A 55,305-nucleotide genomic window follows, 5' to 3' on the forward strand; every position below is an offset into this window, starting at 1 on the left:
GTTTTACTCAGAACGCCGTATCTATAAGAAAATTAACGGTTGATTTCTACAATTCTACCCGAACATGATACATTTCTGCATCTTGTTCTCTTTTTCTTGTACTTCTCTTCTTAAAAGTTTATGTCAATTCTTTCAAAGATCACAGTTGACAACCACAAGGAGCACCCCCGTTTCTCGGTTGCGGATGCAAAAGTACTACGAGATTTTGGAATAGCAAAGAATATACTGCACTTTTTTTGAAAAAAGTTTTAGAGTGGAGGATTTAAGGGAGAAAATGGCGAGATTCCGTGAGGAATGGAGAGGGAGTTGAAGGAGGATTGGGGTGCGAATAGTGCGGATTAGGCGGAATGACCTGACAAAATAAACGCTTAAAACTAGCGTCTTTAAAACTTCAGACTAAGAGCCAAGAAAGACTTCAAACTTTCGCCAAATGAAGCTTTGGCAAAGCCTCACAAGATCTTAACATCTTGACTGTGTAGACCTTACAAAAAAACAAAGTTTTTTATTATAACTTTGCGGGGAGAGGACACACTATATAAATAATGAATGCAAACACTGTTTTCCTTATTGCGTTTGAAAATGAAATAAGGATGTCAGCCGAGAGAAGTATTGCGCCAGCTGACTAGCCTATCCTTTCTATTGAAAGCCTTTCTGTAAACAAAAGTCAAAAGTCATTAACATAAACATGTATTTTGAGCTAAAGGAGAGACAAGTCGTTAAAAAGTGTTTGCCTCTTGAGAAATTAATTTTATCTTTGCACACTAAAATAGGATAATATTACCAATATGGAAAATTTATATAAACTCAAGAAAGGTCTTGACCTAAAGCTTGAGGGGGTTGCGCTGAAGGCTTATCGTGAAGTTTCTTCTGTAACTGAGTATGCTGTCGCTCCACAAGATTTTTATGGAATAACACCACGCTTAATAACTAAAGAAGGAGATCACATATTAGCTGGAGAGCCGCTATTTACCGATAAGCAAACTGGCAAGATTCAAATCGTTTCGCCTGTAAGCGGCATTGTAAAAGAAATTGAGCGCGGTGATCGTCGAAAAATTCAATTTATTCGAATCACCCCAGATGCGCATCAAGAAATAAAAGAATGGCCTATTTTAGACATTGAAAAAACTAGCAAAGAAGAGATCTTAGAGCGACTTCTTCAATCTGGCTTATTTGCTTTTTTCAAACAACGCCCCTACGATGTAACTGCTTCTCCTACAGACTTACCTAAAGGTATTTTTGTATCAACATTTAATAAGATGCCTTTAGCAGCTGACTTTAGTTATGTTGTAAACGGACAAGAAGAAGAGTTCAAACTAGGAATTAGCGTACTTGAAAAAATAGCGAAAGTACATGTTGGCATTAGTCCAGATCAAAAAAACACAGACTTAATGTCTCTTCACAACGCGGAAGTAAATGTGTTTCAAGGCCCTAACCCTGCAGGCAATATAGGAGTTCAAATTAACCATGTTTCCCCCATTAATAAAGGAGAAATTGTGTGGACTCTTGGGGCAGAAGAGGTCATCTTTATAGGTAGATTATTTAAAACAGGTAAGATTGATTTAACTCGAAACATCGCTGTTGCAGGGAGTGAAGTATGTGAACCTACTTATATTAAGACAAAGATAGGTGCTGCTATCAAAGATATTATAGGCAACAACTTGAAAAGACAAGAACATACACGTATCATCAATGGTAATCCACTTGTTGGTACACGCACAAGTTTAGAAGGTTTCTTAGGAGCCCATGTTACAGAACTTTGTGCTATCCCTGAAGGCGACAATGTTCATGAAGTTTTTGGTTGGATTGCACCTCGCCTAAACGACTTTTCTACTAGTCGAAGCTATTTCAGTTGGTTATTCCGCAAAAAAAGTTATGCGCCAGATTGTCGCATTAAAGGAGGCCTGCGTCATATGATAATGAGTGCAGAATACGAACGCGTATTCCCAATGGATATCTACCCAAGCTATCTTATCAAAGCAATAATCACGGGTAACATAGATCGTCAGGAGGAACTTGGCATTTATGAAGTTGCACCAGAGGACTTTGCTGTAGCAGAATATATAGACTCCTCAAAACTTGAGTTACAACGCATTGTACGTGAAGGTCTTGACCTTCTCAGAAAAGAAAACGCATAGAAATAATGTTACAAGATTTTTTTAATAAGGTAAGACCCCATTTTGAAGAGAGTGGAAAACTTCACGCATTCCATTCCGTATTTGAAGGGGTTGAGACATTTGTTCTCGTACCTAATACTACTTCAAAGATCGGGGTGAGCATTCACGATGCCATTGATTCAAAAAGAATCATGTCTTTTGTTGTCATTGCACTCCTGCCTGCCTTGCTGTTTGGCATGTATAATATTGGTTACCAAAATGCTTTGATAGCCGGAAAACTTGCCGAAACCTCTATTTGGTCCATGGTCCTCTATGGTTTCGCAATAATGCTTCCCAAAATTATTGTAAGTTATGCAGTAGGTCTTGGGATTGAATTTGCTGTAGCCCAATGGAAAAAAGAAGAAATTAACGAAGGTTACTTGGTGACAGGATTACTAATCCCATTAATTCTTCCAGTTGGAACTCCGTTATGGATGATGGCTGTAGCCATTGCGTTCTCTGTTATTTTTGCAAAAGAAATTTTCGGAGGTACAGGTATGAATATCTTTAACCCCGCGCTTATCGCGCGCGCCTTTCTTTTCTTTGCTTACCCCAGTAAAATGACAGGAGATCAAGTTTGGATTTCTACTGAAACTTTTTGTAGACTAGGGTATGCCCTTCCCGATGGTTCAACTATGGCTACACCGTTAGGAGAGGCAGCAGCTAATTCCGCATCGAACACAAGTTTCTACGACATGGTAATAGGGCTGATACCAGGTTCTACTGGTGAAACTAGCGTTATTGCCATTGCTATAGGTGCCATTATTCTTCTATGGACTCAGATTGCTTCTTGGAAAACTATGCTAAGCGTATTTGCTGGCGGAGCTATTGTGGCATTTTTATTTAATGTAGCAGGAATGGAGAATAATGCTGTAGCAAATATTCCTTGGTACGAACATCTGGTTCTAGGTGGCTTCTGCTTTGGTGCTGTATTCATGGCAACAGACCCTGTAACTTCGGCACGTACTGAAACGGGTAAATACTACTATGGTTTCCTTATTGGTGCATTAGCAATCACCATCCGTGTCCTAAACCCTGGATATCCAGAGGGAATGATGCTCGCAATCCTCTTTATGAATATGTTTGCTCCGCTTATTGACCATATTGTCGTTCAGCGTAATATTACAAAGCGCGCAAATCGTTTGAAGAAATAAAAGTAGACCGCTATGAAACTAAATACTAATAGTAACGCTTATACCATCACGTATGCAGCTGTTGTTGTCGTGATAGTGGCATTCCTCCTTGCTTTTGCTTATGCAGGCTTGAAGGAGCGCTCCGATTCAAACGAACGCATCGACAAAAAACAGCAGATTTTGGCAGCCTTGAATATCCGTAATGTGGACAAAGTTCAGACCGAGGATAAATACAAAGAAGTTGTCATGACCGATGCAATTGTAAATGCCAAAGGAGATATCTTAAAGCAAGGAGCTCAGAAAGATCAAGATGGCTTTAAAGTTGATCGCAAGAGTATGTCTTCTGAGTGCCTACCTCTCTATGTCTGCAAAGTTGGAAACGAAACAAAGTACGTCATTCCCATGGTAGGTAAAGGCCTCTGGGGCTCTATTTGGGGCTTCGTAGCACTAAATGCCGATGGACAAACAATTTACGGCGCTTATTTCTCACATGAGAGTGAGACAGCAGGTCTTGGTTCACTCATCAAAGATGAGCCTTTCCAAAAAGAATTCCAAGGCAAGAAAGCCTACCTCAACGGAACACCTGCACTCAAGGTTGTGAAGTCGGGCACAGTTAAAGATGCCAACACAGAGTGTGATGGTATCACAGGTGCCACTCTCACCTCCAATGGTGTAAACGACATGATTCACGAATATCTCAAAAACTATCAGGCATACCTTGCCTCTTTAAATAAATAATTAAAGGAGTATGAGTTTCTTATCAGAAAAAAATAAGCAAGCCTTTGTAACTCCCCTAAATTTGAACAACCCTATTTTAGTTCAAGTTCTAGGTATATGCTCTGCTTTAGCTGTAACAACGCAGCTCGAACCAGCCATTGTAATGGGACTTTCCGTCACCATTATTACGGCATTTAGTAACTTTATTATTTCACTTATTCGTAAAACAATCCCAACACGTATTCGTATCATTATTCAGCTTGTTGTAGTTGCCGCACTTGTAACGATTGTCAGCATGATACTAAAAGCTTTTGCTTATGATGTAAGCGTACAGTTGAGCGTATATGTTGGTTTGATTATTACAAACTGCATCCTTATGGGCCGCCTTGAAGCGTTTGCTATGACTAACGGCCCTATTGCAAGCTTCCTTGATGGTATAGGTAGCGGATTAGGCTATGCGTGGATTCTTGTCGTAGTGGGAGGCGTACGCGAACTTTTCGGTAATGGCAGTCTTATGGGCTTTCAAATTATACCACAAAGTTTCTACGATGCAGGATATGTAAATAATGGTATGATGACAATGCCCGCCATGGCCATGATTCTTTTAGGCTGTGTAATTTGGGTTCATCGATCTATAGTAAAAGATGTCGACAATAATTAAATAGACAGTTATGGAACACGCATTAAGTTTATTCGTTCGCTCGATTTTTGTCGACAACATGATCTTTGCTTCCTTCTTGGGTATGTGTTCATACCTTGCAGTAAGCAAAAATGTAAAAACCTCCTTTGGCTTAGGAGTTGCTGTAATTTTTGTACTCTTAGTAACCGTCCCTATCGACTATTTACTCCAGACAAAAGTTCTATCTGAGAAAGGTATCTTCGGAATGGATCTCTCCTATCTCTCATTCATTCTTTTCATTGCTGTAATTGCAGGTATCACTCAGCTTGTCGAAATGATAGTTGAAAGATTCTCACCAAGCCTTTATGCTGCATTGGGAATTTTTCTCCCATTGATTGCTGTAAACTGTGCCATCATGGGAGCAAGTCTTTTCATGCAACAGCGCATTAACATGGATCCAACAAGCTCGCAATATATTGGCGATATTTGGGATTCTATAATTTATGCATTTTCCTCTGGTATTGGTTGGCTTTTAGCTATTGTTGGACTTGCAGCTATTCGCGAAAAGATGGCTTATACAAATGTACCTAAGCCCCTGCAAGGGCTCGGCATCACCTTCATCACAGTAGGTTTGATGGCCATGGCTTTTATGTGCTTCTCTGGACTAAATATCTAAATAAGTAAGAAAACAAAATAATGGATATACAATTTATAATATATAGTATTGGTGTTTTCTTGGGAATCATCATTGTATTGGTTGTCATATTGCTCGTTGCTAAGCGTTATTTGCTTCCTAGTGGCAATGTTACCATTACAGTCAACGACAAAGACACATTCTCTGTTCCTCAAGGCGCAAGTTTACTCTCCACTCTTGGTGACGCTGGTGTCCATCTTCCTTCTGCGTGCGGTGGTAAAGGAAGTTGCGGTCAGTGCAAATGCCAGGTAGTCAATGGTGGTGGCGAAATTCTTGATGTTGAAAAGGGGCACTTCTCCCGCAAGGAAATTAAAGAAAACTATCGCTTATCCTGTCAGGTAAAAGTCAAGGGTGACATGAGCGTAAAAGTTCCTGATTCTGTTCTTGGAGTTAAGGAATACGAGTGTACAGTTGTCAGCAACAAGAACGTTGCAAGTTTCATCAAGGAATTTATTGTAGCTCTCCCTGAGGGTGAACATATGGACTTCATTCCAGGTTCCTATGCTCAAATTAAGATTCCCAAGTATAAGATGGATTACAATGTCGATATTGATAAGGAAAGCATTGGTGAACAATACATCGGCACTTGGGAACGATTTGGCATTTTTGATTTGAAGTGCGAAAACACGCAAGAAACTGTTCGTGCCTACTCCATGGCCAACTATCCTGCTGAAGGCGACCGTTTCATGCTAACTGTACGCATTGCCACTCCTCCCTTTAAGCCCAAAGATCAGGGTGGTGGCATGATGGACGTTATGCCTGGTATTGCTTCGTCCTATATCTTCTCTCTTAAACCAGGAGACAAGGTAATGATGAGTGGCCCTTACGGCGACTTCCATCCACGCTTCGAAACGAAGAACGAAATGATTTGGGTTGGCGGTGGAGCAGGTATGGCTCCACTTCGCGCGCAAATTATGCATATGACTAAAACGCTCCACACAACGGATCGAAAGATGTCATACTTCTATGGTGCGCGCTCTCTTAGCGAAGTTTTCTACTTACAGGACTTCCTCAAATTGCAGAAAGAATATCCCAACTTCAAGTTCTTCCTCGCACTCGACCGTCCCGACCCTGCTGCTGATAAAGCTGGCGTAGAGTATACGGCAGGTTTTGTGCATCAAGTGATGTGGGAAAAATATCTTAAGAACCATGAAGCTCCAGAAGATATTGAATACTATATGTGCGGTCCTGGCCCGATGTCGAATGCGGTTGTAAAACTACTCGACAGTCTAGGGGTTGAACCAGAGAATATCATGTACGATAACTTTGGTGGATAAGCTGAAAATATACACAACAAGTATAGTAAATCAAGAGGCAGTAGGTGAAACAAACTTACTGCTTCTTTTTTATTTTAGAATAAATGAAAATATCATAAACAAAAAGAGAACTCATATATTGAGTTCATCGATTTATGCACTGAGTATAAAATACAAAGTCATTATACCTAATGAGTAGATTTCTTAAACTATCAAAAGACAAAGATATACGATTTATTGAAAAAACAATATAAGCAATCAGATTTAAGTGAATTCTCTAACTTTTGTAGAATATAAAATAGCTCAACTGCTAACGGAAAACTTTTGCTACTCTCGCTTCCCCAAAAGCGGATGATATCTGCAAAACAATAAAGTATATATTCCACCCTATGCGTTATGTAAATAAAATTCACAATCTACAGTCACGAGAATCGAAGGAGAATTTAAATTCTCCTTCGATAGGCAAAAATAACGCAATCTCGAAGCACTATCGAAATTGGACAAAATCCACATCTTCGGCACAAAATTGAAATTCCTCAACGAAAAAAATTATTTTCTCCTTGAAGAGTTTTATTTTCTTGGTGAGAAGTTCCAAATACAATAAAGAAATTTTCAAACACAATAAGGGAATCAGCTGACATCCTTATCGTGTCAACTGAGAGAATAAGGAAAAACACGACTCTTTGCCACCTCCCGACCACCAATTTTATGCAAATTTCCCCTCTTTCCTGTCAACTTCACCAAAAAGTTGAGTAGTGTACCGATAAGACGGCTCTTTTCCCCACCCTTTCAAATATTTTTTCTTTAACATTTTGTAAAATTCGCCTCCAGAACAAAGAAACACATTGTCAAATAAAACAAACAAAATACGCAGTCATTTACTAATGTTATTTTCTCGCATGTCTTGAATAAAAGAATCGGATACTGAAAAAGCTGTATAAATCAAAAAATAATAAGATTCTTTTCTTTTCCATTCGTTTATAATACTTTTGTACCTAAATAGTCTAACTAACTTCAATCACAATGGAATATAATCAAACTACACAGGAAGGACAGTTTCCACCAACTCCAGAAATAAATGCGACAAACACATCTGGACAAACCTCTCCTTTTCAGAATCAGCAAACCCCGCTCCCTACCCCTCCCAAAAAGAACAATACGAGCATTATCATTGCTGCAATTGTGGCCGCTGTACTCTTGATTCTTGGCAGTGGTGTCTACTATTATACCACCTCTACTGCCTCATCCGAACAAGAACAGAGAGCCTATGATGCTCTAGATAAAAGCAATAGTAGCGCAGACTTCCAAGCTTTCCTTGACCGCTACCCCAACAGTAAGTATACAAACGACGTAAGGGAGCGAATGGATGAATTTAAGCAGATGGAGAATAGCTGGTCGCAGATTCAGAACTCCAGCAATACGACCGATTTTATTTCTTTTAAAGATAAATTTTCCAATTCCTTTTATAGCAATCTATGTGACCAGAAAATTGACTCGCTCGACTGGGTGAGAGCACAATCACTGGGTACAGCAGAAGCCTACAACGCCTATATGGAACAACACCCGCAAGGGCGCTATTTCTCAGAAGCAAGTGTTGCCCAAGGCCAAAAGCAGGACCAGGAAATCACTGAGGCTGAATATGCTGGCGTCACACAAACTATTGCAACTTTCTATGATGCCTTTGGCGATAATGATGAAAACCGCATTGCAGGATGTATCACACCAGTAATGGAACAGTTTCTCTCTAAAAAGAAAGCTACGAAGGCCGATGTTATGAATATCATCTCCAATATGTTCAATGAGCATATCGAGGAATGTGATTTCAATGTCAACAACAATTATAACATTGTGAAGAATGGAAGCAACTACAATGTGACATTCTCCGTTGACCAGCATATAACTCGCGACAATGAGGGTAAAACTTTCGGCTCATATCAAGTGCAGGTAAAGATGGATCAGAACTTTATGATTCAATCCTTGATTATGAAAGAAATCTCACAACGATAGAAATAGATTATGGTAACAATTAACTCATACGAAGAATTTGCAGCCCTAAAAGGCAAAGAAATTGGAACGAGCGAATGGCTCGAGGTTAATCAAGAACGCATCAATCAATTTGCTGATGCCACACTTGATCATCAGTGGATTCATATTGATACCGAACGCGCTAAAGAAGGTCCTTTTGGCCAAACGATTGTACATGGTTATCTGACACTGAGTTTGCTTCCACATATGTGGGGAGAAATCATCACGGTCAATAATCTCAAGATGATGGTCAACTACGGAATGGACAAAATGAAGTTTGGTCAGGCTGTACTCTCTGGTTCCAGCCTTCGCCTTGTTGCATCTCTCCACGACATTCAAAACTTACGCGGAATCTGTAAAGCCGAAGTTAAATTCAAAATTGAAATCAAGGATCAGCGCAAACCTGCATTGGAGGGTATCGCTACATTCTTGTATTATTTCAACTAATAGACAAGCCTCAAACCGACGGGCCATACTGACTTCATAAATCAGATGTGCCCGTCGGTCATATCTCTATACAGCTCTACAATGACTGACCACTACCTCACTATTTCAACGCCAGGAGAAGGGCTTTATACGGAGAAGCGCAGCCGCTTCCTTGCCTTTGCCATACATGTAGAAAGCGAGGAAGAGATAAAAGAAATTGTCAAGAAGTATCAGAAGAACTATTATGATGCCCGCCACGTTTGCTACGCCTATGCCTTAGGGTATGACGGAGAACGGACGCGTGGGGTGGATGCTGGTGAACCATCAGGAACTGCTGGCCGCCCCATCTTAGGACAAATCAAATCAAAAAATTTAACGAATGTTCTTGTTATTGTAGTTCGGTATTATGGAGGCACTCCATTAGGAGCGGCCAACCTTGGGCGGGCTTATCAAGCTGCGGCATTAGAAGCACTCAGTCAAGCAGTCACCGAAGAAAAGATTGTGACCAAGAAAATAAGAGTAAGTGTTCCTTATACTGAGGTAGACGCTATTATGAAAGTTTTGCGAGAAGAAGGTGCAGAAATTTTTGCTCGAGAATATGATTCCAGAGAACAACACCTGACTGTCACAATCCCATTAAACGGAGTAGAGCACCTCTGTGAACGTTTGAAGAAATTCTACACTGTTACGATTCACATCGAAGATAATGAAGAATAAAGTGAGCCTTCGTCCGTTCGCCCCATTGGAAGATTTAGAAGCAGCCCTGCAGCTTTATCAGCAGGCGTTTCCCATTGAGGAGCGTAGACCTGCAGAACAATGGGTTACAACATTGACATCAGGTCAAACACTCCCGTGGACTATTCTATACAATAATAACTTTGCTGGCTTCATTATATTGTGGCGCATGGAGGGCTTCATCTATGGTGAGCATTTTGCCATAAATCCTAGCCTACGAGGGCAAGGAATAGGCAGTGAGGCTTTATCTCTCATACTTAAAAGAATCAAAAAACCACTTATTATCGAAGTGGAACCACCAGAGAGCGACACAATTGCTCAACGGCGTATTGCATTCTATCAACGTCATGGGCTACATTTCTGCCCCAAAGCCTATCTCCAACCGCCATATAGAGATACAGATAAGCCTTTTCCGCTTTGCTTGATGAGTTCTGACGAAAAGTTTATCAATGAACAGTTTAATAATATCAGTAAACAAATACATCGTGTTGTTTATGGGAAAACCAACACGGCTTATTGAAAGAAACACCCATTATGTATTACATCAAAAAAAGAATTGAAGTGGCTTTTGCCCACCATCTCACGCTCAACTACGCGAGCAAGTGTACAAACCTTCACGGTCACAACGCCATCATTACAATCTATTGCAAAACAAAAGAACTCAATGAGAACGGAATGGTGGTCGATTTTAAACACGTCAAAGATATCGTAAGCGGACAGCTCGATCATCGCTGTGCCAACGATGTTGTTGACTTTAACCCAACAGCTGAGAATTTAGCGCGATGGATTTGCGAACAGATTCCTCATTGCTATAAAGTATCTTTCCAAGAATCTGAAGGAAATATCGCAACTTACGAAAAGGATGACATACAAGATTAACGAAATTTTCTACTCTCTCCAAGGCGAGGGTTTTTGGACGGGGACGCCGTCCATTTTTATCCGCTTCTCGGGTTGTAATCTTCAATGTGCTTTTTGCGATACGCTCCATGAAGAAGGAAATATGATGAGCGAAGAGGAAATTCTCAGCAATACAAAGAATTTTCCTGCAAAACACGTAGTGCTTACTGGAGGAGAACCATCGCTATTCGTTAAAGAGACTCTGCTAGAAAAATTACATGCCCAAGGAAAATTCATTGCCATCGAAACAAACGGCACACATGAATTACCCAAAGGTATTGATTGGGTCACGCTCTCCCCTAAAAATAATTTTCAGCAGAAGGCAGATCTCATTTTGAAACATTGTGATGAGCTGAAAATAGTTTACACAAAAGTAGAGTTCAACCCCTATTTAGACATTGAATCCAAACATCGCTACCTCCAACCCTGTGATACTGGAAATCTTGCAGAGAACAAAAAAATTTTGCAAGCAACTATTAATTTTATCAAGGCGAATCCCATATGGCGATTGTCGTTGCAGACCCATAAAATCATAGGAGTTCAATAAAAAACAAGCAAAAGATTTTGTCGGAAAATAATAATACATTACTTTTGCAACCGCAATTCAGAAATGAAATTTGCAAAAAGGTCGCCGATATAGCTCAGTTGGTAGAGCGACTCATTCGTAATGAGTAGGTCGCCGGTTCGAGTCCGGCTCTCGGCTCACTAAAAAGGACAAGTCTAAGACTTGTCCTTTTATTTTTACATTAGTAGCGGGATAAATCGCTTTTGTTTTATCTTACTTGTATAGATGAAAAATACGCTCCATAAGCTGCCATTTCTCTGCACTTCCTGCATTTGGATCAGCCTTTTGATATTGAGCCGTTAAAGCCTCCCATTCTTTCTGTTTCGGCATTTGCCCCATCTTCTGCATAGCAGCGTCCCAATCCAAGTTGGCCGGCATTTCAACTATCATAAAAAGGCGTGTGCCAAGCAGGTATATTTCCATCTCTAAAACACCCGCGGCATGGATAGCATCAAGTGTTTCTTGCCAAATACCTTCTTTTGAATGTAACTGTTTATAGACTGCTATCAACTCAGGCTCATCACGCAAGTCCAAAGTCTGACAATATCGTTTTGTCTCTCCTGAAAAGTGGATAACAGGATATCCTTCTTGTAAATTTTCCATATTATTTATTCTTTTGTCTTGACGATTTAGAAAAACAAAAGTAACAAAAAAAGAGAAAAGGAACTATAACTTCTCCTCCCTTTTACTCCGAAAATACTGCTTCAAACGCTTTACCCCCTCAACACCTATAATAAGTCCTCCTACATATTGGAATGTTTTAGCTAGACCAAAGAAGACTACCCACAGAAAGCCTTTGGTAGCTGCGGAAAAAGGAAAAAGCATCTGAGCAAATGATGCTATATATAAAGGAATACATATTAGAAGGACTATAACTCCTGTGCGAAAAGAGAGTTGTCGTAACTTAGTTATAATGACCATAATTTATTAATAGCATTCAAAAGAGAACAAAGATAAACAATATTCTAAACGTACCCAATATAAAACATTAAAGGGGCGGAAAAATTCCGCTCCTTTAATGCTGCAATGTATTTCAAAAGTAGGTTACTCCCACTCGATTGTTGAAGGCGGCTTTGATGAGATATCATAACATACGCGATTGATACCTTTCACTTTATTGATAATATCGTTGCTCACTTGTGCCATAAATTCATAAGGAAGATGAGCCCAATCAGCTGTCATCGCATCTTGGCTTGTAACAGCGCGCAGCGCCACAGCTTTTTCGTATGTACGCTCATCGCCCATAACTCCGACACTTTTAATGGGAAGCAGAACTACGCCAGCCTGCCATGTCTGGTCGTACAAACTAACCTGTCTTCCATCCACTTCTGTAGTCCATTCTTGCAGACCGCGAATGAATATATCGTCGGCTTCTTGTAGCACCTGTACTTTTTCACGTGTAATATCGCCTAAAATGCGCACTGCTAAACCTGGACCGGGGAAAGGATGACGAGTAATGAGATGCTCTGGCATTCCAAGTTGACGTCCAACGCGACGTACTTCATCTTTGAAAAGCCACTGTAATGGCTCGCATAAGCGGAGATTCATCTTTTCAGGCAAACCGCCCACATTGTGATGACTCTTGATAACTTTACCCGTTATATTCAAACTCTCTATACGGTCAGGATAAATCGTTCCTTGTGCCAACCAGCGAGCATCAGTAATCTTATGTGCCTCTGCATCAAAGACATCTATAAAACCCTTACCTATTATCTTACGCTTCTGCTCAGGCTCCGTTACGCCTTCCAATTCCTTAAAGAATTTCTCAGAGGCATCAACCCCTATAACGTTCAGTCCCAAACATTCATAATCGTTGAGTACATCTCGGAACTCATTCTTTCGCAGCATTCCATGATCAACAAAAATACACGTCAGGTTCTTTCCAATGGCGCGATGCAGCAATACTGCACAAACACTACTGTCAACACCACCAGACAAACCTAGAATCACACGATCATTACCTAACTGAGCTTTTAGTTCTGCCACTGTAGTATCAACAAAGGAGGCGGGACTCCAATCTTGCCTACTTCCACAAATATCTACTGCGAAGTTTTTCAGCAATTGTGTACCTTGAAGCGAATGAAAAACTTCTGGATGGAATTGAACAGCATAAATTGGTTCGTTCTCCGATTGATAGGCAGCGAACTCAACTGAATCTGTCGACGCAATACAACGGAACCCATCTGGAAGAGCCGTAATCGTGTCGCCATGGCTCATCCATACTTGAGAATCTTTATCAAAGCCCTTAAACAAAGGAGAAGTCGTATCCACAGTCTTCAGATTTGCACGACCATATTCGCGACTACCAGTAGGCTCAACTTTTCCTCCATTAACATGAGCCATATACTGAGCACCATAACAAATGCCCAAAATAGGATAACGCCCTCGAATTTCACTCAAATCAAGTTTAAAAGCCTCAGGATCATAAACGCTATAAGGCGAACCACTAAGGATTACGCCAATGACGTTAGGATCGTTTTGAGGAAACTTGTTGTAAGGGAGGATTTCGCAGAAAGTGTCCAGTTCACGAAGCCGACGCCCAATAAGTTGCGTCGTTTGCGAACCGAAATCAAGAATAACGATTTTCTGTTGCATCTTAGAAAGAATTTATATTCTGCATACAAAGTTAAGCAAAACTTATAAAGTTACCTTGTTGTTATAATACAAATAAGACTTCTCAAGCAAGTTCTTTCCATATCTACTTATTGTAAAACACATCCTAAACACAAAGCCTTTAATTTTATAGAGGTTCATCCATAGGATAAGGATTTTCTGAAATACAATCAAGGATATAAGACAGTTATTTTTTATTATACCATAACTAACCGCCTAGTTCTTTTCTTTAAGTAAGTCACGAATTTCTGTCAGCAGTTTCTCTTCTGAGCTTGGTTCTACTGAGGCTTTAGGAGCAGGCGCTTCATTCTTCTTGAAATTATTGATAAGCTTCACTAATAAGAAGACACAGAAAGCGATAATAATGAAATTCAGCGTTTCTTGCACAAAGTTTCCCCAATTGATGGATACAGGTTCTGCACTTTCATTGAGAGGATTAACAGGAAGTGTTAAAGATAATTCCTTAAAGTCTACTCCACCTATCAACCAACCTATAGGAGGCATGATAATATCATCCACAATAGAAGAAACAATCTTGCCAAATGCGCCACCGATGATAACACCGACAGCCATATCAATAGCATTTCCCTTCACCGCAAAGTCCTTAAACTCCTGAATTATTTTTCCCATAATTCTGTTTTATTTAATTATCTATTCGTCAGCAAACTTTTAATTATTTTTTTGAGTAGCCGATGCAAAAATAAAAGTTTATTTGTAAATTTGCAGCGCAATCAGAAATAAAGTATCATTGATATTTGAAATCTGATTTAAAGAAGAGAACATCTCTATAATTATTTAAATATCTAACAAACGTTATGATTAAAATTGGTATTAACGGTTTCGGTCGCATCGGCCGTTTCGTTTTCCGTTCCACTCTCGAAGAGGCTAACAAGAACGATGTTGAAGTTGTAGCTATCAATGACCTTTTGGCTGTTGATTACCTCGCTTACCTTCTGAAATACGACACTATGCACGGTCGTTTCGATGGAACTGTAGAAATTAAGGACGAACACACTCTGACCGTTAACGGTAAGGATATCCGCATCTTCGCAGAGCGCGATGCTGAAGACATCAAATGGGGTGAAGTAGGTGCTGAATACGTAGTTGAATCTACTGGTTTCTATCTTACGATGGATCGCGCAGAAAAGCACCTCAAGGCTGGTGCTAAGTACGTTGTCCTTTCTGCGCCTTCTAAGGCAGGTGAAGACGGCCGTCAAGCTCCGATGTTCGTTTGCGGTGTAAATACTGACAAGTATGCTGGCGAAACTATCGTTTCTAACGCATCTTGCACTACTAACTGCTTGGCTCCTATCGCAAAGGTTCTGAACGACAAGTTTGGTATTGAAAACGGTTTGATGACTACTGTTCACTCTGCAACTGCCACTCAGCTGACAGTCGATGGTCCTTCTAAGGGCGGTAAGGACTGGCGTGGTGGCCGTGCTGCTTCTGGTAATATCATCCCTTCTTCTACGGGTGCTGCTAAGGCTGTAGGTAAGGTTATTCCCGAACTGAACGGTAAGCTGACAGGTATCTCTATGCGTGTTCCAACTTTGGATGTTTCTGTTGTCGACTTGACTGTTAACCTCAAGAACTCTGCTTCTAAGGAAGATATCTGCGCAGCAATGAAAGAAGCTTCTGAAGGCGAGCTGAAGGGTGTACTTGGTTACACTGAAGATGCAGTTGTTTCTTCTGACTTCCTTGGCGATGCTCGTACGTCTATCTTCGACGCAAATGCAGGTGTTTACCTCACTGATAAGTTCGTTAAGGTTGTTTCTTGGTATGACAACGAGATTGGTTACAGCCACAAGGTTGTTGAACTAATCAAGACTATGAACGCATACAACAACAAGTAATTTATTTAATTACGCTATATGAAGACCGTTCAGCGAAAGCTGAATGGTCTTTTTTTATTATATCCTCTCTATTCTTCTCGCTTTTTTGCATCTTTATAATAAAGTAGTTGTAGAAAAACATTAACTTCGCGGTATATGGACACATACGATATTATTACAGTATTAGGCCCAACGGCTTGCGGAAAAACAAGCTTCGCGATCAACTTAGCTGCAATGCTCGATGCAGAAATCATCAGCGCAGATAGCAGACAGGTATATCGGAGAATGGACCTTGGAACAGGGAAAGACTTAGAAGATTATACCTTTCAAGGAACAGTTGTCCCCTATCACCTTATAGATATTGTGGAGCCAGGCTATAAATACAATGTCTACGAATATCAACATGATTTTCTGCAAGCCTATAACGATATTCGTAAACGAGGAAAACGTGTAGTAGTGTGCGGTGGTACGGGCTTATATTTAGAAAGTATTCTTCGTAGCTATCGACTGAGCCCTGTTCCTCAAAATCCCACACTACGAAAAGAGCTTGGAGGAAAAAGTTTATCTGAATTAACAACAATCCTTAAAGGATATAAGACACTACATAATACTACTGATATAGATACTACCCAAAGAGCTATCCGAGCGATAGAGATTGAAGAATACTACAAGCAGTGTCCACTTGAAAATAGGCCTTTCCCAAAACTCAACAGTCTTACTTTAGGCCTCGGAGTAGACCGCGAAATTAGGCGTGAAAGAATAACCGCACGACTAAAGAGTAGACTGAAAAGAGGTATGCTTGATGAGATCCGTAATCTTCTCGATGAAGGAGTTACAGCTGAAGACCTGATGTACTATGGCCTTGAATATAAATATCTAACGCTGCATATTATTGGGCAATTATCTTATGAAGAAATGTTCAATAAATTAGAGATTGCCATTCATCAATTTGCCAAACGACAAATGACGTGGTTCAGAGGCATGGAACGAAGGGGTACACCTATCAACTGGATTACTCCACCAACGCTACCTATAAGTAAAGAAGATCTTGAAAAAATACTAGCTCCCTATATGTAAGAACATGAGCACTATTAACTCTCAAAAATGGGGCTTTATCTTCTGCCCAAAGAAAGGTTCGCATAAAAACCGTCACTTGAAGAAAAAGATCCAACAAATTCTTCAAGAAGAATTGACAAACTATGAGTTCATAGAAAGTCAGGAACAAGGCTCTATTAAACACATCACAAAGCGGATGACCCAAGAAGGGTATTCGACCGTAATAATAATTGGAGGAGATGCTGCTCTCAATGAAGCAATCAATGGTATAATGGAAGTGTCAGTTTCTCATCCTATACTTGGAGTAATTCCCAATGGATATGGTAACGACTTTGCTAAATTTTTCATGGAAAAAGAGATTTCCGACTACCGCCAAACTATCCGCACACTCAAACAGCAACGCACGCGCAAGATCGATGTTGGAACTTGCCTACTAACTGATGTTTTCGGAAAAGAAGAGCATTTATATTTTCTTGATTGTATCAATATTGGACTTGCCGCATCCATTACCAATATCAAAAGAACTACGCTAAGGTTCTTAGGAAGAAAAACTCTATCCTCACTTCTCTCTGCGATGCTTTTAATTTTCAAACGCAAGATTTTCAAAATAGCTTTTCACCTACCAGGCGAAAAGTTTGAGAAAAATGCCATGACTGTCTGTATTGGCTCAGCTACTGGCTACGGGCAAACTCCTAGTGCTGTCCCCTACAATGGGCTACTCGATATCAGCGTCATATCAGACACGCCGTCACTACAAATTGCACATGGACTTTGGTTACTCTTTACTGGACGTTTTCTCAAGCATAAAAATTTGGACGTGTGGCGAACAAAAGAAGTGGAATTTTCCGAAATCGGACGTGCCACTGTCAGTATAGATGGACACGTTATACCACATAAAGAGAAAACACTGAAGGTTGGAATTCTAAAAGAGGAAATAGAATTTATACTTCCTTAAAACTCACAAAACTTCAACCAATCTCTGAGACAAGTTTCAGTTTCTGCTCATCAAGAATTGTAATCTTCCGCCCATCTACCACGATTAGTTGCTCTACGGCAAAATCGGAAAGTGTGCGAATGGCATTAGATGTTGTCATATTAGAAAGGTTTGCCAAATCTTCACGAGGTATCTTAATTGCAATAGCCTGAGAATCCTCTGCAACACCATAAGTATCACGTAAAAAGAGTAAAGACTCTGCCAAGCGTCCACGTATGTGCTTTTGAGTAAGACTAACGGTACGAAGATCTGAACTCCCCAACGCTTGTGCTAAATTCGTCATAAAAAATCTACACAACGCATTATTTTTCTGTAGGGCAAGATTTACCACTGGCATAGGAATCAAGCAAACAACAGAATCCTCAAAGGCTGCAGCAGAAGTTACATAACATTCGTTTGCCATCCAAGCACGATAGCCAAAATACTGAACAGGTCGCATCAAACGAAGCAACTGACTTCTGCCTCCTACACCATCACGATATATTTTAATCTTTCCCGAAATCAAACATATTAGGTATTCAGGCGTATCACCAACTTCATAAATAGGTTCATGCTTTCGATAGGTCACTACCCGCAAACTTTCAGCAAAAGTTTGCTTCTCATCTTCAGAAAGAAGCTGCCACAAATCATTCATTAAAGCAGTAATCTCCGACAATCCCCATTTATAACTTGAAGCCATTCTCATAAGATTAAATGAAAAGTCAAAACAACAAAGTTAAAAGTATGTTTTATAACATTTCTTGCTACAAATATAAGAAGGCTATTTTATTTACACAAGACTTTAACATCTTTTCCTAAACTTTCATACAGCGTTGTCTGTATTTTTCTATTGTAAAAGCACAGTCTATACAATTGTGCCAATCATACTTTACAATCATCCAAGAAACAGATACAGCGATTGAAGCCTATCGGCTATATACTACCATGAAAGATTGAAAATCAAGAATTAAACAGAAAGATAAATATTCCAACTTACAAATCCACCTGCAATCAAAAGTCCGCTCTTATTGAATTTCTCTACTTGACAACTCCATATAAAGAACGCTTTTTAGGTAAAGCTACTTATCATCTTTTATGTTAAATCTCCACATAAAAGAAACATAATAAGGCGCTCTTTTGACAATCTCAATACACCAGCATACAGCCTAACTATAATGGTGAACATAAAAGCGAACAAGATTGACAACAAATAGAAAATATATTTCTCCTCAAAATCTGCAACGGCTGTATGTATCTAGTTCACAAAATTGTAGTAAAAAGCGCATTGCAAATTACTTCAATAAAAGAAAACCTCTTTCTACTCTGCTGATACAATAAGCCCGCCAGCTGATAGCCTTATTCTCTCAGCTGACATCCTTATTGTATTTTTAAACGCAATAAGGATATTTACGATTATTTGTAAAATGAAAATGAGCTTATCACTTGTAATTCGTAAAACACTCAATAAAAAGACTTTTCTAAACTCTTCTGACAAGCAAAAATCATAAACTTTCAACGATAAGATATTACCTGCATATAGTTTTATCAAGCCTCAAATAAAAAAACACATAAAAAATATCCTTATATCATTTTTTTGTATAATTTTGCTTTTAGGACAACAATAAAGCCGTCTGCATGGCATGATGGTACAAAACAAATCTGTCAAAGTAATATCAAACCTTAATCATAAATTATTTTACTATGTCCTATTTGCAATTCGATAAAACGCAGATGACAAACCTTCAGGACTCCCTCTTCAAGGAGTTTCTGATCACAAGTCGCTCTGGTGCATACTGCTCCACAACTCTAGTAGGCTGCAATATCCGCAAATATCATGGTCTGCTGGTAGTTCCCGTTCCTGAATTAGATGAAGAAAACCACGTGATTCTCTCGGCCCTAGATGAAACTATTATTCAACATGGCGCAGAATTCAACTTGGGGCTGCATAAGTACCAAGGTGAAAACTATAGTCCCAAAGGACATAAGTATATAACAAAATTTGAATGGGTCAAAGTTCCTACATGGACATATAGAATTGGTGGTGTAGTCTTGAAAAAGGAAATTAGCTATGGTGTCCACAACTCTCGTCTATACATACGCTACACACTAGTTGAGGCTCACAGCCCAACTACACTCCGACTTCGTCCTTTCTTAGCTTTCCGAAATGTTCATGAATGGACTCATGCCAATGGTACTGCTGACAAGAGCTACAAGCTCATTGAGAATGGCATAAAAATGTGCCTATATAAAGGCTATCCAGAGCTCAACATGCAGCTAACCACCGATAAGGCAGAATTTCATTACGACCCAAACTGGTACATGGGACTTGAATATCCAAAGGAACGAGAGCGTGGCTATAATTCGTTAGAAGATCTTCTTGTTCCTGGCTATTTTGAAATGCCCATAAAAACGGGAGAAAGTATTGTTTTCTCTGCATCGGTTAAAGAACCAGAAGAACCTTCTAAGCTCTCAGCCATGATGGACAAGGAAATTGCTCCACGCCTTCCTCTTGACAGTTTCTATCATTGCCTCGTTCACGCGGCCCACCAGTTCAAATTCCAAAAAGATGGCGAATCCTATCTCCTTGCTGGCTATCATTGGTTTAAGTCTCGCGCTCGTGATACGTTCATAGGACTTACAGGATTAACACTCGCAATTGGAGAGACTGAAGAGTTTGAATCATACATGACTACAGCTCAAAAAGCCATCTACGATTATATAAATAAGCGTCCCATTAGTGTGCAAATTTATGAAATGGATAAACCAGATGTCTTACTTTGGGCCATTCGTACAGTACAAAACTATGCGCTTTACACATCCAGCAAACAATGCTATGAGAAATATGGCAGCTTGCTAAAAGATATGCTAGATTTTATCTGGAGCGGTAAGCATCCAAACCTCTTCCTTCATGAAAATGGTTTGCTCTATTCAAATGGTAAAGAAGAAGCCATTACGTGGATGAACTCCGTCGCTAATGGTAAGCCAATTGTGGCACGTTCGGGATATATTGTAGAATTCAATGCTCTCTGGTATAACGCTCTGAAATTCATTGAAGAGCTCCTTTTAGAAGCCGGAACAGAAGAAGAAAAAGATTTAGCAAACCGACTTCATCGCATGGCAGAGAAAGTAGCTATTTCGTTCAAGAATACGTTCCTCAATGAATATGGCTACCTTCTCGATTATGTTGATGGCAATATGATGGATTGGAGCGTTCGTCCCAATCAATTGATTGCAATTGCGTTGGAATATTCTCCGCTTAACATAAAAGAACGAAAGACAGTTTTGGACGTTTGCACAAAGGAACTCGTAACTCCTAAAGGCATTCGCTCACTTTCTCCAAAGAGTGGAGGCTACAACCCTATGTATATAGGTAAGCAAACACAGCGTGACTATGCATATCATCAAGGAACTGCGTGGCCATGGCTGACAGGCTTCTATCTCAATGCCTACCTCAAAGTCTACAAGATGAGCGGAGTCAACTATATCGAACGACAACTCATTGGATTTGAAGAAGAGCTCTTCTATCACTGCGTTGGAACAATCCCAGAACTTTTCGACGGAAATCCTCGCTTTAGCGGCCGTGGAGCGATCTCTTTTGCCATGAACGTCAGTGGTATTCTAACAGCACTGCACCTTGTAGAAAAGTTCCGAATCATGGAAGAAGAGGATTATTAAGAAGATATAAATAAAACGTCAAGCATCATCAACTATAACACAATGAATGTATTAATGTTTGGTTGGGAATTTCCCCCACATATCCTCGGAGGCTTAGGCACAGCAAGCTACGGCATTACGAAAGGACTTTCCCTACAGCCTGACACGCATATAACTTTTTGTATTCCTCGACCTTGGGGCGATGAGGACAAAAGTTTTATGAACATCATAGGACTGAGCGAAACCCCCATTGTCTGGAAAGACGTCAACTATGACTATGTCAAACAACGCCTTGGAGACAAGATGGACCCACAGCTTTACTATGATCTTCGTGACCATATTTATGCCGATTTCAATTACCGAATGACCGATGACTTAGGTTGTATTGAATTCTCTGGAAAATATCCGAGTAATCTATACGATGAAATTAATAACTACTCTATAGTTGCAGGAGTCATTGCCCGCCAACAGCAGTACGATATTATACACGCGCATGATTGGCTCACTTACCCCGCAGGCATTCACGCCAAAAACATAAGCGGCAAACCTCTTGTCATCCATGTTCATGCAACAGATTTTGATCGTAGTCGAGGCAACGTAAATCCCACGGTTTACAACATTGAGAAAGACGGAATGGACCACGCTGATTGCATAATGTGCGTCAGCGAACTTACCCGCCAGACTGTAATAAATCACTACCATCAAGATCCTGCAAAATGCATTGCTATGCATAATGCAGTGTATCCGCTGGATCAAGAAATTCTCGATATGGTAAATCAGCGGAAGCCGTTCAAAGAAAAGAAAACAAAAGTTGTCACTTTCCTCGGACGTCTTACAATGCAAAAGGGACCAGAATACTTCGTTGAAGCGGCAGCTCTTGTACTCAACCGTACACGCAACATCCGCTTTTGTATGGCTGGTTCAGGCGATATGATGGAAGAAATGATCAACCTAGTAGCATCTCACGGCATAGCAGATCGCTTCTTCTTCCCAGGCTTCATGAAAGGCAAACAAGTGTATGAAGTCTTTAGAGATAGTGATGTCTATGTCATGCCTTCTGTTTCCGAGCCTTTTGGTATTTCGCCACTTGAAGCTATGCAATGTGATGTTCCTTCTATCATCAGTAAGCAGAGTGGCTGTGCTGAAATTCTCAAGAAATGTATCAAGACAGACTATTGGGACATTCACGCCATGGCCGATGCTATATACTCTATTTGTACCAATGATTCCCTCCATGAATATTTGGCAAAAGAGGGAAAAAGAGAGGTCGATGAAATCACCTGGGAAAAGGTGGGTCAACGCATCTATAATTGTTACCAGAATCTCCTAAATTAATAATCTCGCAGCATACAATATGAAAACCATTTGCTTATATTTCGAAATACATCAGAATATCCATCTGAAGCGCTATCGTTTCTTCGATATTGGTACAGACCATTATTACTATGACGACTACGAGAATGAGCGCTCTATAACTGAAACTGCAGAGAAGTCATATATCCCTGCGTTGCAAACGCTCATAGAGATGGCCAACAAGAATAAGGGGTTCTTCAAATGTGCAATCTCCTTGTCAGGCTGTGCCATTGAGCAGCTGGAAAACCATGCACCACAAGTGCTGGAGTTACTACAAGAACTCAACGACACTGGCTGCGTTGAATTCCTTGCGGAACCCTACTCCCACGGATTCTCTTCACTTAAAAATAAAGAGAGCTTCATAGCTGAGGTTCGCCATCTTTGCCACAAGATTAAAACGCTCTTTGGACAAGAGCCTAAAGTATTCCGCAACTCTTGTCTAGTCTACGATGACGAAATTGGTGAGATTGTTGCAAAAATGGGATTTAATGCTATGCTAGCAGAAGGAGCAAAACATGTGCTTGGCTGGAAGAGTCCACATTTTGTTTACAACTGTTGCCGCAATCCTAAATTAAAACTGCTCCTTCGCGACCATAGTTTGTCCGAAGACATTAGTTATCGTTTCAATGACTCAAGCTGGAGTCAGTATCCACTCTTTGCGGATAAGTATGCCAATTGGATTGCACAACTTCCAGAAGAAGAACAAATTATAAATATCTTCATGGAACTTTGTGCACTTGGAATCTTCCAACCGCTCAACAGTAATATTCTAGAATTCTTCAAAGCACTTCCCGAACAATTTCGCCAGCGTGGCATCACGTTCTCCACACCTTCTGAAATCGTAAGCAAAGTAAAATCATCTGGAGATCTCATTGTGGAATACCCAACCAGTTGGGTAGACGAAGAGCGCGACATGTCTCCATGGCTAGGCAACATTATGCAGCAAGAAGCTTTCGACAAACTCTATAGTATTGCCGACCGTGTCCGCATTAGCCGTAATCGTCGCCTACAACAAGACTTCGACTACCTGCAAGCATCCAACAATCTGCGCTTTATGTCTACTAAGGCTAATAGCTATGGAGGTTATCGAGGTATTTACGACTCTCCTTATGATGCTTTCACCAACTATATGAACATCCTTGGCGACTTTATTGCGCGCGTCAATAGTCTTTATCCCGATATTGAGAACGAAGAATTAGATCCGCTTCTCACGACTATCAAAAACCAAGAAGAAGAGCTTGAGCGAAAGGACCGCGAACTAGAAAAATTCCGCTTAATGTTGGCTAAATTTGAAGTTGGCGGCAACGCAGAAACTCCTATTCCCGAAACAAAAGTTGTAAAGGAAACCAAACCAAAAGCAACGACCAAAAAGACAGCAACTAAGAAAACTACACCTAAGAAGTCTACAACAAAGAGCAAGACCAGTACAAAAAAATCTCCTGCAACAAAATCTGTTGAAAAGTAATAGTGTTTCCACACATAATTAATACTCATTTAGAAGAGGACGGTCTCTTGACTGTCCTTTCTTTTTTCAAGAAAATTGTAAAAAGATAAGTTTTTATGGCAAATTAAAATTATTATCCTAACTTTGCAACAATTTCATAACTTATAGTACAAAACAAAGCTATCAATTTATAATGAATCGTTTTTTGCTGCTTATTATAATGGTGCTGGCATTGTTCTCTTCATGCCACACACAGGAAAAGGTTATCTATTTCCAAGACATGCATAACCGTGAAAGCTTCTCTACTCAAACCATTGAAGCAATGAAACTACAGCCGGGCGATAAGGTTAGTATAATCGTAAGCAGTGCAGCTACTCCCGATCAAGCGGTACGTTATAACCTTGTTGTTGCGCAGCAACAAGTAGGCTCTGCAACAGCTCGTCAAAATAACCAAGTAGCCCTCTACACTATTGATGAACACGGAGAAGTTGATGTTCCTTGCATGGGGCGTATCAAAATTAGTGGACTCACACGTTCTGATGCCGCGGCAAAAATACAAAACCTCTTCCGCAACGGAATCCTCAACGACGCCGTTGTAACTATCAATGCCTACGACCAGTTCATCACCGTTCTTGGCGATGTCAAGAATCCTGGTCGAGTTCAGATTGGTCGCGACAACATTACGTTGCTCGAAGCTATCGGACAAGCTGGAGACCTTAATATTACAGCCCGACGTGATCGCATTCTCGTCATGCGCCAAGAAGGCAACGAAACAAAATCCTACTATGTAGACATTCGTTCCAAGAATCTAATGAACTCTCCCGTCTACAATCTCCGCCAGAACGATGTTATAATCGTACAGCCCAATAAATTTAAAGCAAACCAATCTACGAACAACGCAAATAGTCTGACACAAATTGGAACATGGATATCAATTGCTTCTTTTGCAACGACACTCATAACCCTATTCCTGATTAAGAAATAAGGTCATATATCAAAACACCCACAAAACGCCTCGCATTTTTATCTGCTGAGGCGTTTTATGTTTCCACTACAAATCTAGATTCTTAGAAAGAAACTTACCACAAAACTTTCAAAGAACATTTTGGCATTTGCTAAAAACCTTATGAACAGCAATAAAGAAACTTACTTTTTATTAAGTGTATTATAAAATCGTAAATATCCTTATTGCGTTTGAAAATACAATAAGGATATCAGCTGACAGAATAAGGCTATCAGCTGACGCGCTTATTGTATCTGCAAGCCCAATAATAACTATGGTGCTATACTTCTCCTTTAGCGTAGCATAAGAAAATAAAGATCAAACTTATTTGGTAAAATACAAAGAAAATTTTAGATTTGCAGCCATCATTGTAAAATCCAAATAATGATTAAAGATTCTTAGTATTCACCAAACAAAAAACCTATGAAAACGAATCTAATGAAATGGATGTTGCTCATGAGCGTAATTCTCATGGGAATTGTATCGTGCAGCGATGAAACAGAGAAACCTTCGTTGGCAGCTCCTGAGATTGTGCAACATGAACAAACAGATGACAACCCCATCAAATTGAGCTTCTCATGGACAGAAGTAAAAAATGCAACGGCTTATGTCTATGAACTTTCAACAGAAGTTGATGGAGTAAAAACTACAGTCGTTAAGGGAGAGACCCAAAAAACAAGTGCCGAAATTATTGGAAGTAAGGATATTCTCCTCTCTTTTGATACAAAATACACATTCAGTCTTTCTGCGAAGTCTCCACAGTTGGAATCAAAAACAGTTAGTGCAGTAGTCACAACATCAACTTCTCCTTTCAAGATGGAAGTAACAGAACTCAACTATCGTGGAGCTACATTCAATGTTACTCCTTCAGATCCTAATATACCCTATCAAACAGCTCAGACAGATTGGGATAAATACGCAAAACACGAATCTGACTCTGCCTTTATAGCCAATTATGACTTTGCATTCTATAAGGCTGTCCCACCTCCTTTCGTACCCTGGTATGCTAAAATGGAGAGTGCATGCCAAAAGGGTAATCACTCTTGGAAGACTCGAATTCTGAGTCCAGGAAAAACATATATATTCTACTCTTACGGATGTAAATTCCAATCTAAGGAAAATCCCAAGAATCCTGTTGTACTTATTACTCCATTTGTAAAAGTAAAATTTACTACCCCAGAGTGGAAGGCTACTAGCCAAATGACTTTCAATGTAACTTCTGTCAGCCAAACTCTCAAAGATGGTAAGGTTGTCTCTGTAATCAAAGTTATTCCCTCCTCCAATACCGAAAAGTATTTCGTAACTTTCGTAGAGGATGAGTACGTTGAAAAGAATTATGGTGGCAGCGACTTCAACCTCTTGATGGGACGCATGGGCGATGCTGAAAAAATGGGTATAGTAAGAAACTACAATTGGGGAGCCTCCAAACTGCTTCACTCAGGAGAACAAACTATTTCCAATACAGAAACAGGAATCAGTGGTGACCAAAATATTACTGCTGGTAAAAAGTACCATGCAATAGTCATCGGAATGAGTGATGATGGACTTCAAACAACAGAAATCAAGCGTTTGGACTTAACCGCGCCTTCTAAATAAACAATATAACAATAGCCGTTCCAGCTCTGAAAATAATACCAATTATAACCTTCAATATACTGGAACGGCTTTAATTTTTGACATAATATGAAAGCCAAGATTAGTCGGATGCTGGCAATGCTCAGTATTTTCTTGCTGGTTGCTTGCTCATCGGAAAATAATGGTAATGAAGTATCTCCTTTTACGATAAAGACACCAGAAGCTTCCTTAAGACTGGCCGTCGAGAAAAACAGTAAAAAAGAAGTAAGTTTCTCTTGTCCAGAATCTTGGAAAGCAAGCGTAAACGTAGATTGGGCAACCATATCGCCCATGACGGGCTCTGCAGGCAATCAGCAATTAAAAATCATTGCAAAGTCATATAATAATACAGGGAAAGTTCGTGAAGGCATCTTACTCCTAACCTCCACAAGTGGAAGCTCTCAGATTAAATTTTCTCAAGAAAAGGCCGATGTTATCAACTTAGAACAGCAGGTTTATAATGTTGGTATTAAAGGTGGAGATTTGAGTGTAAAATTTTCTTCAAATATACGCGGATATAAACTTTTATTTGTTTCGCAATCTGCCAAACCGACGTGGATTAAAGCAAAAAAAGATGCCAACGTAGGGAGTAAGACAAGCGAGGTAAATGAAAGCTTAGAAGAGAGTGAATACCAATTCTCCATTGAACCCAACGAAACGCATGAGAAAAGAACTGCAACTTTCTATATTCGCATCGTAAATCCCAATAACCACGACGAAGTATATATTACTTCAGGATTTTTCAACATTGTACAAGAAGGTTTACCAGTTGAAACTTCCACGGACTTTTCTCGTAATAATTCCATAAAACAATTACAGAGACATACCAAAGGAGCAGGCATTCCTATTGTTCTCATGGGAGATGGCTTCGTGGATCGTGAAATAAACTCTGGCCGTTACGATGAGATTATGAATCAATCAATGGAGAACCTCTTTACTGAAGAACCTGTAAAATCGCTTCGCGAATACTTCGATGTATGGCAAGTTACCCTTGTTTCTCAAAACAACGCATTCGGTGCAAATTATAAAACAGCTCTCGATTGTGAGATTCAAGGAAATGGAAGTTCGCTTATAACTGGTAATTTTGACAAGGTAGTGGCAGCTTTGAGGAATATTGAAGAATTCCAAACAGCAAGTAGACTACATGAAGTAGTTACTGCTGTTATCCTTAATACGCCACAACATGCAGGAACAACCCACTTTGGCATTTCTTTCGAAGGAGAAATGAGCAATTTTGCCATTGCCTATGTACCGCTCATCAATAATGATGCTAAATGTGAAACCTACCGCGCAGTTCTATGCCACGAAACTTTAGGACATGGCTTAGCCAAATTACTTGATGAATATGCCTATGAATCAAATAATTCGAGTATTCCTCTTTCTCAAGTTAACAAATACAGTGAATTGCAGAAAAAGTATGGATGGGCAAACAACATCTCTTTCTCTGCTACTAAAACACCCTGGAATCATATCCTAGCCAACAAAAACTACCAATCAAGAGATTTCTTCGGTGAGAAACTAGGCATCTACGAAGGAGCCTTAGGATATCTTCATGGAGGATGGCGTCCGACAGATGATAGCATGATGTTTCACAATCGTCATGGCTTCAATGCTCCATCACGAGAAGCAATATATAAGCGTGTAATGTCCACAGCTTTGGGCGAATCATGGACTTACAACTTTGAGGACTTTGTAAAATTTGATCAAGCACACCTGCCGCGACCTACTGCTGCACAAGCACAAACAAGAGAATACTTCGGAAAAGAAGCGTTCTCTATTATTGGTGGTCAGCCTCAACTACTATCACCTCCCGTTATTGGACGCTAAGAAAGAATAAAGAGTTCCCCTCATAAAACATTACTGTCTGGTAGACAACGAAATAAAAGTTTATCGTTCTACCAGACAGTTTATTTATAAGAGGTGTATAGTTTTTTACATCAAAGCGTAAGAAGAAAATCTTCTGCTTCCTTCAGTGTATCCTGTTTACCAACATCAAGCAGACGGAGGGGGGGAGTAAAAACTCCTCGAAACGACAGTTGGTCGCAAGTCTGCAAATAGAAATTCATAATAGGAAAAATCTTTGGAAACTCTTCCAAAAAAGAAAGCAATCTAGGAGACACTAAATGAATACCACTAAAAGCATAGCGATGTAAAGAGGCAATATCCAAATTTTGGAAAGGCGTTCGCACTTCTCCTGTCTGAAGATTGGTCCAAGCACACAAATAATTATTGTCATCAAAAAGTAAATAACGATTCGTTACTCGCTCACTAACCATCAGTGCTGCATCTGCATCTTTATTTGCCTCATAAAACTCACGCAAAGGAGCATTGCTAAGAATATCCACATTATGAATCAATATGGGATTATCATTGGGCGTAAAAAGTTTCATTGCTTGACGCAATCCTCCTCCTGTATCAAGAAGTTCTTCACGTTCATCACTCACATGAACAGGAATTCCAAAATCGTGCTTATCCAAATAACTAATGATTTGTTCACCAAAGTGATGTACATTTACAACAACTTCTGTAGCACCCGCCTCGCGTAGACGAGTCAATGTATGCCATAAAAGAGGTTTACCAGCAACAGGAACTAAGGCTTTTGGCATAGAATCTGTCAGAGGCTTTAAGCGAGTTCCACGCCCCGCAGCAAAGAGTAGTGCTTTCATTTATTGCAATAAAAAAGCCTCCTCAAAAAGAGGAGGCTGTAGTCTTATTTTTCGAATTTTGTATAAACAACAGAAATTGACAGATTATTACCTGTTGGGCCTCCTTGCAATTTAACGCTCGACAGACCTAATTCATTTCTCACTCGGAGAAGCTGACGGGTATTTTTTCCCGTCAAATTATTCTTCACAGAGGTATATTCTGAACTCACAGGCAGAAGTGCTACTTTATTCCATCTAGGGTTAGCTGATTCCCAAGCAGCATATTTAGCTTTACGACTTGCCTCAGATTCACCAATAATAACACCTGCACCTTTATCTCTGGCACGCTTCATTGACGAAATTAACTGTCCAATATTATTAAAGACATATGAGTTGTAGTCTGAATTATAATCTGCCGTATAACTTGTTAGGTTATCTGGCAGCGTCTTTGTTTCAAAGAATGAATACATCTCAGAAATCGGCAACAAAATAAGTGTTGACGATTTCGTCAGCGCATAATTTCCAGAAGTGGGATTATCTAAACAACGGAAAGTGATTTTTGCTTGATTGATAGAATCGGTATAGTGATTTCCTGCTACAATATCATCAACCGGCAATTCCACCTCTGTATAGATGCCAACTGGAGATTTCACATAAGAATACTCATTGGCAGCATTAAGCATTGAGGGGGGCAACTGATTATCGACATACGTATTTTGGATTACTTCTTCCGTAGCAGCCATTGATTCCTGTCCACTACAAATACTATCTTTTCCTGCAGCAGTCTTCTGAAGATAGCGGAAATACAGATTCAAATAGCTCGTTTCTACTTTCAGCATAGAGCCCACCCCATCACTCGTCTTAAAATAAAAGCCTGGACAAACATGATGAATAAAGCTATAAGAGTTTTTGAAGTATGCCGGATTTTCGTAATACTTATCGACAATGTATTGCGCATACTCCTTCGGTAGTCTCACGACAACACTACCCTTAAAAGAGTCTGCACTTGTACGCAAGTCACGCCCCGTCAAATCACGGATACTATAGGTGATCGTCTTTTGATAAGGACTTGTAGTACTCACATACTGCCCGGGATCTATCGTCGTATAATAGTGCGTTCCCTCTCTCATTATCTTGTTCGTATCCAATTCTTGGACATAGAGCTTCATTGTTGTCAGAGAGTCGCCATAATAGGTTCTAAAGTAGAGACGAATATTACAAGAATCTACACTCACCATACGATTCTTGGCAGGAAACGAGTAATTTTCTCGCATATGATATTGAGCCAAGAAATTGCAAGAAGTTGTAGCATGGCTTTCTGGATCTACTATTGAACCCAAATAACAAGTACTCGTATTGGCCAATACGGAATCCATCTTAACCGAACGCGATGTTACACTATAGGTAGCCTGCGATGTGGCAATCTTGTCAAAGCCTGGCAAAACACCTGTACCCAACGTTGCCGTATCGTCGCTGCAAGATGCAAGTGCTCCGGCAAGAGCAAAAGCCAATAGGGGGGCTGTATACTTCATTGATATGTATTTAGCTATTTTAGACTACAGATTCTGCGCTCAGCACAATAAAAAAATCTGCTTCATTATTATCTGCGAAGATAAAGAATTCAAATAAATCAACAAGATTTGTTTAACGAAATATCACGAATTTAGCGAATTTTGTCTGAGAAATAAAAGAACTTCTTGACACAAATTCGCTAAACTCGTACTATATAATTGTCTATCCAATTAAAGCGTTTCGTAGAAAGCAGTATAGGCTTCACTTGTAGGTTCGCCAGGATATTCAAGAATAGGCTTTCCAATTTTACGGGCAAAGTCTAGTGTTTCCACTGCTACTCCTTCTTCCGTCTGAATAAGGCCATCACTGAAAGTCACAGCTAATTGTGCTAAAGCATCTGGGCTAGAGAAATCAATGTTTGTATTGTCCAATAATTGATCATCAATATTACGGAACTTCAAACATTCACGGAAATTAGCAGCAGGATTATTCTTCGGCGTTTCACCATACACAGAGAACACCACTTTTGTGTCTTGAAAAGCAGGTTCATCGTGATAAGCTGTTTTTATCAACAATGGTGCAACGGCAGAAATCCAACCATGGCAATGAATAACATCGGGAATCCAACGCAATTTCTTAACAGTCTCAAGCACGCCTCGAGCATAGAAAATTGCGCGTTCGATGTTGTCAGGATATTCTGTACCATCCTCATCAGTTAACATACCACGATTTTGGAAATAATCATCGTTGTCGATAAAGTAGACCTGCATACGTGCCTGCTGAATAGAGGCAACTTTTATTACAAGCGTATGATCTGTATCGTCGATTATAATATTCATCCCCGAAAGGCGGATCACCTCGTGCAACATATTGCGACGCTCGTTGATGTTCCCCCATCTAGGCATAAATGTCCGAATCTGACGACCTGATTCTTGTACTAATTGAGGGAGCTTTCTCCCCATGCGTGCCATCTGAGTCTCTGGAACATACGGGGTAATCTCTTGGGTGATAAATAAAACTTTATCTGCTTTCATTTAGTTTTGTAATATGAAAGAACATATCTCTGAAATAAAGGAATATGTCCTAGCCTTCAACTTAATTTAGGTGCAAAGGTACAAAAAAACCGAAAAATGAGTACTCTAAATCGCAATTTCCTTATTTCTCACCACTTTGAGTACGTTTAGAATGGGTGAATTTGTTTTTTCTATCAGTTTACCTTAATTTTACGCCTCGAAATTTCAGGGCATTTCTCAAAGAATGCCACAACTCCAAACACAAATTAAAGATGTATATTGCAGAAACCGTAAAAGAACTTACGGACTTCCTTGAACAAGAGCGCACCGCAGACAAGACCATTGGTTTTGTCCCCACGATGGGAGCTTTACACGCTGGCCATGCCTCGTTAGTCAGCCGATCTGTTAAGGAAAATGACATTACCGTTGTTAGTATTTTTGTTAATCCCACACAATTCAACGATAAAAACGATTTAGCTAACTACCCGCGCACACTGGAAGCCGATGCACAACTATTGGAAAGAATCGGCGCAGATTATGTCTTCGCCCCAAATGCCGAAGAAATTTATCCTGAGCCCGACACTCGCTATTTCGACTATCCGCCTATTACAAGCGTAATGGAAGGTCCGCGCCGCCCTGGCCATTTCAATGGAGTGTGCCAGATAGTAAGTAAGCTATTTGATATGGTGAAACCTCATCGCGCTTATTTTGGAGAGAAAGACTTCCAGCAAATAGCTGTTGTTCGTGCAATGATTGAAGAACTCCATATCCCTGTAGAACTTTGCCCCTGCCCTATTGTTCGCGAAGAAAATGGATTAGCTTTGAGCAGTCGTAATACCTTGTTAACAGACGAGGAACGAAAGTTGGCGGTAAACATATCTAGAATTCTCTTTATCAGTGTCGACTATGCACAAAACCATAGTGTAAAAGAAACGCACGATTTTGTTGTTAACACACTCAATGCGCTAAACGGGCTGGATGTAGAGTACTTTGAAATTGTCAATGCCTGTACGCTGCAAAACGTAACAGCATGGACTGATGCCACTGAAATTCAAGGTTGCATCACAGTGTATTGTGGCAAAAAACCAATCCGTCTGATTGATAATATTAAATATAAAGGATAATTCTTATGGTTCTAAATCTGCTGAAAGCAAAGATACATTGTGCCACAGTTACAGAGGCCAACCTCCACTATATGGGCAGTATCACCATCGATGAAGATTTGATGGATGCTGCAGGTATTCTGCCAAATGAACACGTACACGTAGTTAACAACAATAATGGGGAACGTATCGAAACATACGTCATCCCAGGCCCGCGTAAAAGCGGCTGTATCTGTCTGAATGGAGCTGCCGCCCGCAAGTTTCAAGTTGGCGATATTGTTATTATTATGTGCTATGCCGGCTTCACATCTGAAGAAGCTAAAGCTCACAAACCTTCCGTTGTTTTCCCTGATGAAAACAATCAACTAATGAAGTAGATTGATGCACTATTATAAGACAGAAGCACTATCCACAATGAGTGAATAGTGCTTCTATTTCGTCTATATGTAAAAAGGAAAGATGCTAAAACTACTCCTCATCTTGCTCCAGTAACTCTATATCCTGACGCTCTGAAGGTATGGGACGATTCGGATTCTCCTTCGCACCGAGAGCCTTCAGTTCGTTACCTTTTCGAACAACACTCTGTCGACCTGAAAAAACTTTTTTCTCAGCTTCTTCGTATACTTTTAGCGAATTGCGCAAAGTATCTCCTAGTTTCTGATAACGCTTCAAGAAATCACCCAATCTGTCCAACAATTCTTCAGCTATATGGAAAACTCGCTGCTGATTCTCTGCTTGCTGATATTGCCGCCAAACAATCTGAATAATACGCAATATCGCCATTAGATTCAACTCTCCGGCAATCAACACTTTATGGTCGAAAGCATCATACCATAATTGGGGATCAGCAGTCAACGCTAGCTGCAACGCACTCTCATTAGGAACGAACATCACCACAAAGTCTATAGACTTGCGAGGAGCCTGAACATAGCTACTATAATCTTTCTTAGATAAACGTTGATACTGATCACGTATGCTCCTTACATGGGCCGTCAATGCAACAGTTCGTCTTTCTTCGCTCTGTGCATTCACATAGTCGTCATAAGCTTTGAGCGAAACTTTTGCATCTATAATAACATCTTGTTCGTGAGGATAATGTAAAATTGCATCGGGTTGCATTGATGCACCGGTATCGATATTTTTTAGATCTTGGCCCAAATCATCACGTAAGCGAGTTTGTAAATCATAATCAATCCCTTCGCGCAGTCCCTGACATGAGAGTAAATTACCGAGAATCACCTCTCCCCAATTTCCCTGTGCCTTATTGTCTCCACGCAAAGCTTGAGTCAAATTCGCAGCTTTCTCCCCCACTCGCTCGTTACTCTCAAGCATCTGTCGGAGTTGTTCTTGAAATGTAGCCGAATTAGCGGCTGATATTTCACGGTTTTGAGTAAGTTCTCGCCGCATCTCTCCAATGGCTTCTTTCAAAGGTTGAGTGATCTGTCCAATTGATTCTGTATTTTCCGACTTCAGTTTTTCCGCATTTCGCTCTAACAGTTGTTGCGCCAAATTAGTCATTTGCTCTTTTGTGGCATTCATCTGTTCTGTTAGCTTCTCTGCTCGCAACTTAGCCTCCTTATCTGTTTGTTCACGAAGCAGATGGAGCTCTGTCGCTTTCTGCCTCAGTTCTAAATTTAGCTGCATCAGTCTTTTCTGAAGTAGCACATAGGCAATGGCCATTCCAAGTGCCACACCTATTATTATATACAATATTACTTCCATATTGCGAAGTTAGATAAAAAACAGTACATATCACCTTTCGTTTCTCTCCAGTTTTCAGATATAACAAAGCCAAAATTTCACACCCTACAAAAGCGTATAAAAATACCCTTATAGCATTTCAAAATGCAATAAGGATATCAGCTGACATCCTTATTGTATTCGCAGATACAATAAGGAAAATCTCAATTCTGAACTATCTGCGAAGACACTGAAAACAGCCACGACTAAAAATAAAAATCCCCGACTCTGAAAGCCGGGGATAAACTATAAATATATTCAAACTATTTAGTTAGGAAATGTAGGGCGCGCAAAGCGCTTACCTCTATAAGTAGAAATTGTCCGAATCATTTCTGCATTGCATTCCTGCAAACCGAGAGCATCCATATCCTGAACAAATTCATCATACATAGACGGTATGAGGATATACCATTTATCACCATAGTCGCCCACACGCATACTTACCTGACGTAGGAAGCCCCACTTTTCAAAGAACGGCGTAAGATTATAGCCTGTCAAACGGCTCACCTTGCGGATGTAGTTGAAAATAAATGGCACACTGTTACTATACCAACCGCGAGATGGAACTACAAAATTATGGGTTGTCCAAACCGATGTGGGATAAGCTGTCTTATACGCATTCCATTTCACATTACTTCCATTTTGAGCAGACGCCAACAATTCATATTTGTCAAGACCATTCTGCTTCTCTATCTTAGAACCTTCTGCATTGTCAGACTGGCGCAGACTTTCATACCAATCCGGAGCAATATCAGGGAAACCATTCTCAGAGAAATAATTGTAGAGGTCAACAAGCGGAGCAAGCGCATGGTTTACGCCCAAATCCTGCAATGCCCAACCGCGCGTAGCGTCTACGCTGCAAGCCGTAATAACAGAGTCGGCCCCCGTTGTTCTTGTGAAATCCTGCAATTCTGCATTCCAGTTTACTTCGTCTTGATGTAAGAACGCCTGACGACGATGCTCACTGACTTTTCTCTCGCTAGCATAAGCATTATCGTTCAGAACAACATTATTGGCAAAGTTGATCCAATTACGGAACTGACCTTCACGATCATAGGGATAGCCCATGTGCATCACATTGTAATAGGAGTTCATATTGTTGCTGACCTCCGACATACCAGCCCAGTTGAAGTAGGGCAACATCTGGTGCTGATGTCCCCACTCATGAGAGAGTCCCCAAATTGCATCTTCATCATTGTAGACAAGCGTTCTACAATTAAGCACGCGGCGCTCTTGAGTGTGGTGGAAACTTACACCGAAACCGCCTTGGAACATATAATAGGTATAGTTCGAATAAGCCATAGTGCGGAGATTAGGCAGAGAATTGTATTTCTCAAAGCCCAACAAACGTTGCTCCCAAGTAATGAGTGTATCAAGTACATTCATATACTGACGATAGCCTATACTAGTACCATCTGTTGACTTACAATAATTGTGCAACCCCTTAGAGGTCCAGACAGAGTGAACATGTTTGCCAACAACATCCATACAAATATTCTTTGCATTTCCTGTCAGTGCGTGCATTTCTTCGTTCGTCTTCTCCGGACTCAAATAGCCATTAACTTGACCATTGATAAAGTGAGCCTTTATTGGGGCATAATCAGAAGAGTTGCCCTCTGCCGTGTAGCAGATATAAGCCAAACCATCATAGCCAAAAGTGTAGTTAATGACATTGATACCATTGTTGAGAGCAAAAGTAGAAGTAATAGGGTTACCACCATCAAAATTACCGCCATCTTTTCCTTCGTACCATGCAACAACCTTCAACGTAACATTCATACCACTTGGTATACCGCGCACAACTACTGCTGTAGTTGAGCCAGAAGGGATATTGATACCTGTTACGCCAGAAAGTTGGTCATAATACTTACCTGGAGCATTCCAAAGCTTGCTATAATAGCGTGGAGAATTATAACAAGGATATTCTGCTACGCGATATTTTGTTGAATAAGTACCATTGTAAAGCTGATGAGCCAGAGCACGAATCAGAGGTACACTAATCGTATCAATTTGAGCTTCTGTTACACCTGGTTTCAAAGACGCATAGAGATCATCGGTAAAGATATCAAAAGCTGACATTGAAGTACGCTGACGGAACTCCATTTCAGCACAACTTGCAAAATCGCCTGCGCCAGACAATACGCGAAACTGAATCTGCACAACGTTCTTGAGTGGAGTTTCAAAGGAGATTTGCTTAACTGAGTTATCACCAGACCAGTTAAACGTCTTGTATAGAGTGAAAGCACTTTCACCTTGAAGACGAATCAACACTTGCACCTTCTCAAAAGAACCGTTCGTTTGGCTATCCTGACGAGGAACATAATTGATATAATCAATCTGATTGTTGCCCGAGAAGGAATAAGTCAAAACAGCTGGATTTGATTCGGTAACATTAAAGCCACCTGCTCCCCAGGCAGTATGCCAAATAGAAGCATAATCCTTATCGAGAGTCAGATTTGCGGAATGACCCGACATAGAATTATTGGCCGTAACATTTGTTGGGCGAATAACAGGATCTTGCGGAAGTTCGTTTGCACTAGCATCTGCCTGCTGTGTCAGCTTCAGCACTTGGCTAAGATCTGTAGTCGCGCTTTTGAAAGTTATATTAGCTGTACGACTCTCACCATAATAGTTCTGATCCACATGTACATAGATACCATTCTGGCTCTTTGTTACAGTGGCCCAAGCTGCATCACTTGTCGCGGTATAGTCAACATTGGCTGTGATATCGAAGCACAAAGTGCGCTCCTTATAATTGAGTGTCTGATTGTGAGGAGTCACAATCATTGGAAGAGCCCCCGTAGGCAGAGTACTCTGAGCGACGGAAGGAATTGCTGCTAAAAGACTTAGTGCAGCAAAACCTGTCAACATTATCTTTCGTATATTCTTCATTACTGCTCTCCTTTATTTATTGTATAACACTTTCTTTCCATTGATAATATACAAGGTACCATTTTCTGGTGTAGCTACACGGCGGCCCTGCAAGTCGTAGATAACAGTTGAAGCATCCGTTGAGGTCTGAATTGTAGCAATACCTGTAGCTTGATCCTTACCCACCGCAAAAACAGTAGTTTTGATGTTCAACCCTGGATAGTCGCGCTGCGTAAGAATAGCATAGACTTTTTTCTTGGGCGTCATAAAGGTAAACTTACCGCTACTAGCTGTATAATCCAAATCGCGCTTAGCTGCTGATGCTTTCTCTAGCTCCGTTACATTGCCGGACTCATCCTCAGAGTAGAAAGTAAAATTTACGGTATTGGCACCACCACTATCCTTACGGTAGTCAGTAAGATTCAAAATATATTTAGTATTATTCTGCGCGCTATAGCCTTCTACATTTTGCTCAACATAATATGCGCCATTATCTGCTTTCTTCAATTTGCTTGTGATATCCAAATCGGCCTGCGGGGTATAGGCAAAGTAGCCTGTAGCTGGCTGGAAACGTGCAACCGGTAGAGAGCGGAATGACAGTGCATTTCCTCCGCAGTTCATCGAACCTAATTTAATAGAAGGAATAACCAGATTTGACATATTGTTATTGGACACCGACAAATCATAAAGATGGCTACTCTGACGAACATCCAATGTTGCCAACTCGTTATTATCAAGAATGAGTTGGCGAAGTTCTGGAAGTCCAGTAGAAGAGGTCATGGTGATGTTAGAAAGATTATTGTCGTTAGCAACAAGAGTAGTCAATGCGCCAACACGACTAAGGTCAAGACGAGTAAACTTATTACCAGTACACTGCAAAGCATCTAAGTTCACATTAGAAGTTACATAGATACCCGTAAACTTATTGCCACTCACATTGATATGCTGCAAAGAGGCTGCACGAATAATAAAATTACCGCCATTGTTCAAACGTTGCATTCCATTATTAGCAAGATTCACATTTTCCAAAAGCGGATTCTTACCCTCACTCAATGTCAGAGCTGAAATCTGATTTCCGCTAACATCGATGTCTGTCAGTTTACTCAAGCGAGTAACGTCAAGAGTTGCCAAGCGGTTGTTCTGACAATAAAGTGACTGAAGAGATTTTGCTCCAGTTACATCAAGCGCCGTCAGCTCTTGTTCCTCACAAATAAGTGTGGTCAACTGACCGCCACTTGTCAGCGTAATTGTTTGGCCTTTCACTGTTCCCGTCAGAGTTTGTAACGGAGTGTTCGCTACTTCATAGGCAACGGGGGTTCCATCGCCCCAGTCCACCTTCACATTACGGGCGGAACGATTGACAACCAAAGTTAGTGTTGTTCCAGAGCCTTTACTCGTGGTCAACTTCACTACTTGGTCTTGAGCGTGCGCACAAAGAAAGCTACCCATAGAGAGCACAGCACACACAAGAAGTTTCTTTTGGTTCATAATTGAGTTATAATTATTGTCTGATATATAGTTTTTTTGTAGAATCTGGTGACAAAGGTAAGCAAATATCTCTTTAAAGTTTTTTTTAGCTTCATATTTTTCTTTGACAACTGCAGTTTTCAATAAAGCAATATATCAAAACTCGATGACAATACATTTTATTTGCACATTTAGCAGCAATGTGTGCCGACATTTTCGGCTTTCTAAAAAAACATTTACATATCTCTATTTTCAGTTATTCTCATAAAGAAAGTTGACTGTTCTCCCATTAGCTTCACTCACTTTTTATAGCGTGAGAGAGAATGAAGCTGTTTTACTCTATCATTCTTATAATTATCGTAAACATTTTAGGCTTATTCTGCCATCTACACATCAAAAAAAAACTTTTTTCCTACTTTTTCCAAAAAACAATCTTTAATTTTGCACTAATCCTATAATCAAGGGCTGTTTTCCTAAACTATAAAGCCTAACATTCAAACAAAAATATCATGCGAGTAATTATCGAACCAGACTACGAGAAACTGTCCCTTTGGGCTGCTGAATACGTAGTCAACAAAATCAATGCTTTCAATCCAACTGACGACCGTAAATTTGTTTTAGGTCTTCCTACTGGCTCTTCCCCTATTGGTATGTACCAGGCACTCATTAAAGCCCACAAAGAAGGTCGTATCAGTTTCAAGAATGTCCTGACTTTCAACATGGACGAATATGTAAATCTTCCAGAAGATCATCCTGAGAGCTACCACACCTTTATGAAGAAGAATCTCTTCGATCATATTGACTGCCCGAAGGAAAATATTCACATTTTGAATGGCAATGCTGATGATTTGCAAGCTGAGTGCGCTCACTATGAGCAGATGATTAAGGATGCTGGCGGTATTGATTTGTTTATTGGAGGTATCGGTCCTGACGGACATATTGCTTTCAACGAACCTGGTTCTAGCCTGTCAAGCCGTACGCGTATCAAAACACTCACAACAGACACCAGAATTGCTAATGCCCGCTTCTTTGGTGGCAAACCAGAAAATGTACCTTCATTAGCTCTTACTGTTGGTGTTGGCACAGTCATGAGTGCGAAAGAAGTTCTGATTCTTTGCAACGGACACAATAAGTCTCGCGCACTGCAAGCAGCAGTGGAAGGTGCTGTCACTCAGATGTGGACTATTTCTTCTCTTCAACTCCACCCCCACGGAATCGTGGTGTGTGACGAAGCTGCCTGTGAAGAAATTAAACATGGTACTTACCGCTTCTTCAAAGACGTTGAAAAGGATTACCTCATCTAATTCTCTCGTAAAATATTCAACCCTAGCAAACGGATTACAAGACTATGGTCTTGTAGTCCGCTTTTATTCCACAACCTTTCCTCAAGCTACTCTGCTCAATGAAGCACACGGCCGATCCCTTTAACATATCAGGCAACGAACTACAAGCCATCAGCATTCAACCGCAATATGTGATGTTGAAACCTGTAGGCTCTATCTGTAATCTTGCTTGTAAATACTGCTACTACACTGAGAAAAAAAGACTCTACCCCAAAGTAGCAAACCAAATTATGGACGAAGATCTGCTCGAAAGCTTCACTAAGCAGTACATAGAGATGCAGCCTACTCCCAATGTTCTATTCACTTGGCACGGTGGGGAAACACTCATGCGCCCAATCAAGTTCTATGAGTATGCGCTAGAGTTGCAACGAAAATACGGGCTAGGGAGAAATATTAATAATTGCATTCAAACCAACGCCACTCTCATAACAGACGAATGGGCACGCTTCTTTCACGAAAACAATTTCCTTGTCGGCGTAAGCATTGATGGACCACAAGAATTTCACGATGAGTATCGGCGTTCACGCTCAGGCAAGCCAACGTGGCAGCAGGTGATGCGTGGGATACAACTACTCAACAAATATAATGTAGAGTGGAATGCGCTGGCTGTAGTAAATGATTTCAATGGTGATTACCCATTAGATTTCTACCATTTCTTCAAAGAAATTCATTGCCATTACATTCAATTCACACCAATTGTAGAGCGAAAACTTCAGCACTCAGATGGGCGCGAACTATCCTCTCCCACAGAAGAAAGTTCTGACATATGGGATTTTAGCGTCACACCCGAACAGTGGGGTGACTTTCTTTGCAAAATCTTCGATGAGTGGGTACGGCATGATGTTGGAGAGTACTACATACAGCTCTTCGATGCCACCTTGGCCAACTGGATGGGAGTACCTCCCGGAATATGTACACTGGCAGAAACGTGTGGTCATGCAACTGCAATGGAATTTAATGGCGATGTATACGCGTGTGACCATTTTGTTTTCCCCGAATACAAAATAGGCAACATAAACGAACAACCTCTTGTCGAAATAACGAATTCTCCAGAGCAAAAAGCTTTTGGAGCAGATAAAAAGGACTCTCTACCACAGGAATGTAAAGAATGTGAATGGCTATTTGCCTGTCATGGGGAGTGTCCGCGCCTTCGTTTTACGAAAGACAAATATGGAAACGCTGGACTCAATTACCTCTGTCGTGGTTATCGCAAATTCTTTGAGCATGTTGCCCCTTATATGGATTATATGAAATACCAACTTCAGCAAGAAGAAGCCCCCGCAAAGGTAATGAAGTGGGTAGCCGAAGGAATGCCGCAGTATAGATAAAAACAACCAACTTCGACTATTTACTTCGCCTAAAATACAAAATTAACACCTCTACACACTCCCACACCAAGAGTGTTTGTCAAAAACACTCGCGAAGGAGAAGAAATGAATATTATTGTATAATCTCAAATATCCTTATTGCGTTTGAGAATACAATAAGCCCATCAATTGACATCCTTATTGCAGCAGCCAACGCCCTTATTGTAATGACGACTGAAATACTAAAAACAATATACACAAGCAATACCCCTATCCCTAAGAATCTTTTTTTGTTGTCACGTCGTCACGTTGTCACACTCTATCCATAACTTCTTGAAAACATAGACATTAGACGCGTGACAACGGTGTGACAATAAAATCAAGAACAAAAGTTATCGTCACCTCCATAAATCACTATTTATCAACATGTTTAGCTCCACTGTGACAACGTGACAACAAAATACAAGTTTTCATTAGTAGAAGAATAGCGCATATTAAGGGGTAATATCTGCACGAGAGAGATGATATGCAGCCATATAAATATATCAAGCATAAGTAATAAAACTAAATAAAGAAGCCAAAGCCTTTGCCGTATTATAAGAAATTTGTACTTTTGCGGGCCGATTATTATCAAGCAGTGTCTTAGCACTGTATGTCAGAGGGTTACGCTTGTGCAGCTTTGGCCAGCCAGCCAAGCTAAAGAACCATCGGGCGCTGATTTTAATTATTAGTAGTTACAAACAAACAAAAAATGGACACTTTAAGTTACAAGACCATTTCTGCCAACAAAGAGACCGCACAGAAAGAATGGGTAGTTGTTGATGCAACGGACCAAATTTTAGGCCGTCTCGGCTCAAAAGTTGCCAAACTGCTTCGCGGTAAGTACAAACCAAACTTCACTCCGAACGTAGATTGTGGTGACAATGTTATTATCATCAATGCTGACAAAGTTCGCTTGACGGGTAAGAAAATGACGGAACGTATTTACTACAGCTACACAGGTTATCCTGGTGGTCAGCGTGAAAACACACCCGCTTCTATCCTTGCAAAGCCAAACGGTGCAGACAAACTCCTCCGTCGCGTTGTTAAGGGTATGCTCCCTAAGAACCGCTTAGGCGCTAAGATGCTTGACAATCTGTATGTATATGCAGGTGGTGAACACAAGCACGAAGCTCAAAGCCCCAAGCAGATTGATATTAACCAGTATAAATAAAGCAGTAAATGGAAACAATTAACGCATTAGGTCGCCGTAAGAGCGCTGTAGCCCGTGTCTTCCTGACTGAAGGTACTGGCAAAATCACAATTAACAAACGCGATTTGACGGAATACTTCCCTAGCTCTATCCTGCAGTTCGTTGTTAAGCAGCCCCTGCAGCTGTTAGAAGTTCTCGAGAAGTATGATATTAAGGCAAATATCGATGGTGGCGGTTTCACTGGTCAGAGCCAGGCTCTCCGTCTTGCTATTGCTCGCGCACTTTACAAACTCAACCCCGAAGACAAATCAGCTCTTCGCAAAGCAGGGTTCGTTACTCGCGATCCTCGTCAGGTTGAACGTAAGAAGCCGGGTCAGCCCAAAGCACGTCGTCGCTTCCAGTTCAGCAAACGTTAATCGGCATTGTCTGCTGAATTGGCGTTTAGTATCTAAACCTTCGGGACACTCATTTAGAAAAGTCTACCCGATGGCTGGTTGAACAAATCCATGGGTTGTAGTCCTTCAACTACCACTCTCAACTAACAAAGAAAGTAAACAACACATCATGTCAAGAACAAATTTTGAAACACTTCTTGAGGCAGGCTGTCACTTTGGTCACCTCAAGCGCAAATGGAATCCCGCAATGGCTCCTTATATCTTCATGGAGCGCAACGGTATTCACATCATCGATCTTCACAAAACTGTAGCAAAAATTGACGAAGCTGCAGAAGCTCTTAAGAATATCGCTAAGAGTGGTAAAAAGATCTTGTTTGTAGCTACTAAGAAGCAAGCTAAGGACGTTATCGCCGAGAAGGCAGCTAGCGTTAATATGCCTTACGTTGCTGAACGTTGGCCGGGCGGTATGCTCACCAACTTCCCAACTATCCGCAAGGCAGTGAAGAAAATGGCCAACATCGACAAACTTACTGCCGATGGTACTTTCTCTAACCTCTCAAAGCGCGAAATCCTTCAGATTAGCCGTCAGCGTGCAAAGCTCGAGAAGAACCTCGGTTCTATCTCTGACCTCACTCGTTTGCCGGCAGCTCTCTTTGTTATTGATGTGATGAAAGAACACATCGCTGTCAAAGAAGCTCTGCGCCTTGGCATCCCTGTTTTCGGTATCGTGGATACAAACTCTGACCCCAACTCTGTTGACTATGTAATTCCTGCTAATGACGACGCAAAGGACAGCATTTCTGTTATCCTCGACGCTGTTTGCGGTGCTGTTGCTGAAGGTCTCGAAGAGCGCAAGGCAGAAAAGGCAGATCAGGATGCTGCAGAAAAGCAGGAAGGCGAAAAGGCTCCCTGCAAGCGCGCAGCTCGTGCTCGTAAGGAAGAAGAAGCTCCCGCAGCAGCTGAAACTGAAGCTTCTGCAGAGTAAACTCTTGCTATAAATATAGAGTTTAGGGTGAGCGCTTTTATGTCCTTACCCTAAACTCTCTTTTATTCATAACCCCCTTAAACAAACCTAAACAATTATGGCAGTTAATATTGAACTGATCAAGAAACTCCGCAAGTTGACGAACGCTGGTTTGAGCGATTGCAAGAAAGCCCTCGAAGAAACTAACGGAGATATCAACGCTTCTATAGAAATCATCCGCGCAAAAGGTAAGGCTGTTGCAGCTAAGCGTTCTGACCGCGAAACTGCAAATGGTTGCGTACTCGTTAAAGTTGCTGACGGCTTTGCAGCTATGATTGCTGTTAAATGCGAAACAGACTTCGTTGCTAACAACCAGGACACTATTGACCTGACTCAGGGCATCCTTGATGCAGCTGTAGCAGCTAAGGCTAAAAACATTGATGAAGTTAATGCACTTACTTTAGCGGACGGTCAGACTGTTGCTGATACTATCACTTCCCGTGCTGGTGTAACAGGTGAAAAGACTGAGCTCGATGGCTACCTCTTCCTCGAAGGTGAGAATATCTATTCTTACAATCATCAGAAGAAGAATGGCCTCTGCACACTCGTTCAACTCAACCAAAATAACGAAGAACTGGGCCATGGTTTGGCACTGCACATTGCTGCTGCTAATCCTCTCTCTTTAAGCGAGCAAGATATCCCCGCTGACGTTCGCGATGAAGAACTCAAGGTTGCTCTTGAGAAGACTCGCGACGAGCAAGTTGAAAAGGCTGTTCAAGCAGCTTTGAAGAAAGCTGGTTACAACCTCTACATTGCTGAAAACGAGGAACACATCGCAGAAGGCATTGCTAAGAAGGAAATCACTGAAGAACAAGCTGAAGACATCCGTCGCATCAAGAAGGAAACAGCTGAAGAAAAAGCTGCAAACCTTCCTGAAGCAATGATTCAGAACATCGCAAACGGTCGTATGAACAAGTTCTACAAGCAGAGCTGTCTCCTCAATCAGGACTACTGCTTGCCCGTTGATGATAAGACTATTACTGTTCAGGAATATCTGCAGCGCGGTGGTAAAGAGCTCACCGTTATAGCTTTCCGTCGCTTTACACTGAGTGCAGAATAATTTATCACTACATATTTTAAGCGCAGACAACTCTAGAGTTGTCTGCGCTTTTTATTTAAAGGAATTTCAGGTGCAAAGAAATATTCTATTGCTGGCGAGATACGGCATAGCAACTTGCAGCCAGAAATTCTGTAGTTGTAGCTACAACTCCTATGAGACTTATCAGCCCATCAACTAGCCTTCATCTTCCCTGCTTTTCCTTTCTGCCAGAGCTCAATACTATTGATAATATTTTGCCACAGGATGTAGCAACCTGGGCCTACACTGCTGAGAGGATTGAGATAGACAGAAGCAATCCAAATGGCAAAGGCTGTATTTTTTTGTCCTAATGCTTGACCACTCTCTACAATACTTCCGCAGCGAGAACCAATTCTCCAACCAATAGCAAATTGAAAGAAACAGAGGAAGAGGCTCATTGCTGCGATCAGCAAAAGAAAAGAAATTGAAGTTTCAGCATGACAAATATTTTTTACTGTTGTTCCTGTCACTATCGTCAGTGAAGCTCCCCAAAGGTAATAACTCAAATCCTTCACATTGATCACCCAATAATGGAATCGAGAAAAGAAGTGCTTCACAATGAAAGCTAACCCCATAGGAACAATTAGAACGAGTGTCACTTTATAAAGAATGAGAAAGAAAGCTTCCGCAAAGTCAATAGCAGTTCTCGGTTCTATTAATGGGAAAAACACAGGAATTAGTACCGCCGTTATGAAATTGGAAATAAAAGTGTACGTAGTCATACTTTCTAAATTACCACCTAGTTTTGCCGTAACAACAGGAGCTGCCGCAGCGCAAGGACCTATGATACAAGCCAAAATTCCTTCAGCCAGAATAAGGTTATCTCCTTTCAAAGAAAAGCACAAAATGAGAGCAACCATCAATAAAACAAATAGCACCTGCTGTCCACCTATCCACAAATGCCAACGGACAGGTATCATCTTTCTGAAATCAACTTTACAGAAGGTCACAAAGAGAATAAAGAACATGAACATCGGTAAAATCGTCTCCATGATAGGAGCAAAAAAAGCACTTGCCTGTTCCAATCCCGGCGTATAAGCAAAAATCAGGTAGACACCAGCTCCCAAAGCTATAGATACCGGTAGCGTCCAATCCTTCAACAAGCGTATAAATCTATTCATTCCGTAGCAAATCTTCGCACTACAAAAGTACGACATTTTTATCGGCTTCCCACAGGTATAGTAGTGAAAGCATCAGAAACGTTCGGTTTATCACAAAACTTTGACTATTTTTGCGAACACAAAATCAGCAGACATTTTCCATGGCGTTTTATACAAGGCGCGAAGAACAGATCAACTCCTGGTCACACGCAGCTGGTATCCTGATTGGTATTATCTTTGGATGCCTATTTCTATATTATTGTCTGACACGAACAGATGGCTGGGCTACAGTAGGAATCATCCTATATATCTTCGGTATGCTGACATCCTATATTGCATCTACCGTTTACCACGCTGCTCGTGAAGACTCGCAAATGAAACATATCCTGCGAAAATGGGATCATGCAGCCATCTATTGGCACATTGCTGGAAGCTACTCTCCCTTTACACTCATTGCCCTACGACAGATAGGATTCTGGGGATGGGGACTTTTCATTTTTGTATGGTTCTGTGCTCTAATCGGTACGATCATGAGTTTCCATAAACTCAAAGCCCACAGTAATCTGGAAACCATTTGCTTCATTGGCATGGGGCTGAGTATTTTAGTGGCATTCAATCCTCTAATCCACAGCCTTCCAGCCTCTTCCTTCGGTTGGTTGATAGCAGAAGGAATAAGCGACATCACTGGAGCCCTATTCTATACGCTACACAAGCGCCGCTATATGCACAGTATTTTTCATTTCTTTATTCTCGGCGGAAGCATTTGCCACATCATAGCCGTCTGGAATATGCTTAACTATCTATTTTAATTCATTCATGACACTCAGCATCGCTTACATTCTCATTGGTATCATCGCAGTACTTTGGGGCGCAGACAAGTTTACGGACGGAGCTGCTGCCATTGCACGAAAGATGAACATTCCTGAAATTGTCATTGGTCTAACCATTGTAGCCATGGGCACAAGTGCTCCTGAACTATTCACCTCTGTTGTCTCAGCCCTTAAAGGTAGCACGGGATTAGCATTGGGAAATATCGTAGGATCAAACATCTTCAACAGCCTGCTCATTGTGGGGGCTGCCGCAGCAGTAGTTCCAATCTCCATTTCGCAAGCAACTATTATTAAAGATATTCCTTTTGCGCTCGTTGCCTCCCTCCTACTGACAGCCGTTTGCCTCGACGGAAATCTCACACGAATCGACTCGCTGTTGTTGCTCATCGGCTTTGCACTCTTCCTTGCCTATACGTTGCAAATAGCTCGCAATGGGAAAACAGAGGATTCTAAAACCGAAAAATCACAAGCCCTTTGGAAAAGTATCCTTTTTATTATCATCGGACTTGGATGCTTGATTGTCGGCAGTAATTTATTTGTGAGTGGTGCAAGTACAGTCGCCGAACAATTGGGCGTATCAGATGCCATCATAGGTCTGACAATAGTTGCGGGCGGAACATCACTGCCAGAACTCGCCACGTCTATCATATCTGCTCGCAAGGGTCAGAGCGGCATTGCTATCGGTAATGTTGTAGGTTCTAATGTCTTCAACATTCTCGCCATCCTTGGTATCACCGGTTTTATCTCCCCAATGAAAAACTTGGGAGGTATCACAACCATCGACTTAACAATGCTAATCCTGTCGATTATACTTGTATGGGCAATGTCCTTCACAAAATACAAAATTGAACGCTGGGAAGGCTTCACACTCCTTGGTGTTTTCTCCATCTATCTAGGTTGGCTTATTTATTCTGCTTTTTGAAAAAGCTGCTCTATCAACTTCTTTTGAAAATATTTCTGGTGAATTAAAACTTGAAGATGGCGTCAAATGGAGTAGATATTCTAAAAGCAAAATATCAAAAGGAACAAGGTCTCAAGAATCTGTTTTAGATTGTTGAGACCTTGTCTTAAAATATTAGCCAGAGTAGTTCTACACAACCGTCCCCCCCGCAATATATCTATATCAGCGATCAATGCTTCTTGTCAAAGGCTCTTTGAGAAGTATCATTAAGGAGATTTTCCAATCGGTTCACATAAAAGCTCGACGGCCTTTCAGCGTCCACCTTACCTGATGCAAATTCTGAAATAAGCCCATTGAGTTGCTGAAGTGCAATCGTATTGTTTGTTTTAGTATATTCTTCGCGCAATAGGCGAACTTTTTCAGCCTGCTGAACTCCTTCTATAACTCGTTCAAAACGAATACTACTCCGACCGCCAGGATAAACCATATATGTATCACCAGGCGTAAACATTCGGAAGCGTGTATCTTGCAGTGGAGCATCTGTCCAGTTCATCCAAGCCCAACGCAAGAAACCGTTAAAACCATTAGCCAAGCAATAGATAGGCAGGTAGGCAGCATCTGCAGGACTATTGTTGGAGCAAACGTTCGGCTCTGCATCGGGACAGGCAGTATAAGTTGTCGTCACCCATCCTTTTGCATTTCTCATAGCGATTTCTTTGTCTGTAAAATGCTGCCCATAGGCCACACAATAGTCATACAATTTATCTGCCAATTCCTTATGGTAGTTGCCAGCTAGTGCCATCTTGATACCTGGAACAGCCTGCTGCGCCACACGATAAGCGTCTGTCATCGCATCAAGTCCGCGCTCATCCATGGCTATCACTATTCTTTCAAACCATCCCTTTGCTTTCAAATGTTCGGCAAAACTCCGGAGAAAGTCAGTCCAAAATTTCTCATATTCTGCTGAAGAAGTAGAAGTTTTGAGATAAGCATACTTTTGGGATGCTTCATCCATATAGCGGAAGCTCATATCCCAGGGAATCATCGAAAAACAATTGATTTGTCCATTTATGCCGCAACTATCCAAGAATGTAATCCAACGATCAAAGATAGTATAGTCGTAAGCCCAACTTCCGTCAACTTTTTTTGTTGTCAACACCATAGGTTCAAATTTATCATTACTCTGCGCTCCCCATGGCTCATATAATAGAATGGCCGTACCCACTTTCTGACCTGCACGAGCCAGCATCTGCATGTAAGGGCGCAAGGCATCGAAGTGAGCCTGACTCCATGGACGGACACGATAGTAGCGACTAACTGCGTAGGGCTGCATCCAAAAGTTCAAATTAAACTTCCAATCGGAGGGTTTCGGTAACACTCTTTCCTGCACCATGACTTTTAAATTCAAGCGTCCCACTACTTTCTTGCGCGCATTAAGTACCTTCAGGCGGATACTATATGGGCCAGGTTTTGCCGCTTGAGGTATTTCAAACGTACACCATACGGGGCGTGTCGTTTCTTTCTCAAGCATCTTCGTTGTTTCTAAATCTATCACATCCGGGACTAAGTAGGGCTCCCAACCCGTGGGGTGATTACCACAACCACGAAAGTTGTCCGTCCAAACATAATTGACAAAGCGCGCAGCTCCTCCCAAACTTTTGTTACCAGAGATACGCAAAGAAAGAGGCCCTACTTCTTCTCGAGAAAAAAGAACAGCCTGCACACCAACGCGCTCTCCTCTCCAGGCATAAACAACTGTATCTGTTGTCACACTAAACAGAGGAGGTTGATATTTCTCATAATGAATATCGCGCGATCCCCAACTCATTTGCAACTTATTGGGCAAATTCTCCCAGGCTGTCCTTTCAACTGTAGCAGAATCTTCGGGCTCTGCATAATCGCCATAAATGCCTTCTTGCGCACTTATAGATGTGGCCCACAAAAACAAAGAGGAAAGTCTTAATATCTTTAAGAATTTCATGAATAAATAAGGTTTTGAGATTTATACTTTAGTATTTCACGTCAATGGCAAAGGGATATATGCGCTCAGCATCGTAGAAACAAGCCAAGCTATTGATCATCGCGCTCATTGTTGGCTCACAAAGCCCCGTCCACACAGTTTTTCCATTCACTCTCACCACAACAGGGCGCGTAACATCCACTTGTTCAGCAGTGAAATAGACTATCAAACGTCCTCCCGAAGCAGGCGTATAGGTGCGCGCCGACTTCAGTTCAATACTCCAACGAGGATCTTTTTCTAATGTCTGATAGTGAACATTTTGTATGGTCAAATCCACCACATTTCCTTCTATTCTTTCCTCATAACGGGTGCGCTCCGTAGCATTGGGGCGCTGAACGATTTGCAGATTGGCAAAGCCGCGACGATGCCTACCATCCATTTCAAAATCCTCCCAACTAACGCGCGAGGGAGCCGGCACGCGCTTCCACTGCTTCAGCCATACAGGTGTGCGCCTATAGTCGATGGCATGCCCAGCATTAGGAATCAGTTCCACCCAATGGTGGTATTCACCACCATTCAGTCGGCCCAGACTATCCAAAGCCTCGCGGGTATAACGTGTCAGCAAGTTTCGATAGAAGCCCAAATCTTGTGCACCTGTTCGCAGGCTGAAAGGCGTGTTACGCAAGTTCTCAACAGGGGCATTCTTTAGCGGTTCTCCTCCTGCCATAGGGCCTACGGCAGCCCAATAGTCGGCGTAGAACGAAGCCAAGCGCTGACTACCATACCCCCCCTCAGAGATGCCCATTAGATAAAGGCGATTGGCATCCACCTGTGGATTGATAAAAAGCTGACGGAGCAAACGCTCCATAAACCATTGTTTAGAACGCTGATACCAACGATACCACTCTCCCTCTTGAGGAATTTGAGGAATAAAATAAATGCTGGGAGCATCATCAAAGATTTGTGCCAACTTCAGTCCCGTAGACCATTCGGCATCCCGTGGACCACTACCGTGAAGATATATGAAAGCGGGAATCTGAGCGTCCGAGGATGCGCCTTTTCGGCCATAGTAATAATTTAGTTGAGCATTGGGTTCAAGCGTCTCAGGAATGGCCCATTGTCCGCGTGTCTCGTCAGAGAGCGCAGTAAGCGGAATGAGCAGTGGAGAATCTTGAGCATTAGCCTTGAGCCAACAATTCCAAACTTCTTGCCTCGCTTGTTCGAGTTGACCTGCTTTGAGCGGCTTCGACATCGGGAAGAGCGTTTCCTTTCCTTGAAAAGATTGAAAAAAGTATTTTGTAATGGCCCGACGCTGGCCAGAAAGCGGAACAAAAAGCAAGAACGAACCTATAGCAACGCCAAGGCGTAGAACTTTTTGAAGCGATTGCATCTGAATGGAACACATAAACATTTTCATTTTATACTCAATTTTACAAGAACAAGAAACTGACAGTAGAAGATAACAGACTACGCCAAAGATTCTTTAGTTTAATTTATTATTTATCGCATCACGCATCAGTAAAAGCTCATTGCGTGTCACACCATACTCTTTTAACAGCCAAGCATCATTATCAAAGAAATCGGGAGCCACAAAATCCAGTTTACTACTTTCGGCGCAAGCTTGATAACGACGGACGGCTTCAGCAATATCGTGGTTCAACCACGCAGAGTGTCCTGCATTGAAATAGTCGGAAGCTGACGGATTGAGGGTAAGAATTTTAGAATAGTATGTTTCTGCCTGCTCCGTATTACCCGAAAGCAGAGAGCACCAAGCCAGTGCGCGTAAGGCTTTCCCTTCGGGCTGCAAATAGTCCGCTTTATAGAGCACGCTGAACGCCAATTTTGGTTGATGCAAAGACATATAGCACTCTCCGATACGCAAGAGCAAGTCGGTATCTTCTGGGCACAAAGCTTCCAGGCGTTCGTAAAAGTCGAGAGCTTTCTCATAGCTCCCTGTTGCTACATGGAGTCGGCCCAACTGACGGAGTGTCCATTCCGAATCAGGATGCAAGCGGAGAGCTTCCTCATAATATTCTACGGCTTCTGAAACAAATCCCCAAAGCTCTTCAGCATATCCCATTTTTTCCAACACAGAAGCTGTGCGTTGTTCAGGAGGAATGACCATAAAGAATGAAAGAGCCTCTTTCCAGAGTTCTTTTTTAAAACAAGAGTTGGCAAACTGCAAGGCAATAGGTACAGAAGAGAAGAATGGACGTAAATGAGGATATGAGATTAAAGTCAAATCCAGCTTGAAAGGATTGTTGTGCTCACTGCGAAAACGGAAAAGATGGAAGAAACGATAGAGATCTTGCAGGTAGAAACGAATCTGCTGCTGCAATTCTTCTTCGCCCGAGTCGAAAGTGTCCATCAGTTCTTCAGGAATATCGCTCATCTTACGAACTCCATTGCCCAAGTTATGTAATTGCTCATCGGTAAGACTTTGAAGCATGAATACCATACAATATTTCTCCGTGTCGCAAACGGGCCTATTATTGAAAACGGCATCCATAGAAGAGTAGGCCTCGCCTCGAGAACCAAACACAGGATTCGAATAGCTAAAAGGTACAAACCAGTTGGCAGCATCATTAAAGAATGCTTGCTGCCGAGAGATTTGCGCAAATGTAGTATAGAAAGTATCGCTACCGCGTTGCTGCATTTCTAAGAATTCGTGCATCTTTTTGCTGATTTTCGACTTCTCTCCGCCAGCATCCCATTCGGGATTGAGATGAGTTTCATTGATTTCTGCCAAGTTTGAAAGATCACCCTTGGTAAGGTCCTTCAGTTTGTGGGCCGCTTTGAGCAATTCGGGCATAATATCCTCGCGCATCTTCTGATTGTCTTGCTGAGTCTGAATGCTCAGCAACAACTGCGCTTGAACTTTATGAAGAGCATCAACAAAAGCGGCATCATCCTGCAACAGTGTCAGTTGCGACTCCACCTCGGGGTAGAAACGCAAGCGACCAGCATATTTAATCAGCAGAAGTAAAGCACCAACGATGCAACGTGCACGCACTTTCGGAGGAGCAGAAACAGCCCCCTCCAACAAAATTTGCAACTTATTCAGATCGAACACTTCCCAAGCTGAGAGAAACAAGGCTGTAGCCATAGTTTGTTGCTCTTCGATAGAAATTGTCGCATCAGCAAATCGCAGACGTTGCATTTGGGCTTCCTCTTTTCCCCAAGGAGCGCTAGCAAAGGTTGCTTCAAACTTTTCAGACAAACCACTAGCTGCTGAAGCTCTCTCATGCGTTCGCTTCCACACAGAAGCAAAGTAAGAATAGTCTTCCTCCAACAATTGCGCAAAATAATAATTATCTGCAATTTCCAAAGCTTGTCGAAGAAATTGCTGGTGCATTGCCTTACGTGCTGGATCGTCCATGCCCTTTTCCCAATAGTGCAATAGCATCCGATAGTTTTCAGTTAGCTGCTGAAGAGCATCGGGAATCATCACAGCCTGCCAACTATCAGCAGGAAACTGGAGGTTTACGGCAAGACCTTTGAGTGCTGATAAGGCATCAGAGAGTTGCTCTCTTAGGATAGCCTTCACAGCATCGTCATATAGAACCTGAAAAGTTTTAGCATCCATCTTATTCTTTTTTCTAAAAAGCGCAGCGATTATTTCGTTGCGCGAACGTGTGAATAACGGGGCAAATGCAAAGAGTCTGCCACTTGCTGAGAAATCTTGTAGTGGTTGAGCAAAATGGGGAGACAGCATTTCACGCCATGCTTATTCAAACTATCAACGGCTTGATTATAACCACGTCGCAAAAGCTCCAAAAATTTAGCATGTGATTTATCCGCAACATATTTGGAGCAAAAAACAATCGCTCCTCTACTTTTCTCTGCACCGCGGGCCTCATACATCTGGCGCGCACCTAACAGGCGAGCTTCCGTAGCAAAAGGTTCAGGCAGAACTGCAGCATCCAACTGGTTGTTTTCCAGCATAGAAGCACACGTTCTATAACTATTCACTTGAACTCGTACCAGTGCCGCCGGTTTCATGTCTGCTTGCCGAAGAGCTTGATCGGCCAAGAGATTTTCAGCAGTATGCTGAGGTAGTCCTAATACCCTATTTCCCAAATCTTTCATCTTCTTGATGCGCAACATTCCAGAACTGAGCAAAGCCCACTCCCCCTCTGTTTGCATTTCTTGAACGAGTGATACGCCACGTTTCCGATGAAAGGCAAAACGCTCAGTATCCATGAAAGCTCCATCAACGCTTCTTCCTAACAAAGCAGTATCACAATCGTTCTGAGCTTCGAAAGGACACAATTTCAAATGGAGTCCTAAACTATCATAGAGCCCCATTTCCTCCGCATAATAGAAAGGCAAGCAGTCCACTATGGGAACAACTGCCAAGCGGATATTTACATCTTCGGCAACAACTGTGGGTGATGCTGTTTCCGTCTTTTGGTTACACGCCATCACAAGCCCTAAGAATAATAAAATCAAAAGAATCTTTCGCATGAAAAAACTTTTTTCTTTGGATGACAAAGATAATAAAAAAATATGGGTGTCTGCCATCTCGTGCTGCCTCGCAATTTCTGAGCAAAACAAGAAGAGCTAACGGCCTTCATTTCTTACAACTGAAGAGTATGCTTATAAGCACTTTTAGATCCTTTCTTATAGGGAAGGGAATCTACATATAAAATTGTCGTTTTATTTGACAAATCGTTTTCACAATCTAAATGTTAAACAGCTTTAAGTTGAATACGTCAAATATAGTTCTCGTAAAACGTAACTCAAAAAAGCGCAACAAAAGAAGGGATTTAGATCGATTTTTCTCTTTCGCAGCACTAAAAGTCAGGCAAAAACACGTTTTTCTCCTTATCCCATCCAAGAATACAATAAAGAAGTCAGCCGACATCCTTATTGCGTTTTGTCCTGTACTAAATAAGTTGACAGTTCATAAACTCAAAAAAAGATATATGTCAAGATTAAAGTACAGCGAAACAGAGAAAGTCCTATTGTTGCGTTCTTACCTGCAGAGCGGTATGGACGCTAAAAATTTTTCACGTAGTCGTGGAGTTCCTTATACCACCTTCCGCTATATTTGCAAGCA

The 55,305-nt window shown here is 41.2% G+C and carries 46 protein-coding genes and 1 tRNA gene; 32 read left to right on the forward strand and 15 right to left on the reverse strand.

From position 1 onward, the window contains the following. Positions 1 to 785 precede the first annotated feature (785 nt). The 13 genes from FHS60_RS08765 (at position 786) to FHS60_RS08825 (ending at position 11,358) form a co-directional block, all read left to right on the forward strand. Positions 786 to 2,135: a Na(+)-translocating NADH-quinone reductase subunit A gene (locus FHS60_RS08765; RefSeq protein WP_183697725.1), complete on the forward strand. Its 1,350-nt coding sequence runs from the start codon at positions 786 to 788 to the stop codon at positions 2,133 to 2,135. 5 nt (positions 2,136 to 2,140) lie between these two features. Further along, on the forward strand, positions 2,141 to 3,307 hold the full coding sequence (locus tag FHS60_RS08770; protein WP_221189662.1) for an NADH:ubiquinone reductase (Na(+)-transporting) subunit B: 1,167 nt from the start codon (positions 2,141 to 2,143) through the stop codon (positions 3,305 to 3,307). A gap of 12 nt (positions 3,308 to 3,319) precedes the next feature. Continuing rightward, a complete protein-coding gene (gene nqrC, locus FHS60_RS08775; RefSeq protein WP_183697727.1) occupies positions 3,320 to 4,024 on the forward strand; it encodes an NADH:ubiquinone reductase (Na(+)-transporting) subunit C in 705 nt (234 codons plus the stop codon). A gap of 10 nt (positions 4,025 to 4,034) precedes the next feature. Next, on the forward strand, positions 4,035 to 4,664 hold the full coding sequence (locus FHS60_RS08780) for an NADH:ubiquinone reductase (Na(+)-transporting) subunit D (RefSeq protein WP_009348120.1): 630 nt from the start codon (positions 4,035 to 4,037) through the stop codon (positions 4,662 to 4,664). Positions 4,665 to 4,674: 10 nt separating this feature from the next. Then, complete coding sequence (gene nqrE / locus FHS60_RS08785; RefSeq protein WP_009348121.1) at positions 4,675 to 5,298, forward strand: NADH:ubiquinone reductase (Na(+)-transporting) subunit E; 624 nt, start codon at positions 4,675 to 4,677, stop codon at positions 5,296 to 5,298. Between the two features lie 20 nt (positions 5,299 to 5,318). Beyond that, positions 5,319 to 6,593, forward strand: coding sequence for an NADH:ubiquinone reductase (Na(+)-transporting) subunit F (gene nqrF / locus FHS60_RS08790; protein ID WP_183697729.1), 1,275 nt, complete (start codon positions 5,319 to 5,321; stop codon positions 6,591 to 6,593). A gap of 1,002 nt (positions 6,594 to 7,595) precedes the next feature. Then, positions 7,596 to 8,579 carry a hypothetical protein gene (locus tag FHS60_RS08795; RefSeq protein WP_183697731.1) on the forward strand — a complete coding sequence of 328 codons (984 nt, stop codon included), beginning with the start codon at positions 7,596 to 7,598 and terminating at the stop codon, positions 8,577 to 8,579. 9 nt (positions 8,580 to 8,588) lie between these two features. Further along, positions 8,589 to 9,044, forward strand: coding sequence for a MaoC family dehydratase (locus FHS60_RS08800; RefSeq protein WP_183697733.1), 456 nt, complete (start codon positions 8,589 to 8,591; stop codon positions 9,042 to 9,044). 81 nt (positions 9,045 to 9,125) lie between these two features. Further along, the gene (locus FHS60_RS08805; RefSeq protein ID WP_183697735.1) at positions 9,126 to 9,740 is read left to right on the forward strand and encodes an IMPACT family protein; all 615 of its coding nucleotides are present in this window, start codon (positions 9,126 to 9,128) and stop codon (positions 9,738 to 9,740) included. Further along, on the forward strand, positions 9,730 to 10,278 hold the full coding sequence (locus tag FHS60_RS08810; protein WP_183697737.1) for a GNAT family N-acetyltransferase: 549 nt from the start codon (positions 9,730 to 9,732) through the stop codon (positions 10,276 to 10,278). Before FHS60_RS08805 ends, FHS60_RS08810 begins: the two co-directional genes overlap by 11 nt. A 14-nt stretch (positions 10,279 to 10,292) precedes the next feature. Then, the gene (locus FHS60_RS08815; RefSeq protein WP_009348127.1) at positions 10,293 to 10,637 is read left to right on the forward strand and encodes a 6-pyruvoyl trahydropterin synthase family protein; all 345 of its coding nucleotides are present in this window, start codon (positions 10,293 to 10,295) and stop codon (positions 10,635 to 10,637) included. Next, positions 10,621 to 11,202: a 7-carboxy-7-deazaguanine synthase QueE gene (locus tag FHS60_RS08820; RefSeq protein WP_183697739.1), complete on the forward strand. Its 582-nt coding sequence runs from the start codon at positions 10,621 to 10,623 to the stop codon at positions 11,200 to 11,202. Before FHS60_RS08815 ends, FHS60_RS08820 begins: the two co-directional genes overlap by 17 nt. 83 nt (positions 11,203 to 11,285) lie before the next feature. Next, a tRNA-Thr gene (locus FHS60_RS08825) sits at positions 11,286 to 11,358 on the forward strand. A 75-nt stretch (positions 11,359 to 11,433) separates the two neighbouring features. Here FHS60_RS08825 and FHS60_RS08830 read toward each other — a convergent pair. The 3 genes from FHS60_RS08830 to mscL form a co-directional block, all read right to left on the reverse strand. Next, positions 11,434 to 11,823, reverse strand: coding sequence for an L-rhamnose mutarotase (locus tag FHS60_RS08830; RefSeq protein ID WP_183697741.1), 390 nt, complete (start codon positions 11,821 to 11,823; stop codon positions 11,434 to 11,436). A gap of 441 nt (positions 11,824 to 12,264) precedes the next feature. Beyond that, complete coding sequence (guaA, locus tag FHS60_RS08835; protein ID WP_183697743.1) at positions 12,265 to 13,815, reverse strand: glutamine-hydrolyzing GMP synthase; 1,551 nt, start codon at positions 13,813 to 13,815, stop codon at positions 12,265 to 12,267. 234 nt (positions 13,816 to 14,049) lie between these two features. After that, positions 14,050 to 14,463, reverse strand: coding sequence for a large-conductance mechanosensitive channel protein MscL (gene mscL, locus FHS60_RS08840; protein ID WP_183697745.1), 414 nt, complete (start codon positions 14,461 to 14,463; stop codon positions 14,050 to 14,052). Positions 14,464 to 14,648: 185 nt separating this feature from the next. Between mscL and gap the strand changes: the two genes are divergently transcribed. The 3 genes from gap to FHS60_RS08855 all read left to right on the forward strand — a co-directional run bounded on the left by gap (position 14,649) and on the right by FHS60_RS08855 (position 17,676). Continuing rightward, complete coding sequence (gene gap / locus FHS60_RS08845; RefSeq protein WP_009348134.1) at positions 14,649 to 15,686, forward strand: type I glyceraldehyde-3-phosphate dehydrogenase; 1,038 nt, start codon at positions 14,649 to 14,651, stop codon at positions 15,684 to 15,686. Positions 15,687 to 15,821: 135 nt separating this feature from the next. Next, positions 15,822 to 16,742 carry a tRNA (adenosine(37)-N6)-dimethylallyltransferase MiaA gene (miaA, locus tag FHS60_RS08850; RefSeq protein ID WP_183697747.1) on the forward strand — a complete coding sequence of 307 codons (921 nt, stop codon included), beginning with the start codon at positions 15,822 to 15,824 and terminating at the stop codon, positions 16,740 to 16,742. Between the two features lie 4 nt (positions 16,743 to 16,746). Next, positions 16,747 to 17,676, forward strand: a complete 930-nt coding sequence (locus FHS60_RS08855; protein WP_183697749.1) for a diacylglycerol/lipid kinase family protein — start codon at positions 16,747 to 16,749, stop codon at positions 17,674 to 17,676. Between the two features lie 13 nt (positions 17,677 to 17,689). Here FHS60_RS08855 and FHS60_RS08860 read toward each other — a convergent pair whose 3' ends face one another. Next, positions 17,690 to 18,394: a Crp/Fnr family transcriptional regulator gene (locus FHS60_RS08860; RefSeq protein ID WP_183697752.1), complete on the reverse strand. Its 705-nt coding sequence runs from the start codon at positions 18,392 to 18,394 to the stop codon at positions 17,690 to 17,692. A gap of 1,001 nt (positions 18,395 to 19,395) precedes the next feature. On the opposite strand from FHS60_RS08860, the gene FHS60_RS08865 reads away from it, so the two are divergent. The 6 genes from FHS60_RS08865 to FHS60_RS08890 all read left to right on the forward strand — a co-directional run bounded on the left by FHS60_RS08865 (position 19,396) and on the right by FHS60_RS08890 (position 28,589). After that, a complete protein-coding gene (locus tag FHS60_RS08865; protein WP_183697754.1) occupies positions 19,396 to 21,369 on the forward strand; it encodes a glycogen debranching enzyme N-terminal domain-containing protein in 1,974 nt (657 codons plus the stop codon). Positions 21,370 to 21,411: 42 nt separating this feature from the next. Beyond that, entirely contained in the window at positions 21,412 to 22,683 is a 1,272-nt protein-coding gene (locus FHS60_RS08870) for a glycosyltransferase family 4 protein (RefSeq protein WP_009348185.1), read from the forward strand. Between the two features lie 19 nt (positions 22,684 to 22,702). Further along, positions 22,703 to 24,166 carry a glycoside hydrolase family 57 protein gene (locus FHS60_RS08875; protein ID WP_183697756.1) on the forward strand — a complete coding sequence of 488 codons (1,464 nt, stop codon included), beginning with the start codon at positions 22,703 to 22,705 and terminating at the stop codon, positions 24,164 to 24,166. A gap of 172 nt (positions 24,167 to 24,338) precedes the next feature. Beyond that, a complete protein-coding gene (locus tag FHS60_RS08880) occupies positions 24,339 to 25,130 on the forward strand; it encodes a polysaccharide biosynthesis/export family protein (protein WP_009348187.1) in 792 nt (263 codons plus the stop codon). Between the two features lie 441 nt (positions 25,131 to 25,571). Next, positions 25,572 to 26,744: a hypothetical protein gene (locus tag FHS60_RS08885; RefSeq protein WP_009348188.1), complete on the forward strand. Its 1,173-nt coding sequence runs from the start codon at positions 25,572 to 25,574 to the stop codon at positions 26,742 to 26,744. 87 nt (positions 26,745 to 26,831) lie between these two features. Further along, the gene (locus FHS60_RS08890; RefSeq protein ID WP_183697758.1) at positions 26,832 to 28,589 is read left to right on the forward strand and encodes a M64 family metallopeptidase; all 1,758 of its coding nucleotides are present in this window, start codon (positions 26,832 to 26,834) and stop codon (positions 28,587 to 28,589) included. A gap of 110 nt (positions 28,590 to 28,699) precedes the next feature. Here FHS60_RS08890 and FHS60_RS08895 read toward each other — a convergent pair whose 3' ends face one another. From FHS60_RS08895 to FHS60_RS08905, 3 genes are all read right to left on the reverse strand, one after another. Further along, positions 28,700 to 29,428 (reverse strand): nucleotidyltransferase family protein, encoded by a 729-nt coding sequence (locus FHS60_RS08895; protein WP_183697760.1) that lies wholly within the window; start codon positions 29,426 to 29,428, stop codon positions 28,700 to 28,702. A 44-nt stretch (positions 29,429 to 29,472) separates the two neighbouring features. Beyond that, positions 29,473 to 30,939, reverse strand: a complete 1,467-nt coding sequence (locus FHS60_RS08900) for a DUF4270 domain-containing protein (RefSeq protein WP_183697762.1) — start codon at positions 30,937 to 30,939, stop codon at positions 29,473 to 29,475. Between the two features lie 210 nt (positions 30,940 to 31,149). Further along, a complete protein-coding gene (locus FHS60_RS08905) occupies positions 31,150 to 31,953 on the reverse strand; it encodes a glycogen/starch synthase (RefSeq protein WP_183697764.1) in 804 nt (267 codons plus the stop codon). 251 nt (positions 31,954 to 32,204) lie between these two features. Between FHS60_RS08905 and panC the strand changes: the two genes are divergently transcribed. After that, positions 32,205 to 33,056: a pantoate--beta-alanine ligase gene (gene panC / locus FHS60_RS08910; RefSeq protein ID WP_183697766.1), complete on the forward strand. Its 852-nt coding sequence runs from the start codon at positions 32,205 to 32,207 to the stop codon at positions 33,054 to 33,056. Between the two features lie 5 nt (positions 33,057 to 33,061). Continuing rightward, positions 33,062 to 33,412, forward strand: a complete 351-nt coding sequence (panD, locus tag FHS60_RS08915) for an aspartate 1-decarboxylase (protein WP_183697768.1) — start codon at positions 33,062 to 33,064, stop codon at positions 33,410 to 33,412. Between the two features lie 91 nt (positions 33,413 to 33,503). On the opposite strand, the gene FHS60_RS08920 is transcribed toward panD, so the two are convergent. The 3 genes from FHS60_RS08920 to FHS60_RS08930 form a co-directional block, all read right to left on the reverse strand. Continuing rightward, positions 33,504 to 34,757, reverse strand: a complete 1,254-nt coding sequence (locus FHS60_RS08920) for a DNA recombination protein RmuC (RefSeq protein WP_183697770.1) — start codon at positions 34,755 to 34,757, stop codon at positions 33,504 to 33,506. Positions 34,758 to 35,042: 285 nt separating this feature from the next. After that, a complete protein-coding gene (locus tag FHS60_RS08925; protein WP_183697772.1) occupies positions 35,043 to 37,667 on the reverse strand; it encodes a M60 family metallopeptidase in 2,625 nt (874 codons plus the stop codon). 12 nt (positions 37,668 to 37,679) lie between these two features. Beyond that, positions 37,680 to 39,134 carry a leucine-rich repeat domain-containing protein gene (locus tag FHS60_RS08930; protein WP_183697774.1) on the reverse strand — a complete coding sequence of 485 codons (1,455 nt, stop codon included), beginning with the start codon at positions 39,132 to 39,134 and terminating at the stop codon, positions 37,680 to 37,682. Positions 39,135 to 39,622: 488 nt separating this feature from the next. Between FHS60_RS08930 and nagB the strand changes: the two genes are divergently transcribed. The 6 genes from nagB (at position 39,623) to tsf (ending at position 45,434) form a co-directional block, all read left to right on the forward strand. Next, positions 39,623 to 40,417, forward strand: coding sequence for a glucosamine-6-phosphate deaminase (nagB, locus tag FHS60_RS08935; RefSeq protein WP_009348202.1), 795 nt, complete (start codon positions 39,623 to 39,625; stop codon positions 40,415 to 40,417). Between the two features lie 98 nt (positions 40,418 to 40,515). Continuing rightward, a complete protein-coding gene (locus tag FHS60_RS08940; RefSeq protein WP_183697776.1) occupies positions 40,516 to 41,784 on the forward strand; it encodes an anaerobic sulfatase-maturation protein in 1,269 nt (422 codons plus the stop codon). A 730-nt stretch (positions 41,785 to 42,514) separates the two neighbouring features. After that, entirely contained in the window at positions 42,515 to 42,976 is a 462-nt protein-coding gene (rplM, locus tag FHS60_RS08945) for a 50S ribosomal protein L13 (RefSeq protein WP_009348204.1), read from the forward strand. A gap of 8 nt (positions 42,977 to 42,984) precedes the next feature. Continuing rightward, positions 42,985 to 43,371, forward strand: coding sequence for a 30S ribosomal protein S9 (gene rpsI, locus FHS60_RS08950; RefSeq protein ID WP_009348205.1), 387 nt, complete (start codon positions 42,985 to 42,987; stop codon positions 43,369 to 43,371). A 148-nt stretch (positions 43,372 to 43,519) separates the two neighbouring features. Then, positions 43,520 to 44,335: a 30S ribosomal protein S2 gene (gene rpsB / locus FHS60_RS08955; protein ID WP_183697778.1), complete on the forward strand. Its 816-nt coding sequence runs from the start codon at positions 43,520 to 43,522 to the stop codon at positions 44,333 to 44,335. A gap of 97 nt (positions 44,336 to 44,432) precedes the next feature. Further along, on the forward strand, positions 44,433 to 45,434 hold the full coding sequence (gene tsf, locus FHS60_RS08960) for a translation elongation factor Ts (RefSeq protein ID WP_183697780.1): 1,002 nt from the start codon (positions 44,433 to 44,435) through the stop codon (positions 45,432 to 45,434). Positions 45,435 to 45,604: 170 nt separating this feature from the next. Here tsf and FHS60_RS08965 read toward each other — a convergent pair whose 3' ends face one another. Next, a complete protein-coding gene (locus tag FHS60_RS08965; protein ID WP_183697782.1) occupies positions 45,605 to 46,573 on the reverse strand; it encodes a transporter in 969 nt (322 codons plus the stop codon). A gap of 140 nt (positions 46,574 to 46,713) precedes the next feature. On the opposite strand from FHS60_RS08965, the gene trhA reads away from it, so the two are divergent. Together trhA and FHS60_RS08975 are read left to right on the forward strand one after the other, a co-directional pair. Continuing rightward, positions 46,714 to 47,361, forward strand: a complete 648-nt coding sequence (gene trhA / locus FHS60_RS08970) for a PAQR family membrane homeostasis protein TrhA (RefSeq protein WP_183697796.1) — start codon at positions 46,714 to 46,716, stop codon at positions 47,359 to 47,361. 7 nt (positions 47,362 to 47,368) lie between these two features. Then, the gene (locus FHS60_RS08975; protein ID WP_183697784.1) at positions 47,369 to 48,304 is read left to right on the forward strand and encodes a calcium/sodium antiporter; all 936 of its coding nucleotides are present in this window, start codon (positions 47,369 to 47,371) and stop codon (positions 48,302 to 48,304) included. Positions 48,305 to 48,512: 208 nt separating this feature from the next. On the opposite strand, the gene FHS60_RS08980 is transcribed toward FHS60_RS08975, so the two are convergent. From FHS60_RS08980 to FHS60_RS08995, 4 genes are all read right to left on the reverse strand, one after another. Next, entirely contained in the window at positions 48,513 to 50,264 is a 1,752-nt protein-coding gene (locus tag FHS60_RS08980; RefSeq protein ID WP_183697786.1) for a DUF4091 domain-containing protein, read from the reverse strand. 28 nt (positions 50,265 to 50,292) lie between these two features. Further along, a complete protein-coding gene (locus tag FHS60_RS08985; protein WP_183697788.1) occupies positions 50,293 to 51,648 on the reverse strand; it encodes a carboxylesterase family protein in 1,356 nt (451 codons plus the stop codon). 78 nt (positions 51,649 to 51,726) lie between these two features. After that, entirely contained in the window at positions 51,727 to 53,829 is a 2,103-nt protein-coding gene (locus FHS60_RS08990) for a tetratricopeptide repeat protein (RefSeq protein WP_183697790.1), read from the reverse strand. A gap of 29 nt (positions 53,830 to 53,858) precedes the next feature. Beyond that, on the reverse strand, positions 53,859 to 54,710 hold the full coding sequence (locus tag FHS60_RS08995; protein WP_183697792.1) for an ABC transporter substrate-binding protein: 852 nt from the start codon (positions 54,708 to 54,710) through the stop codon (positions 53,859 to 53,861). Between the last annotated feature and the right edge of the window lie 595 nt (positions 54,711 to 55,305).

The sequence above is a fragment of the Alloprevotella rava genome (assembly GCF_014195585.1).
GTDB lineage: Bacteria > Bacteroidota > Bacteroidia > Bacteroidales > Bacteroidaceae > Alloprevotella > Alloprevotella rava.

Bases quoted from the DNA above. Each gene is read 5' to 3' on its own strand.
- FHS60_RS08940 (WP_183697776.1), top strand. From the start codon at position 40,516: ATGAAGCACACGGCCGATCCCTTTAACATATCAGGCAACGAACTACAA.
- panC (WP_183697766.1), top strand. From the start codon at position 32,205: ATGTATATTGCAGAAACCGTAAAAGAACTTACGGACTTCCTTGAACAA.
- FHS60_RS08995 (WP_183697792.1), bottom strand. From the start codon at position 54,710: ATGCGAAAGATTCTTTTGATTTTATTATTCTTAGGGCTTGTGATGGCG.
- FHS60_RS08930 (WP_183697774.1), bottom strand. From the start codon at position 39,134: ATGAACCAAAAGAAACTTCTTGTGTGTGCTGTGCTCTCTATGGGTAGC.
- nqrE (WP_009348121.1), top strand. From the start codon at position 4,675: ATGGAACACGCATTAAGTTTATTCGTTCGCTCGATTTTTGTCGACAAC.
- FHS60_RS08815 (WP_009348127.1), top strand. From the start codon at position 10,293: ATGTATTACATCAAAAAAAGAATTGAAGTGGCTTTTGCCCACCATCTC.
- FHS60_RS08780 (WP_009348120.1), top strand. From the start codon at position 4,035: ATGAGTTTCTTATCAGAAAAAAATAAGCAAGCCTTTGTAACTCCCCTA.
- gap (WP_009348134.1), top strand. From the start codon at position 14,649: ATGATTAAAATTGGTATTAACGGTTTCGGTCGCATCGGCCGTTTCGTT.
- FHS60_RS08865 (WP_183697754.1), top strand. From the start codon at position 19,396: ATGTCCTATTTGCAATTCGATAAAACGCAGATGACAAACCTTCAGGAC.
- panD (WP_183697768.1), top strand. From the start codon at position 33,062: ATGGTTCTAAATCTGCTGAAAGCAAAGATACATTGTGCCACAGTTACA.
- FHS60_RS08905 (WP_183697764.1), bottom strand. From the start codon at position 31,953: ATGAAAGCAGATAAAGTTTTATTTATCACCCAAGAGATTACCCCGTAT.
- FHS60_RS08770 (WP_221189662.1), top strand. From the start codon at position 2,141: ATGTTACAAGATTTTTTTAATAAGGTAAGACCCCATTTTGAAGAGAGT.
- FHS60_RS08870 (WP_009348185.1), top strand. From the start codon at position 21,412: ATGAATGTATTAATGTTTGGTTGGGAATTTCCCCCACATATCCTCGGA.
- FHS60_RS08975 (WP_183697784.1), top strand. From the start codon at position 47,369: ATGACACTCAGCATCGCTTACATTCTCATTGGTATCATCGCAGTACTT.
- nagB (WP_009348202.1), top strand. From the start codon at position 39,623: ATGCGAGTAATTATCGAACCAGACTACGAGAAACTGTCCCTTTGGGCT.
- FHS60_RS08875 (WP_183697756.1), top strand. From the start codon at position 22,703: ATGAAAACCATTTGCTTATATTTCGAAATACATCAGAATATCCATCTG.
- nqrC (WP_183697727.1), top strand. From the start codon at position 3,320: ATGAAACTAAATACTAATAGTAACGCTTATACCATCACGTATGCAGCT.
- rpsB (WP_183697778.1), top strand. From the start codon at position 43,520: ATGTCAAGAACAAATTTTGAAACACTTCTTGAGGCAGGCTGTCACTTT.
- FHS60_RS08880 (WP_009348187.1), top strand. From the start codon at position 24,339: ATGAATCGTTTTTTGCTGCTTATTATAATGGTGCTGGCATTGTTCTCT.
- FHS60_RS08895 (WP_183697760.1), bottom strand. From the start codon at position 29,428: ATGAAAGCACTACTCTTTGCTGCGGGGCGTGGAACTCGCTTAAAGCCT.
- FHS60_RS08820 (WP_183697739.1), top strand. From the start codon at position 10,621: ATGACATACAAGATTAACGAAATTTTCTACTCTCTCCAAGGCGAGGGT.
- guaA (WP_183697743.1), bottom strand. From the start codon at position 13,815: ATGCAACAGAAAATCGTTATTCTTGATTTCGGTTCGCAAACGACGCAA.
- FHS60_RS08925 (WP_183697772.1), bottom strand. From the start codon at position 37,667: ATGAAGAATATACGAAAGATAATGTTGACAGGTTTTGCTGCACTAAGT.
- FHS60_RS08805 (WP_183697735.1), top strand. From the start codon at position 9,126: ATGACTGACCACTACCTCACTATTTCAACGCCAGGAGAAGGGCTTTAT.
- FHS60_RS08990 (WP_183697790.1), bottom strand. From the start codon at position 53,829: ATGGATGCTAAAACTTTTCAGGTTCTATATGACGATGCTGTGAAGGCT.
- FHS60_RS08890 (WP_183697758.1), top strand. From the start codon at position 26,832: ATGAAAGCCAAGATTAGTCGGATGCTGGCAATGCTCAGTATTTTCTTG.
- FHS60_RS08985 (WP_183697788.1), bottom strand. From the start codon at position 51,648: ATGTGTTCCATTCAGATGCAATCGCTTCAAAAAGTTCTACGCCTTGGC.
- FHS60_RS08900 (WP_183697762.1), bottom strand. From the start codon at position 30,939: ATGAAGTATACAGCCCCCCTATTGGCTTTTGCTCTTGCCGGAGCACTT.
- trhA (WP_183697796.1), top strand. From the start codon at position 46,714: ATGGCGTTTTATACAAGGCGCGAAGAACAGATCAACTCCTGGTCACAC.
- rpsI (WP_009348205.1), top strand. From the start codon at position 42,985: ATGGAAACAATTAACGCATTAGGTCGCCGTAAGAGCGCTGTAGCCCGT.
- mscL (WP_183697745.1), bottom strand. From the start codon at position 14,463: ATGGGAAAAATAATTCAGGAGTTTAAGGACTTTGCGGTGAAGGGAAAT.
- FHS60_RS08800 (WP_183697733.1), top strand. From the start codon at position 8,589: ATGGTAACAATTAACTCATACGAAGAATTTGCAGCCCTAAAAGGCAAA.
- FHS60_RS08830 (WP_183697741.1), bottom strand. From the start codon at position 11,823: ATGGAAAATTTACAAGAAGGATATCCTGTTATCCACTTTTCAGGAGAG.
- tsf (WP_183697780.1), top strand. From the start codon at position 44,433: ATGGCAGTTAATATTGAACTGATCAAGAAACTCCGCAAGTTGACGAAC.
- rplM (WP_009348204.1), top strand. From the start codon at position 42,515: ATGGACACTTTAAGTTACAAGACCATTTCTGCCAACAAAGAGACCGCA.
- FHS60_RS08920 (WP_183697770.1), bottom strand. From the start codon at position 34,757: ATGGAAGTAATATTGTATATAATAATAGGTGTGGCACTTGGAATGGCC.
- FHS60_RS08765 (WP_183697725.1), top strand. From the start codon at position 786: ATGGAAAATTTATATAAACTCAAGAAAGGTCTTGACCTAAAGCTTGAG.
- FHS60_RS08860 (WP_183697752.1), bottom strand. From the start codon at position 18,394: ATGGCTTCAAGTTATAAATGGGGATTGTCGGAGATTACTGCTTTAATG.
- FHS60_RS08965 (WP_183697782.1), bottom strand. From the start codon at position 46,573: ATGAATAGATTTATACGCTTGTTGAAGGATTGGACGCTACCGGTATCT.
- FHS60_RS08855 (WP_183697749.1), top strand. From the start codon at position 16,747: ATGAGCACTATTAACTCTCAAAAATGGGGCTTTATCTTCTGCCCAAAG.
- FHS60_RS08885 (WP_009348188.1), top strand. From the start codon at position 25,572: ATGAAAACGAATCTAATGAAATGGATGTTGCTCATGAGCGTAATTCTC.
- nqrF (WP_183697729.1), top strand. From the start codon at position 5,319: ATGGATATACAATTTATAATATATAGTATTGGTGTTTTCTTGGGAATC.
- FHS60_RS08980 (WP_183697786.1), bottom strand. From the start codon at position 50,264: ATGAAATTCTTAAAGATATTAAGACTTTCCTCTTTGTTTTTGTGGGCC.
- miaA (WP_183697747.1), top strand. From the start codon at position 15,822: ATGGACACATACGATATTATTACAGTATTAGGCCCAACGGCTTGCGGA.
- FHS60_RS08795 (WP_183697731.1), top strand. From the start codon at position 7,596: ATGGAATATAATCAAACTACACAGGAAGGACAGTTTCCACCAACTCCA.
- FHS60_RS08810 (WP_183697737.1), top strand. From the start codon at position 9,730: ATGAAGAATAAAGTGAGCCTTCGTCCGTTCGCCCCATTGGAAGATTTA.